Consider the following 55,771-nt stretch of genomic DNA (forward strand, 5'->3'; position numbering starts at 1 on the left):
CTTCACCGCCGCGACCGGCACCACCCCGCACAAATGGCTCCTTCGCCACCGTCTGGACGAAGCCCGCAAACTACTCGAACGCACCGACCATCCGGTCACCGAGGTGGCCCGGCGGGCCGGATTCGCAAGTGAGGTCACCTTCCGCCAGCACTTCGCCTCGTACGTGGGCACGAGCCCCCGCGCCTACCGGGCGGCGGCTACCGCGCAGGAGCCTCCCCCAAACCCGGCGGACAGTGTTAGAAATGGCTCATGAGCGGACGTTTTGGCCTGCCCAGGGGCTCTGATGGGGCGCCCGAGGACGGGTCCCCGTCCGGGCCGGGCCGGGCACGGGCCGCGGACGGGCCCGGTGAGCCCGGTGAGCCCGGGCCCGGTGGGCCCGGCAGTCCCGTAGGCCGGTTCGCGCGCCGCTTGAGGCGCTCGCTCTCCCGGTCGCTCGGCCGGCTCTCGCTCGGCGTGCGCAGCGTGGCCGGCCAGGTTTTCGCCCTCCAGGCCGTCATCGTGCTGGTGCTGATCACCGCCGCCACCGCCGCCCTGTTCTTCCAGGCCCGCTACGACGGCCGGCGCGACGCCCGCAACCGCTCCCTCGCGGCCGCCGAGTCCTTCGCCCACGCCCCCGGCCTGCCGGCGGCCCTGAGGTCCGCCGACCCCACCGCCGGGCTCCAGCCCCTGGCGGAGGCCGCCCGCCGGGCCTCGGGCGTCGACTTCATCGCCGTCATGACCACCGACGGGATCCGGTACACCGACTCCCGGCCCGAGCTGATCGGGCAGCGCGCCACCGGCGACCTCTCCCGGGCCGTGGCCGGGCAGGCCTTCACCGAGACCTTCAAGGGCAAGCCGAGCGACGTGGTCCGCGCCGTGGTCCCCGTACGGGACTCCGCGGGCACGGTCGTCGGCCTGGTCGCCACCGGCATCGAGGTCGCCAACGTCGGCGACGTGGTGGAGGGCCAGCTGCCCCTCCTCTTCGGCGCGGCGGCCGGCGCCCTGCTGCTGGGCACCGGCGGCGCCGCCCTGGTCAGCCGCCGGCTGCGGCGCCAGACCCGGGGGCTGGGCGAGGCCGAGATGACCCGGATGAACGAACACCACGAGGCGGTTCTGCACGCCGTCCGCGAGGGCGTCCTGATCATCGACACCGAGGGCCGCCTCCTCCTCGCCAACGACGAGGCGCGGCGCCTGCTCGACCTGCCGCCCGACGCCGAGCAGCGGCACGTCGGCGAACTCGGCCTCGATCCGCGCACGGCCGCCCTGCTCGCCTCGGGGCGGATCGCCACCGACGAGGTGCACCGGTCGGGCGACCGGCTGCTCGCCGTCAACGTACGCCCGACCAAGCCCTACGGGGGCCGCCCGTCGGGCAGCGTCATGACCCTGCGCGACTCCACCGAGCTCGCCGCGCTCTCCGGCCGGGCGGCGGTGGCGCGCGAGCGCCTCCAGCTGCTCTACGACGCCGGCGTGCGCATCGGGACCACCCTCGACGTGGTGCGCACCGCCGAGGAGCTGTCCGAGGTCGCGGTCCCGCGCTTCGCCGACTTCGTCACCGTCGAGCTGCTGGAGCCGGTACTGCGCGGCGAGGAGCCCAGCAGCGCCGCGCACACCGAGATGCGCCGGGCCGCCATGAGCGGGGTGCGCGCCGATTCGCCGCTGCAGCCCGTCGGCGACATCATCCGCTTCGTGGTGCCGACCGCGCCGATGGCCGCGGCCCTGGACGCCGGGCGGGCGGTCCTCGCGGCGGACCTGAGCGCCGCCTTCGGCTGGCGGGCCCAGGACCAGGACGGCACCCGGGTGGCCCTGGACTACGGCCTCCACTCGCTGATCTCCGTACCGCTCCAGGCCCGTGGTGTGGTCCTCGGCATGGCCAACTTCTGGCGGGCCGACACCCCCGAGGCCTTCACCGAGGAGGACCTGTCCTTCGCGGAGGAGCTGGCGGCGCGGGCCGCCGTGTCCATCGACAACGCCCGCCGCTTCACGCGCGAGCACGCGGTGGCCGTGACCCTCCAGCGCAGCCTGCTGCCCCGGGTGCTGCCGGAACTGAGCGCCGTGGACGTGGCGTTCCGGTACCTGCCCGCGAAGGCGGGGGTGGGCGGGGACTGGTTCGACGTGATCCCGCTCGCCGGGGCCCGGGTGGCGCTGGTCGTCGGCGACGTGGTCGGGCACGGGGTGCACGCCGCCGCCACGATGGGCCGGCTGCGGACCGCCGTGCACAACTTCTCCACCCTCGACATGTCGCCCGACGAGCTGCTGGGGCACCTGGACGAGCTGATCGACAGGATCGACCAGGACGAGTCGGCGGGCGCCGGCGGCTCGGGCGAGGGCGAACCGTCCGGCGTCACCGGCGCCACCTGCCTCTACGCCGTCTACGACCCGGTGTCCGGCCACTGCACCATGGCCAGCGCCGGCCACCCCGGACCGGCGCTGGTCCGCCCCGACGGCCGGGTCGGGTACCCCGAGCTGCCGATCGGGCTGCCGCTGGGCGTCGGCGGGATGCCCTTCGAGGCCATCAGGCTCGACCTGCCCGAGGCGAGCCGGCTCGTCCTGTTCACCGACGGCCTGCTGGAGGACCGCGACCGGGACTTCGACACCGGCCTCGGCATGCTGACGGAGAGCCTGTCGCGGCCGGACCGCAGTCCCGACCAGGCCTGCTCCGACGTACTGGCCGCGCTGCTGTTCCCGGCGCCGAGCGACGACATCGCCCTGCTCATCGCCGACACCCGGCGGCTGCCGGCCGACCGGATCGCGGAGTGGGACGTGCTCCCCGACCCCGCCGACGTCTCCCGGGTCCGACGGGCGGGCGCCGCGCAGCTGGCCGCGTGGGGCCTGGAGGACATCTCCTTCACCGCGGAGCTGATCCTCAGCGAGCTGATCACCAACGCCATCCGCTACGGGACCGCCCCCATCAGGGTCCGGCTGCTCCGCGACCGCGCCCTGATCTGCGAGGTCTCCGACGGCAGCAGCACCTCGCCGCACCTGCGCTACGCGGCAACGACGGACGAGGGCGGCCGCGGCCTGTTCCTCGTCGCGCAGTACGCGGAGCGCTGGGGCACCCGCTACACGGACCGCGGCAAGGTCATCTGGGCCGAACTCCCCCTGACGGGCGCGGCGGAGCCGGCGCCCCCGGGCGTCCTGGACCTGGATGCCCTGGAGGACCTCGCCTGGTAGCCGCGCGGCCTCAGAGCCGGGCGGTCTCAGAGCCGGGCGGCCAGCCGCGCCTTCGCCTCGGGCCATTCGTCGGCGAGCAGGGAGAAGTAGACGCTGTCGCGCCAGGTGCCGTCCGGGCGGCGGCGGTGGCGGCGCAGCACGCCTTCGCGCTGGGCGCCGAGGCGGGCGATGGCCGCCTGGGAGCGGGTGTTGAGGTGGTCGGTCTTGAACTGGACGCGGCCCATGCCGAGGTCCTCGAAGGCGTGGGTGAGCAGGAGCAGCTTCGTCTCGGAGTTGACCGCGCTGCGCCAGTACGCGCGCCCGTACCAGGTCCAGCCGATCTCCAGCCGCTCGTCGGCCGCGCTGACGTCCATGTAGGTGGTCCAGCCGATGGCCCGGCCGCTTTCGAGGTGGATGACGGCGAAGGGAACGTACTGGCCCCGCCCGGCGGCCTCCAGGACCGCGTCGAGCTTGGCGCCGAGCTCCTCTTCCGTGTGCGGCGCGGGGCCGCCCTGCCAGCGCCAGACCTCTTCGTCGCGGCCGCCGGCCACGTAGAGGTCGGGGAGGTGACTCCTGGTCAGGGGCTCCAGACGGACGTGGCGGCCGGTGAGCACGGTGGGGCGGGGCAGCTTCGCAGACATGGCCGAAAGATAACTCGTCATTGCGCTAGATACAACATCCTATTGAACTAGTTCAATCTGGTGGTCCGGGCCAGCAGGACGGCCACGTCGTCCTGCGGGGCCGCCGGCAACAGCCGGGCCAGGATGCTGTCGCACAGGGCCTCCAGCGGCTCGTCCGCGCCCCTCAGCGCGCCCGCCAGCTCCGCCAGCCCCTCGTCCAGGTCCCGGTCCCGCGCCTCGATCAGGCCGTCCGTGTACAGCACCAGCAGGCTCCCCGGGGGCAGCCGCACCTCCTCGGTAAGGAAATCCTGCCCGCCCGTGCCCAGCGGCGTCCCCGACGAGCCGCCCAGGAAGGTCACGGCCCCGGCCGCCGTGACGACGGCCGGCGGCGGGTGGCCCGCGCGGGCGATGACGCACGCGCCCGTCGCCGGGTCGTGGACGGCGTAGACGCAGGTGGCCATCTCGTCCTCGCCCAGGTCGGCCACCACCGCGTCCAGCGACCGGAGCATCTGCTCCGGCGGAACGTCGTGCCGCGCGAGCGTCCGTACCGCCGTGCGCAGCTGGCCCATCACGGCGGCCGCGTGGATGCCGTGGCCCATCACGTCGCCGATCACCAGACCGGTCCGGCCGCCCGGCAGCTCGATCACGTCGAACCAGTCGCCGCCGACGTCGTGGTCACTGGCAGGCAGGTAGCGGCCGGTCAGCTCCAGGCCCGCGACCTCGGGCAGCGCGTTGTTGGTGAGGCTGCGCTGCAGGGTCAGGGCCGCCGCGCGCTGGGTCGTGTACATCCGGGCGTTGTCGATGTTGAGGGCCGCCCGGGCGACCACTTCGTCGATCAGCACGCAGTCCTGCTCGTCGAAGGGATCGCGTCCGCGCAGCCGGGTCACCGCGACCGCCCCGAGCACCTGCCCGCGGGCGACGAGGGGGACCATCCGGGCCGAGCCGAGGGTGGCCAGGTACCCGCGCAGCGCTTCCGCCCGAGGGTCGCTGACCAGGGCCGGGATGTCGGACACGTACAGGTTCATGGGCAGGCCCTCGGTGATGACCTGCTCGTAGACGCTGCCCTCCGGGATCTGGAAGGTCTGCCCGGCGACCAGCTTGGCGGTCGGCGCCTGCGGATCCGGGAAGACGGCGGCCAGCCGCCGCAGCACCCCCCGGGTCGAGGCCGCCGCCTCGTCGGACTCCAGTACCGCTTCCAGCAGCTGTACGTCGGCCGAGTCAGCGAGCTGCGGTACCAGCAGGTCCGCGATCTCCTGGGCGGTCTGCCGCAGGTCGAGCGTGGTGCCGATGCGGGTACCGGCCTCGGCGAGCAGCGCGAACCGGCGCCGGGCCTGCTCCGCCTCCGCCTGGGCCCGCTGCCCCTCGGTGATGTCGATGAGGGAGGCGATCAGGCCGAGCTGGCGCCCCGAGCCGTCCAGCAGCGGGGCGTACGAACAGGACCAGGTCCGGTCGTGGTCGGGGTCGGCGGGGGTGCGGCCGGTGCGGCGGACGTCGACGACGGCGGATCCGCACTCCAGCACCTTGCGCATGAGGCCTTCCAGTGCGGCGGCGTTGACCCCGGGCACGACCTCGGTGAGCCGTTTGCCGAGGTGGTCGGCGGCCGGCACCCCGTTCATCCGGGCGAGGGCGTCGTTGACGCGCAGGAAGCGCAGGTCCGTGCCGAGGGTGCCGAGGCCGATGGGCGACTGGGTGAACAGGCTCTGGAGCGCGGCGAGGGAATCGCGCATCCGCAGGACCTCGGTGGTCTCCACCGCGATGAGCATGGCTCCCGTACGCCCTTGCGGGTCGGCGGCGGGCACGATCCACATCTCCATCGGGACGCGGTGGCCGTCGCGGTGGCGCACGGGCAGGGTGCCGACGACGGTCTCCCCGGCCTGGACCCGGCGGGTCAGGTCGGCCGCGAGCTCGCGGTTGGCGTCGGGGACGAGCACGGAGGTGCCGAACCGGCCGAGGATCTCCTCGGGACGGTGGCCCAGGAGGTCCTGGGCGGCCAGCGACCACTCGACGACGCGCCCGTCGGCGTCCTCCCGCCACAGGGCGATCGGAAGCAGCTCGCGCAGGACGCCCGCGTACCCCACAGCTCCCACCGGCTGGTCCGGCACCTCGCTCGTCTGCTGGTACGTGTCCAATGCGCCGACCTCACCCCGGGGGGCCCGATTCCTACCGATTCACCCTATCCGAGGCATCGTGGACCGGCGCTGCGTCGGGGTCCGAGCGGGGGCCCCTGACGGCCTCGCCGCCCGGGGCCCGTGGGGCCCGCGCTCGCCCGCGGCCCGGAGGGGACCCGGGCGGCCCGGCTACTCCCAGTCGTCCCAGGGCGGGTCCATCTCCTCGTCCTCCGGGCCGAAGAGCGACTCCTCCTCCCGGGGGGCCGGCTTCCTGCCCGCCGCGACCGCCACCGCGGCCGGCTGGGCCACGGCCACGGCCACGGGCACAGACACCGCCGCGGCCGCGGCCTGCGCGGGCACGGGGCTCACCGCGGCCACCGGGGCGGCGTCCGTCCCGGACAGGGTCTTCAGGATGCCCTCGGCGTACTTCGCCAGCTTCGCCTCGCCGACACCGTTGATCGTGCCCAGCTCGGCGACCGTGCCGGGCACCTGGGTCGCGATCTCCCGCAGCGTCGCGTCGTGGAAGACGACGTACGCCGGCACCCCCTGCTCCCGCGCGGTCTCGGCGCGCCACGCGCGCAAGGCCTCGAAGACCGGCACCGCCGCCGCCGGCAGGTCGACCGGCACCCGCGCGCCCTTCCCGGAGCGCGACCCGCCGGACTCCTTGCGGGACGCTCCGGCGGCCGGCGCCGCTTCCTTGCGCATCAGGACGCTCCGGCGGCCGCCGAGCACCTCGCCGCTGGCCTCCGTCAGCACCAGCGTCCCGTAGTCGCCCTCCACCGCCAGCAGCCCGAGCGCCAGCAGCTGCCGTACGACCCCGCGCCACTCCGCGGTGCCCAGGTCCGCTCCGATCCCGAACACGGAGAGCCCGTCGTGGTCGAACTGGATGACCTTGGCCGTCTTCTTGCCCTGGAGGATGTCGACGATCTGACCGGCACCGAACTTCTGCCGCCGCTCCTTGGCCAGCCGCCACACCGTGGACAGCAGCTTCTGGGCCGCGACCGTCCCGTCCCAGGACTCGGCCGGCGTCAGGCAGGTGTCGCAGTTGCCGCAGTCCGGCGCGCCCGACTGCCCGAAGTACGCCAGCAGCCGCACCCGGCGGCAGCCGACCGTCTCGCACAGCGCGAGCATCGCCTCCAGGTGCCCGGACAGCGCGCGGCGGTGCGCGTCGTCGCCCTCGGAGCCCTCGATCATCTTGCGCTGCTGCACCACGTCCTGGAGGCCGTAGGCCAGCCACGCCGTGGCCGGCTCCCCGTCGCGCCCGGCCCTGCCGGTCTCCTGGTAGTAGCCCTCGACCGACTTGGGCAGGTCCAGGTGCGCCACGAAGCGCACGTCCGGCTTGTCGATGCCCATGCCGAACGCGATCGTGGCCACGACCACGACCCCGTCCTCCCGCAGGAACCGCGACTGGTTCGCCGCGCGCGTGCGGGCGTCCATCCCGGCGTGGTACGCCACGGCGTCGATACCCTGCTCCACCAGGGCGGCCGCCGTCTTCTCCACCGACGCCCGCGAGAGGCAGTAGACGACGCCCGCGTCCCCGGCGTGCTCGGTCCGGATCAGCTCCAGCAGCTGCTTGAGCGGATTGTTCTTCGAGACGATCCGGTACTGGATGTTCGGCCGGTCGAAGCCGGCCACGAAGTGGCGGGCCTCGTCCAGGCCGAGGCGCGCCGCGATCTCGGCGTGCGTCGCCTCGGTGGCCGTCGCGGTCAGCGCGATGCGCGGCACCTTCGGCCAGCGCTCGTGCAGCATGGACAGGGCGAGGTAGTCGGGCCGGAAGTCGTGACCCCACTGGGCCACGCAGTGCGCCTCGTCGATGGCGAAGAGCGAGACCGTACCCCGGTCGAGCAGCCGCTGCGTACCCTCGGTGCGCAGCCGCTCGGGCGCCAGGTAGAGCAGGTCCAGCTCGCCGCCGAGGAAGGCCTGCTCGACCGCGCGACGCTCGTCGACGCCCTGGGTCGAGTTGAGGAATCCGGCCCGCACCCCGAGCGCGTTGAGCGCGTCGACCTGGTCCTGCATCAGCGCGATCAGCGGTGAGATCACCACTCCCGTGCCCGCTCTGACCAGCGCCGGGATCTGGTAGCAGAGCGATTTGCCGCCACCGGTCGGCATCAGCACGAGGGCGTCGCCGCCGCCGACGAGGTGCTCGATGATCTGCTGCTGCTCGCCGCGGAAGGAGTCGTACCCGAAGACGCGGTGGAGCACCTGCTGGGCATCGGGGATTTCGGCGGCTGCTTGCGAGGAGGTCATCCCAGAAGCCTAGCGACCCGCGCGGACACTCCACTCCGGATGGGGACGAACGGTCGGCGCGGGGAGCGCCCGGGGTCGGCTCCGCTACCCGGCGAGGTGCGGTGCCGGGCGGCGCGGGTCAGGCAAGATCAGAAGGAGCCGGCCTGGGCCGGCAGGGTCGTCCGGGGCGCGTCTGCCGTGTCGAGTACCGCCGCGATGCCCTGCGCGAGGCAGGGGATCCGGTGCGCCGGGATTCCCGCGATGTTGATCCGCCCCGAGGTGGTGCCGTAGACGGCGTACTGCCTGCGCAGCCGGAGCATCTGGTGCGACGTGAGCGGCAGCATCGAGAACATCCCCTTCTGCCGCGCCAGCGACCGCGCCTGCTCCGCACAGCCCAGCGCGCTCAAGTGGGCGGTCAGATCGGCCCGGTTGGCCATGATCCGGCGCCGCATGACGTCCAGTTCCGCCCGCCAGGCGGCCCGTAGCCCCTCGTCCTCCAGGATCGTGGTCACGACGGCCGCACCGTGCTCGGGCGGCATCGAGTACAGCGTCCGCGCGGCGTTCTGCAAGGCCGTCTCGGCATGCCGAACGGCCTGACCCGAGGCACCGAGGACGATGGCGCAGCCGACGCGGTCGCTGTAGAGGCCGAAGTTCTTCGAGCAGCTGACGGCGATCAGCATTTCCGGCACGCGCTCCGCCAGCATCCGCGTGGGCAGCAGGTCGGCCTCCAGGCCGTCGCCGAGCCCGTGATAGGCGAGGTCGACGAAGGGCACCCAGCCGCCGCGGACGGCGGACTCGGCGAGCGCTTCCCAGTCGTCCGGCAGCGGGTCCACACCCGTGGGGTTGTGGCAGCACCCCTGGAGCAGGACGACGTCGTCCCGCCGCGCGTCCCGCAGTTCCCGCAGCACGCCGGCCGCGTCGAAGCCGCCCTCGGCGTCACGCCAGCCGTACGTGCGGACCTTCAGCCCGGCGGCCTCCAGGATGGGCCGGTGGTTGACGTAGGCCGGATCGCTGATCCACACCGTGGCGCCCGGGCGGGTCCGGCAGATCAGATCGGCCAGCAGCCGCAGTGCGCCGGAGCCCGCGACGGTCTGCACGGCCGCGGCCCGGTCGGCCGGTCCGCCCGGCCCGGGGCCCAGGACCAGGTCCAGCAGGGAGCGGTTGAAGGCGGCGTTGCCGGAGAGCCCGCGGTACTCCTTGGACTCGGAGCGCTCCGCCAGGCGTATCTCGGCCTGGCGTACGGCGGCCATGACGGGTGTGGTTCCCGTCTGGTCCCGGTACACGCCGAGGACGAGGTTCAGGCGTTCGGGCCGCTCGTCGGCACCGAACTCGTAGGTCAGGTCCCACAGCGGGTCGGTGGGCGGCGGAGGGAGGAGCTCAAGCATCTGCGGGAACCTTGGGTCGGGGGCGGCGGTTGGCGAGGACGACGCCGGCGGTGATGAGGGGTACGCCGATGAGCACGGCGGCGGTCGGTGATTCACCGAGCAGGGGGATGGCGAGCAGGACGACGGCGACGGGGCTGAGGCTTCCGACGACGGAGCTGCGCTCGGCGCCCAGCCTGCGGATGGCGAAGGCGTACAGCAGGCCCGCACACAAACCGACCCCGAGCCCCTGCACCACCAGGAACAGCGCGATGTCGCTTCCCGCCGCGTGCGCGATGCCCGTCGGGAGCACCCCGGTCAGGACCAGGATCCCGATCACCGCGAACGAGGGCAGGCACAGCAGTCCGATCGATCCGACGGGATCGAGGTCCACCTCCCGCAGACCCACCGTGTAGAGGGCCCACAGGCCGCTGGCCACCAGGAGCGTGCCGGCGCCGACGAGCACGTCGGTGTCCACCGGAACGACGTAGCGCCAGACGAGGGCGGCCACACCGGCCGCGATCAGCGCGAGCCCGGCCGCCTGGGTCCCCCGGGGAAGGCCGTGCCCGCGGCGGACCATGATCGCGGAGACGAAGAGCGGGACCATCCCGGGGACGATCGAGCCGACGAAGGCCGCGGACGTCAGGGCGCCGCCGTGCATCGCCGCCAGGAAGAAGGGCACCCCCGCACCGCAGATGATCTTGACCGCGGCGCTCGGCCGCACCGCGGCGATGCGGCGACGGCGCCGCCACAAGGCGGGGAGCAGGACGAGGAGGGGGACGCCGAACCGCAGGAGTGCCGCGTCGGCGGGCAGCAGTGAGGAGGCGCTCAGGGCGCGGGCGCTGAGCGCGAAGGCCGCCCAGATCGCCACGGTCACCAGGAGCGCCAGCATGCCCTCGGCTTGCGGGGAGAGCCGGCGCGGGCCGGGGTGCCCGGCCCGCGGGCCCTCCGCGTCGGGAGGCACGGTCGCCCGGGTGGTGTTCGTCGCGACCAAGGAAATTGCTCCAGCCTCTGAGAGCGGACCGGTCTGGTCCGCTCCAGGGCAACGCTAGGGCCTCGGGCGGGGCAGCCGATTGCCAGTTCTGCCTCTCAGACATATGTTTGGGGCAGAATCTGCCAAGGAGTGCCCATGGACGCAGTCGATCTGCAGATCATCAGGGAATTGCAGGCCGACGGGCGCCTGTCCAACCAGGATCTCGCCGACCGCGTGCGGCTCTCCCCGTCACCCTGTCTGCGCCGGGTTCGACGCATGGAGGAAGCGGGCCTCATCCGCGGCTACACCGCCATGGTCGACCAGGTCGCCTTCGGACTCCCGGTCACCGTCTTCGTCCGGATCCGCCTCGAACGCCACACGGCGCAAGCGGTGAGGCTCTTCGAAGAGCACGTCGCGGTCATCGAGCACATCCAGGACTGCTACCTGATGGCCGGAAGCAGTGACTACCTGCTTCGTGTCGTCATCGAAGACCTCGAAGCCTACGAGGCCCTGGTGCGCCACCGGATCCACGCCATTCCCGGTATCGCCTCGATCGAGTCGAGCTTCGCCTTCGGCAGCGTCAAGCAGTCCAGGACGTACCCGCGGCCCGCCCCGGGGGCGTCGAAACGATCGCCGTGACGGGTCCGCGTACGGCCGACCGGGAGGCCTCGACCGCCGTCACGACCGCCGTCACGACCGCCGCCTCGACCGCCGCCGTCTCGACCGCCGTCTCGACCGCCGTCTCGAAGACCGCGAAGGCGGCCGCGACGGAGAGGACGGACCGCACGTCCTGAACCTCGGTCCGGGCCCCGTCATCCGCCGATCGGAGCGCAGGCGGCGGCGAGGTGGCGGGCGACCTGGGAGGGGTGGGTCAGCTGGGGGTAGTGCCCGGCTCCGGCGATCTCGGCCACCGGGTGGTCGACGGACTCGGCCAGCGGGTCGGCCGAGCCCACGATGATCCGGACCGGGACGCTCACCCGGTCCAGCAGCGCCCGCGACTGCCGGCGCTCGGCGGCGTCCGCGCGCGAGGCCGCGACCACGCGGCGCGCCACCCCGCGACGGCGCAGGTCCGCTGCGGCGCTCTCCACCTCCGCCCCCTCGGGGACACCGAGCGTCCGGGCCAGCCGAGCGGCGGACATGCGGCGCATCATCGGCGCGGCCAGGCCCGAGCGGGCGAGCCGGGGGGCGGGTGCCTGCAGGAACGCCGGGGAAATGAGGACGAGACTGCTGATGCGGTCCGGATGGTCGACGGCGAAGCGCAGCGCGGGTCCGCAGGCCAGGGAGTGTGCGACCAGCGCGGGTCGGGTCCGCACCGGGCTCAGCAGGTCGGCCAGCCACGCGTCCACCGGCTGGGTCGTGGCGGCCGAGCGACCCAGGCCCGGCAGGTCGGGGGCCAGGATCCGGCCGGGGAGGCGGGCGGCGAGGGGTGCCCAGAGGTCGGCGTTCATCGGCAGTCCGTGCAGCAGGACGTGGTCGGGGCTGTGCCGCTCGCCGCTCACCCAGGTAGGGCTGCCCGCCACGGCGTGGAAGCCGTACGGGCTCAGCAAGGGCGATGCGGCACCGAAGCGAGCGGCCACCAGGTCGTCGGCCCACCCGCGCAGGGCGTCTGCGGCCGGAGGCATCTCCAAGCCGGCGCGCGCGGCGAAGGCGCGGGCGGAAGCCGTCGGGTAGCGGTCGGCCGACAGGAACGCCAGCGTCTCGGGATCGGCGCCGGTCAGCCTGCGCGGCAGGCGCCGCAGCAGGCCGACGGGAACGGTCCGGCGAGGTGCCCGCACGCCCGTGTGGTCGGCGATCGTACCGATCAGCTCGGGCAGGAGCGGAGTGGTGTCGTCGAGCACCCAGTAGTGCTCACCCGCGGGAGATGCGGGGATCTCCGCGAGAAACCGCACGAAGTAGTCGATCGAGGTGATCGGCAGGAAGGTGTCGGGGCCGCCGGGCAGCGCGGGAAGCCGGCCGTTCCACAGGTCCCCGACGAGGGCGGCCAGGCCGATGTACTGGCCCGGCCCGATCACGGTGCTGGGATTGGCAATGGTCAGCGGGACCTCCAATTCACGAGCCCGGGCGCGCACCGCGAGATCACCCTCGGACTTCGAAGCCTCGTACGCCCCCAGCCCGGCGTAGTCGGGGTGGCCCTCGGACCCGCTCACCCGGTACCCGCTGATGTGCACCAGCCGCCGCAGCCCGGGCAGCGCGGCCGCCCATTCGAGCACGTTGATCGCCCCGGTGACGTTGGTCGCCCGTGCCTCCTGGACGCCGAGGCCGAAGGCGAAGCGAGCGGCGGTGTTGTAGACGTCGCGCACCTCGGGCAGCCCCGACAGCGGTCGCGTGATGTCGGCGGCGACGATTTCCAGCCCGCCGGTGTCAACGCCCTGGGAGGTCAGCCAGGGGGTGAGGGTGTCGTTGCGTACGGCTGCCGCCACCCGTTGGCCCCGGGTGAGCAGCTCGGCGACGAGGGAACGGCCGATGAAGCCGGTCGCGCCGAAGACGATCGAGTCCATGAAAACTCCTTAATAGATCGGTCTACATATTTTTAGGGCCGAAAAGAAGCCCGCCGGTCACGGCGGGCCGTGTCAGCCCAGCAGGGCGCCGATCTGGCGGGAGACGCTGTCCAGCGGCCCCCTGCTGCGGTGCGCCCGGGCCAGCAGGAGCGCCCCCTCCACCAGGGCCAGGATCGTGACCGCGAGGTCGTCGGCGTCCGGACGGCCCGCCAGTTGCGCGCGCAGGGCCTCCTGCCACGAGGCGTAGACCTCCGAGCACACCTCCTGGAGCGGGTCGCTGGTGGCGGCCATCTCCAGCGCCACGGTGGCCACCGGGCATCCCTTGCGCCAGCCCGACTCCTCCAACCGGTCACCCAGGTGTCGCAGCACCCCGTCGACGAACTCCGCCACCGACGGACTGGAGCCGGCCAGGCCCCCCAGGGCATCACCGATCATCCGCCCGGCCCGCTGGACGGACTCGCCGACCAACTGGTCCTTGCCGCCCGGGAAATGGAAGTAGAGGGAGCCGCGGGGTGCGCCACTGGCCGCGATCACTTGATTGAGCCCGGCGCCGAAGTACCCCCCGCTCTCGATCAACTCCTGCGTTGCGTCCAGCAGCCGGTCCCGCGTCTCGGCGCCCTTCTGTCCCATGGAGCCAAACTAGACCGGTCTGCATATTCTTTCAAGTGCGCTCCGGTCCGCTCCCGGCCGGTCCGGTCCGGTCCGCTGCGGTCCGCTCCGCCGCCCTATCCGGCGACGGCCGCCGCGAAGGCCTCGTAGGCCCGCTCGTCGAACAGTACGAAGCGGACCTCCTCCACCTCGGTCCGGGCCGCCCGTACGGTCTCCACCGCGATCCGCGCCCCGTCGTCGATGGGCCAGCCGTAGATGCCGGTGGAGATCGCGGGGAAGGCGACGCTGCGGGCTCCCAGCTCGTCCGCGACCCGCAGCGACTCCCGGTAGCAGGAGGCCAGCAGCTCCGAGCGGTCCTCGTCCCGCGACCAGACCGGGCCGACCGTGTGGATCACGTGCCCGGCCGGGAGCCGGCCGGCCGTGGTGGCGACCGCCTTGCCCGTCGCGAGGCCTTTGCCGTAGTGCGAGCGGCGCAGGTCCTCGCAGGCGGCCAGGATCTCCGGGCCGCCGCGCCGGTGGATGGCTCCGTCGACCCCACCGCCGCCGAGCAGCGAGGAGTTCGCCGCGTTGACCACGGCGTCGGCCTTCTCGGCGGTGATGTCGCCGAGGACGAGCGTGACGCGCGGCATCAGGAATCCTTCTTTCGCAGGTGGCGCCAGACGGCCTTGGCCGCGTTGTGGCCCGACATGCCGTGCACGCCGGGGCCGGGCGGGGTGGCCGAGGAGCAGAGGAAGACGGCCGGGTGGGCGGTCGAGTACGGGGACAGGCTGAGCTTGGGGCGCAGCAGGAGCTGGAGCCCTGAGGCGGCGCCGCAGGCGATGTCACCGCCGACGTAGTTGGCGTTGCGGGCGGCGAGCTGCGGCGGACCGGCCGTGGCGCGGGCGAGCACGAGGTCGCGGAAGCCCGGGGCGAAGCGCTCCAGCTGGCGCTCGACGGCGTCGGTGAGGTCGCCGTCCCAGCCCGCCGGGACGTGTCCGTACGCCCAGAACACGTGCTTGCCCTCGGGCGCCCGGCCGGGGTCGACCAGGCTGGGCTGGGCGGTGATGAGGAAGGGGGTGCGCGGGGCCCGCCCGCCGGAGGCCAGCTGCAGGGCGGCGTCGATGTCCCGGGTGCGCGGGCCGATCTGGACCGTGCCGGCCCGGCGCGGCTCCTCGGCGGTCCAGGGGACGGGGCCGTCCAGGGCGTAGTCGATCTTGAACACGGAGGCGCCGTAGCGGTAGCCGTCGTACACGCGGCCCAGGCGCGCGATACGGGCCAGCGCGGTCGGCGAGGTGTCGAAGACGTACGCCCGGGCCGGCGGGAGGTCATCGAGCCGCTTGACCTCGAAGCCGGTGTGGACGGAGGCGCCGAGGTCGCGCAGGTACCCGGCGAGGGCGTCGGAGATGGACTGCGAGCCGCCGCGCGGCATCGGCCAGCCGTTCGCGTGCGCGGCGAGGGCGAAGACCAGGCCGACGGCGCCGGTCGCGATCCCGCCGAGCGGGGCGATGACGTGCGCGACGAGTCCGGCGAACAGCGCGCGGGCCCGCTCGTCCTCGAAGCGGCGCAGCAGCCAGGTGGACGGCGGCAGGCCGGCGAGCCCGAAGCGGGCGAGGGTGAGCGGGTCGCGGGGCAGCGCGGTGTTCGGCAGCGACATGAAGTCACGGGCCAGGGTGTCCCACTTGCCGAGGAAGGGACGCACCAGCCGCCGGTACGTGCCCGCGTCGCGCGGCCCGAAGGAGGCTGCCGTCTCCGCCACGGAGCGGGAGAGCACGGCCGCCGAGCCGTCGTCGAAGGGGTGCGCCATGGGCAGCGGGGCGTGCAGCCACTCCAGCCCGTACCGCTTGAGCGGCATCGTGGCGAAGACCGGGGAGCCGGCGCCGAGCGGGTGCACCGCCGAGCAGGGGTCGTGGCGGAAGCCGGGGAGGGTCAGCTCCTCGGTCCGCGCCCCGCCGCCGACGGTGTCGGCGGCTTCGAAGACGGACACCGAGAAACCGCGCCGGGCCAGTTCGACCGCGGCCGTCAGCCCGTTGGGCCCCGCACCCACCACGACCGCATCGAGAATCGACGGCACTTGCGACTCCTTCGTCCGGTGGCGGCACCGCCCCCAGGGTATTGCGCCTGTCCATAGGTGAAATCCGCGATACGCGCCAACTCCGTTCGCCGTGGGCTCACTCGCCCCGCAGCAGCTCCCGGATCCGTACCGCCGTGGCCTCGTCCCGGCCGACCGCGAACGGCAGCGCGTTGTCCCGGTCCACCCGGAAGGGGACCCGGTCGACGGTGCTCTGCGCGCCGCCGGCCTCGGCGACCAGCAGCAGCCCGGCCGCGTGGTCCCAGGCCGACGGCCAGGTGAAGGCCAGGCCGTCCATCTCGCCCCGGGCCACCCGCAGGTACTCCAGTCCCGCCGAACCGCACGGGCGGGCGGCCACCCCGGGTACGTCGAGGCGCGCCAGGGTCCGCCGGTCGTCCTCGGAGGTGTACAGCGGGTGGGCCGTGGCGATCCGCAAGTCTGCGCCCGCCTCGGGCGAACCGCTGTGGATCCGCTCCCCGTTGACGTACGCGCCCTGCCCGCGCACGGCGGTGGACATCTCCTCCAGTGCCGGGGCGAAGGTCCAGGAGGCGAGTATCTCCCCGCGGTGCGCGAGCGCGACCAGCGTGCAGAACGCCGGGTCGCCGTTCACGAACTGCCGGGTCCCGTCGACCGGGTCCACGATCCACACCGGGGCGTCGGCGCGCAGCGCCCCGTACACGTTCGGGTCGGCGTGCACCGCTTCCTCGCCGACCACGGCCGACCCGGGCAGCAGCCGCGTCAGGGCGGCCGTGAGGTACTCCTCGGCCTTGCGGTCGGCGTCGGTCACCAGGTCGTGCGGGCCGCTCTTCTCGTCCACCTCGTGGTCGGCGAGCCGGCGGAATCTCGGCATGATCTCGATCGCCGCCGCCTTGCGGACGGCCTCGTCGACGGCGGACAGGTCACGGGCGAGGAATTCATCGATCATGCCTCCAGCAAAGCACGACCGGCTGACAATCCCCACCGACAGAACCGGCGGACCGCCGGACCCCGGGTGGACCGCGGGTGAACGGGCGCCGGGCCGGCGGCCCCGCCCCTCGGCCGGGTACGGACCGGAACGCTTCCACCTCCTGGTGGGCTCCGCCCGCCCGTGCTAGACCGGCCGAGCTGCCTCTGACCTCCCCTCCCCTCCCCCCTTCTTCTGGGAGCTCCCCCGTGCGCCGACCCTCCCGCTTCTCCCCGCTGCGCCGCGCGGCGGCCCTGCTCGCCACCGCCGCCGCGCTCGTGATCGCCGCGCCCGCCGCCCCCGTGTGCGCCGCGTCCGCGCTGCCCTCGCTGCCCGCGCCCAATGCCGCCGGGCTGACCCTGCAGACCTGGTCCGTCGCCCCGGGCCGGAGCGAGCGCATGGGCGACGCCTCCGTGACCACCTCCGCGATCTTCGCCGCGCACGGCGGGACCCCGTCGATCAATCCGGTCCGGGTGCCGGTGCGGGTACGGATCCTGCTGCCGGAGGACTACCAGCGCGACCCGGCGCACCCCTACCCCGTGCTGTACCTGCTGCACGGCGGCACCGGCGACGTCGAGCAGTGGTCGAAGACCGACGAGGGCGATGTCACGGCGAACCTGAAGGACTCTGCCTTCAAGGGCATCGTCGTGATGCCGGAGGGCGGCAAGGCCGGCTGGTACAGCGACTGGCCCGGCCACACGGACGGCTTCTTCGCCCCGCAGTGGGAGACCTTCCACATCAAGCAGCTGGTCCCGTGGATCGACGCCAACTTCAACACGGTCAAGGCGGCCTCCGGACGGGCCGTCGCGGGCGTCTCGATGGGCGGCTACGGGGCCCTGCGCTACGCCGGCCGCTACCCCGAGCTGTTCTCCGCGGTCGGCGCCTTCTCGGGCGGTACCGACATCTACGACCCGGGCGCGCAGAGCATCATCGCGAACTCCACCTGGACGGTCGGGGCGTCGATCCTGTGGACGGGCCTGTTCGACGGGAAGTTCCGGGTGACCGGTGACACCCCGTACCGGATGGCGACGGTCTTCGGGCCGCCGAGCGCCTGGCCGGGGCAGAACCCGGTCAATCTGGCGCTCGACGGCAAGTACGCCTCGTACAGCGGGAAGGCGGCCCTCTACGCCGGCGGAGCGGGCGGCACCGGCGAGAAGGAGATCGGGGCCATGACCGCGGTCCTCCACCAGGACCTGAAGGACCGGGCGGTCACCCACCGCTACTGCCAGGGCGCCGGCGAGCACGCGTGGCCCTACTGGGGCCCGGAGCTGCGGGACTTCGTCGCCTACGCCTACGGCACCACCCCGGCCGCCTGCCCCAACGGCTGGGGCCCGGAGACCCCGTAGTCCCCTCGCGCGCTAGTTGGTGGCGAGGTCGCCGACCACCAGGCTCTGGGGGGACAGGTGCTCGAAGGCGCCGTCCTGCATGTACTGCGGGCCCTGCTGCTGCGGGGACAGGTGCTCGAAGTTGCCGTCCTGGGCCTGCGGCGCGACGCCGGCGTGGTTGTCCGCGAAGGCCGGGCCCGCACCCAGCGCCCCCAGGGCGAAGGCGGCGGTGGCGGCTATGGCGGCGGTTCTGAAGTTCATGACGGTCCCCCCGGGTCCGGCCGGCCCTCGGGCGGGCCGGCTCGGGGACCAGGCTGTCAGGAGCGGGCCGAGTCCTGCAACAAGGCGGCCTGCCCCGCCGCACGGTGCTCGGCGGCCGCGGTCGGATCGGTCCCGTCGAGCAGGACCGCGATCCCCTCGTGGGCCAGCGCCTCCTCGTGCCGGTATCCCAGCGTCGGAGCCAGCTCCAGTGCCTGCCGGTGCAGCCGCAGAGCCTCCTCGGGCAGGCCGGCGAGCCGGCAGGTCTCGCCGTAGCCGTTGAGGAAGCGGATCTTCCAATGCTCCTCGAACAGCGCGTCCAGCAGCGCGAACGCCTCCCGGTGACTGGCCAGCGCCTCCTCGTAGCGGCCCATCTGCCGCAGCGCGACGCCCCGGCAGTTGAGGCACCACGCCTCGTTGTTCATGTGCCCGTCCTCGCGGGCCAGCGCCAGCGCCCGGTTCAGGTGCTCCACCGCTTCCTCGGGCGCCTCGCCGGCGATGGCCACGCCGAGGGTGATCCGAGCCGTCAGCATGGGCGGCCACGCCGGGTCCGCGTGGGGAAGGTCCAGCACCTCCCGGGCCCGCCGCGCCGCCTGCTCGCGGTGTCCCAGCTGCAGCATCGCCCAGGCTTCCGACGCGGCCGCGTGGGCAGCGCCCGTCGGGGAACCGGCCTGCTCGTACAACTTCCCGGCGAGGCCGAAGAGTTCGAGGGGTTCCTCCGCGCTCCCCTCGTCCCACCGCAGATAGCCGCGACGCATGGCCAGTTCGGCTTCCGCGCGCGTGTCCCCCACCTGGGACGCCCGGATTCCGGCCGCCTCGTACGCTGCGCCGGCCTCCGCCATCCGGCCCGCGTTGTAGCGCGCGAAACCCAGATCGCTGTACGCCTCGGCGAGTTGAAGCGGGTCGCCCAGGCGCTGCGCGGCGGCAAGCGACCGCTCGAAGAGGTAGTTGAGGTGCGTCGTGCCGCAGCGCCGCGCGAAGTACGCCCGTAGGAAGCGCGGCAGCTCGCACACGTGCGCATCGGCCCCGACGGCGGCCGCCGTCTCGAAGACGGCGATCAGGTTCTCGTACTCCGAGACGAGCCAGGCGAGGGCCGCGTGCTTGTCCGTGAACCGCGGCAGAGCGGCCGGGGGCCGGCCCGCGGAGGGCGCCCGGCCGGGCGACAGGACCGGCATCGCGGCGTCGGCCGCGGCCGCCGCGTGCACGTAGTAGTCGAGGAAGCGGCCCAGCGCCCGCTCCCGCTCGGCCTGCGGATCCTGCTGCGCGCAGGCCTGGCGGGCGTGCTGGTGCACCAGGTCGTGCAGCCGGTAGCGGCCGGCCGTCGGCTGCTGGACCAGGTGCGCGTCGACCAGGTCCTCCAGCATCTCCCGGGCGCCGCGCACCGGCACGTCCGTCAGCGCCGCCGCCAGGTACTCGTCGAAGGACCCGCCGGGCAGCAGGCCCAGCATCCGGAACAGCCGGGCGTGGGCCCGGTCCAGCTGCCGTACGGACATGGCGAACGCGGTGTCGAACTCGCTCGCGCCCTCCGCCATCCGCTCGACGAGGATGCCCACGGTCCAGCCCGGCCGGTGCCGCAGCCGGGCCGCGGCCAGCCGCAGCGCCAGCGGCAGATGGCCGCACAGCCGCAGCACCTCGGCGGCGGACTCCGGTTCGCGGGCGAGGCGGCCCTCGGGGCCGCCGGCGTCACCGCTGGCGCGGGCCAGCAGCTCCGCGCTCTCCCGCGGGCTCAGCACGCCCAGGGACACCGGCGGCGGCCCTCGGGGCCGCCGGCGTCACCGGCGGAACCTCGTCCAGGCCCAGCAGCCGGTTTCGGCTCGTGATCAGGACGACGGAGGGACCCGCGCCGGGCAGCAGCGGACGGACCTGGTCGGCGTCGGCGGCGTTGTCGAGGACCACGACGGCCCGTCGGCCGGCCAGTTCCGACCGCCAGCAGGCGGCCAGCTGCTCGATGCCCTCCTGCGGGACCCTCTCGGACGGGACGTCGAGTGCGCCGAGCAGCATCCGCAGCGCGGAGTCCGGATCGAGCGGCTCCCGGCCCTCGGTGAATCCGTGCAGGTCGACGTAGAGCTGGGCGTCCGGATAGTCGGCGGCGAGCCCGTGCGCGGCGTGGACCGCCAGGCAGGTCTTGCCGACGCCCGCCATGCCGTCGACGGCGACCACCCGGTGGCCGTCCAGCGCGGCGAGCACGGCGGAGAGCTGGGTCTCGCGTCCGGTGAAGTCGGGCGCGTCGCGCGGCAGGTCGTTGCGGGGCCTGGGCTGGACCTGGCGGCTGGCCTTCGGGGGCGCCGGCAGCGGGTTCGAGGACCGTTCCCACAGGGAGCGCAGCGGGCGGGGGTCGCGCTTGACGAGCCGGCAGAGGGCGACCACCGCGGGCCAGGGCGGCACGGTCTGGCCGCCGAGGTAGCGCGACAGCGACGAGGAGCTGAGGCCGGCGTCCCTCGCGAGGGCCCGTACGCCGAGCCCGGACAGTTCCTGGAGCAGCCGCAGCCGGGCCGCCAGCTCCTCCTGCGGGTCGGACTTCGCCGACCGCTGTTCCACGTCCACCGTTCCCCCACTTCCCCGTCCCACTCCGGCAGGAGTATTCCGGCCCAAGTATCGGCTGGTCAAGGCTGGTTCGGCTGTCCCACGGTGTCCCATCACCATCGCCCGGGCGCGCCGGAACGGCTGTCATGGGGTCACACCCCGAGGGAACGGGGTGCTCACGAAGAAGAGGAGCGGACCGAGATGCAGTCCCGTATGCAGAACCCCGCCGTCGTACTGTCCGGCGCGATGCAGCCCATCCAGGAGATCTTCAAGGCCGTGCACTCCGGCGGGGTGGAGGGCCAGACGCTGGAGCTGGTGCACCTTCGGGTCAGCCAGATCAACGGCTGCAGCGCCTGCGTCGACGGCGGCGCCAAGTCGGCCCGCAAGGCCGGTGTGAGCGACGAGCGGCTGGCCGCGGTCGCCGCCTGGCGCGAGGCCCCGTACTTCACCGACGAGGAGCGGGCCGCCCTGACGCTGGCCGAGGCCGCGACGCGGCTGGCCGACCGCCCCGACGCGGTGAGCGACGAGGTCTGGGACACGGCCGCCACCTACTTCGACGAGAAGCAGCTGGCCGCGATCGTCCTGATGATCGGCGTCACCAACATGTTCAACCGGCTCAACGCGACGACCCGCCAGATCGCCGGCGCCTGGGGCTGACGGGCGCCGAAGGCGCCCCGCTCCTGGCATGACGATCCATCCACCAAGCCGACTCCCCGAAGGACACCCGCGATGACGACCACCCGCAAGACCGCCGAGACCGCCGCCGAGTCCGCCACCCCGACCGAGAAGGCGGCCTATGGGTTCACGCAGGAGGAACGGGACGCGATGAAGGAGCGCGCCCGGGAGCTGAAGGCGTCCGCGCGTCGCGGTTCGCGCGCCGACAAGGCGGCGGAGGAGGAAGCCGCCGTGGTCGCGAAGATCGCCGAGATGCAGGACGCGGACCGGGTCATGGCGGAGCGGCTGCACGCGGTCGTCAAGGAGAGTGCGCCGGAGCTCGCGCCGAAGCTCTGGTACGGGATGCCCGCGTACGCCAAGGAGGGCAAGGTCCTGTGCTTCTTCCAGAGCGCGGAGAAGTTCAAGGCGCGCTACGCGACGCTCGGCTTCAGCGACCAGGCGAACCTCGACGAAGGCGCGATGTGGGCGACGTCCTACGCCCTGACGGAGCTGACCGCCGCCGACGAGGCGAGGATCGGCGCGCTCGTCAAGCAGGCGGCGAACTGAGCGGCGGCCCGGCCCTGGGCCGGGCCACGGGATCCGGGACCCGGCCCACGGACATCCGCGCGGCTTCAGCCGTTCAGCGCCGGGATGATCTGCGCGCCGTAGGCGTCGATGGTGGACTCCTTCGCGTCGTGCATGTCGTAGACGGCGAACTGGTCGACGCCGAGATCGCGCAGGGCCCGGAGTTTCGCGATGTGGGCCTCGGGCGGGCCCAGCAGGCAGAAGCGGTCGACGATCTCGTCGGGGACGAAATCGGCGGACGGGTTCCCGGCGCGGCCGTGGTGGCTGTAGTCGTAGCCCTGGCGGGACTTGACGTACTCGGTGAGCTCGTCCGGGACCATCTCGGAGTGCTCGCCGTAGCGGGAGACCAGGTCCGCGACGTGGTTGCCGACCATCCCGCCGAACCACCGGCACTGGTCGCGCGCGTGGGCCAGGTCCTCGCCCACGTACGCCGGGGCGGCGACGCAGACGGTGATCGCCGAAGGGTCGCGGCCCGCCGCCACGGCGGCCTTCCGCACCGACTTGACCATCCACTCGGTCAGGTAGGGGTCGGCGAGCTGGAGGATGAACCCGTCCGCCTTCTCCCCGGCCAGGGCCAGCGCCTTCGGGCCGTACGCCGCCATCCAGACGGGCAGTTTCCCGTCCCGGATCCAGGGGATCCGCAGCGGCTTGCCGTCCACCTCCGCCTCCCGGCCCTCGGCGAGGTCGCGGATCACGTCGATGGCCTCGCCGAGCCGGGCCAGGGTGTTGGGCGCGCGGCCCGCGACCCGCATCGCGGAGTCCCCCCGCCCGATCCCGCACACGGTGCGGTTGCCGTACATGTCGTTGAGGGTGGCGAAGGTGGAGGCGGTCACCTCCCAGGTGCGGGTGCCCGGGTTGGTGACCATCGGCCCGACGTGCAGCTTCCGGGTGTTGGCCAGGATCTGGCTGTAGATGACGAACGGCTCCTGCCACAGCACGGCGGAGTCGAAGGTCCAGCCGTAGCGGAACCCGTTGCGCTCGGCGCGCTTCATGAGGCTGATCACCGCCGAGGCCGGCGGGTCGGTCTGCAGGACGAGGCCGAAGTCCATGGCTGCTCCTTGCTGCTGCGTGCTTACAGGTACTGGCAGGTGGAGCGGTGGACGAATGCCCCGTGGCCGGCCCGTCCGGTGAACTCCCGCCGGTCGACGACCAGTTCGCCGCGCGAGAGGACCGAGTCGACGCGTCCGGTGATCCGCTTGCCCTCGTACGCCGAGTAGTCCACGTTCATGTGGTGCGTCTCGGCGGAGATGACCTGCTCGGCGTGCGGATCGTAGAGGACGATGTCGGCGTCGGAGCCCGGCGCGATGGTGCCCTTCTGGGGGTAGAGGCCGAACATGCGGGCCGGGGTCGCGCACGCGATCTCGATCCAGCGCCGGCGGCTGATGTGCCCGTCCAGGACGGCCTGGTGGAGGAGGTCCATCCGGTTCTCCACCCCCGGCAGCCCGTTGGGGATCTTCGAGAAGTCCCCGCGGCCCAGCTCCTTCTGGCCGCGGAAGCAGAAGGGACAGTGGTCGGTCGAGACCACCTGGAGGTCGTTGGTCCGCAGCCCCCGCCACAGCGCCGCCTGGTGCTCGCGGGGCCGCAGCGGGGTGGAGCAGACGTACTTGGCACCCTGGAAGTCGGGCTCGGCCAGGTTGTCGGTGGACAGGAACAGGTACTGCGGACAGGTCTCCCCGAACACCGGCAGCCCCTTGTCCCGGGCGGCCGCCAGCTCCGCCAGCGCCTCCTCCGCCGAGACGTGGACGACGTAGAGCGGGGCGCCCGCCACCCGCGCGAGCTGGATCGCCCGATGGGTGGCCTCGGCCTCCAGGAGCACCTTGCGGACCTCGCCGTGGTGGCGGGGGTCGGTCTCCCCGCGCGCCAGGGCCTGCTCGACGAGCACGTCGATGGCAAGGCCGTTCTCCGCGTGCATCATGATGAGCCCGCCGTTGCCGGAAGCCCGCTGCATCGCGCGCAGGATCCGGCCGTCATCCGAGTAGAAGACCCCCGGATACGCCATGAACAGTTTGAACGAGCTCACGCCTTCTTCGACGAGAAGGTCCATCTCCTTGAGGGTGTGCTCGTTGACGTCCGACACGATCATGTGAAAGCCGTAGTCGATCGCGCAATTGCCGTCGGCCTTCGTGTACCAGGCGTCCAGGCCCGCCCGGAGCGACTGGCCCTGTGACTGCACCGCGAAATCGACGATCGTGGTCGTACCGCCCCACGCGGCGGCCCTCGTCCCGGTCTCGAAGGTGTCCGAGGCGAAGGTGCCGCCGAAGGGCAGCTCCATGTGGGTGTGCGCGTCGACCCCGCCGGGGATGACGTATTTCCCGCTCGCGTCGATCGTCCTGTCGGCCGTCCACGTCCCGGCGGCCGCCGTGCCGTGCGCCGCGAGCGCGGCGACGCGGCCGTCCTCGATCAGCACGTCGGCGTGGAGCTCGTCGGCGGCCGTGATGACGAGGCCGCCGCGGATCAGGGTGCGGGTGTTCATGTACGTCTCCCCCGTGGTCAGTCGAGGCTGTGCAGGGCCTCGGCGAGGATGTCGGCGCCCTCTTCCGCCTCGGCGACGGTGAGGGAGAGCGGCGGCGCGATGCGCAGCACGCTGGTGTTGTGGCCGCCGCCCTTGCCGAGCAGCAGGCCGCCGGTGCGGGCGGCCTCCAGTACGGCGGCGGCCGCGTCCGGATCGGCCTGGTCGGTGCCGGGCTTCGTGAGCTCCAGCCCGGCCATCAGGCCCCGGCCGCGCACCTCCCGTACGGCGGGCACGGTCGCGGCGATCGCCCGCAGCCGCTCCAGCAGCAGGCCGCCCACGCGGCGGGCGTTGCCCTGCAGGTCGTGCTCCAGCAGGTAGCCGAGGTTCGCGACGCCGGCGGCCATGGTGACCGGCGAACCGCCGAAGGTGGAGATGGAGTTGGAGTCGAGGCAGTTCATCACTTCGGCGCGGGCCACGACTCCGCCGATGGACATGCCGTTGCCGATGCCCTTGGCGAAGGTGAGGATGTCCGGCGGGCCGTTCTGGGCGTGGGCCTGCCAGCCCCAGAAGTTGTCTCCGGTGCGGCCCCAGCCGGTCTGCACCTCGTCGCTGATCCAGAGGATGCCGTGCCGGTCGAGGACCTCGCGGAAGGCGCCGTAGAGCCCGTCGGGCGGGGAGGTGAAACCGCCGACGCCCTGGATCGGTTCGGCGATCAGCGCGGCGAGGCCGCCGCGGGCCTGGCCGAGGACGTCCTCGAGGTCGGCGACGGCGGCCGCCGTGAAGTCGGCGTCCTTCAGGTGCGCGAAGGGGCCGCGGGTACGGACCGCGCCGTGGACGTAGTACGTCTGGAGCGGCGAGAGGCTGGTCGGGGACCAGCCGCGGTTGCCGGTGATCGAGACGGTGGAGAAGGACCGGCCGTGGTAGCTGTTGCGCATCGCCAGGATCTGGTTGGAGCGGCGGTACGTCGTCGCGAGCAGCAGGGCGGTGTCGTTGGCCTCGGTGCCGGAGGTCGTGAAGAAGACCCGGGCTTCCGGGATGCCGGACAACGCGGCGATCCGTTCGGCCAGTTCGACCATGGGCCGGTTCAGGTACAGGGTGGACGAGTGGATGATCCGCCCGGCCTGTTCGGAGACGGCCTTGGTGACCTCGGGCAGGGCGTGGGCGGTCATCGTGGTGAGGATGCCGCCGAAGAAGTCGAGGTAGCGGTTGCCGTCGGCGTCCCAGACGTGGCGGCCCTCGCCGTGGGTGAGCTCGATGGGACGGTCGTAGTAGAGCGCGAGCCAGTCGGGCAGGACGCTGCGGTGCCGGTTGTGCAGGGGGATCGGGTTGGTCACGGCTGTACGAGTCCTCCGTAGGCGTCGGGGCGGCGGTCGCGGTAGAAGGCCCACTGGTCGCGGACCTCCTTGATCAGGTCGAAGTCGAGGTCACGGACGAGGAGTTCCTCCTCCTTGTCGCTGGCGACCTCCCCGACGAACTGGCCTCGGGGGTCGACGAAGTAGCTGGTGCCGTAGAAGTCGTTGTCGCCGTACTCCTCCTGGCCGACGCGGTTGATCGCGGCGACGAAGTACTCGTTGGCGACGGCGGACGCGGGCTGCTCCAGCTGCCACAGGTACCCGGACAGGCCCCGGGAGGTGGCGGAGGGGTTGTATACCAACTGGGCTCCGGCTAGCCCGAGTTCACGCCAGCCCTCCGGGAAGTGCCGGTCGTAGCAGATGTACACGCCGACCTTGCCGACGGCCGTGTCGAAGACGGGCCAGCCGAGGTTGCCCGGGCGGAAGTAGTACTTCTCCCAGAAGCCCTTGACCTGGGGAATGTGGTGCTTGCGGTACTTGCCGAGGTAGCTGCCGTCCGCGTCGATGACGGCGGCGGTGTTGTAGTAGAAGCCCTCGGACTCCAGCTCGAAGACCGGTACGACGATCACCATGCCGGTCTCGCGGGCGAGTGCCTGCATGCGCTGGACGGTGGGGCCGTCGGGGACGGCCTCGGCCCAGCGGTAGTGCTCGGGCTCCTGGACCTGGCAGAAGTAGGGGGCGTTGAAGACTTCCTGGAAGCCGATGATCCGCGCGCCCTGGGCGGCGGCCCGGCGGGCGTGCTCCTCGTGTTTGGCGATCATCGACTCGGTGTCTCCGGTCCAGGTGGCCTGGACCAGTGCGGCGCGGACGACTTGGGCCATGAGCTGCTCCTCGCGACGGGTACGCCGGCTTCTACGCACGTAGAGGGTGTACGACGGCTGCGCGTAGGGAGTTGAAGGTAGGCCTCGGCCAGGCGTGGGGCAAGACCGCCTTGCGCGGTTGGAGTAGTCGATCAGCAAATGCAGGAGTTACGTCGCCACGCGGTCGTTTCCGGTCAGGAGACGGGCAGATTCGCGACTCGAAGGGCATGCAACAGGTCCCGGTGGTGCGTCCCCGAGAGGGCTTCGGCCGCCCGCAGCAGCCGGGGCGCGAACCACCTCGGATCCCGGCGGGCCAGGCGGGCCGACTCCTCGGCGGTGCGGACCCGGACGAAGGCTTCGAGCAGGGCGTCGGCCTCGCGGGTGCGGCCGGCGGCGCCGAGTGCGAGGGCGGCCTCGGCGAGCTCCGCGGCGGGCCTGGCCGCGCCCTGGCGCAGCAGGGCGTCGCAGTCGGCCGGGCCCAGCGCGGCGGCGGCCGCGGCGAAGCGGGCGGGGGGCAGCGAGGCCGCCTCCCAGAGCAGGGTGGCCCAGTCGGCGGCCAGCCCGGCCCGCCCCAGCGCCTCCCCCAGCCCGGGCAGCCACTGCGCGGGCCAGGCCGCGGCCTCGCACAGCAGCGCGTGCGCCTCCCCGCTCAGGCCTCGCGCCCGCAGCCCGATGAGCGCGCCCACGAGCCCGCCCACGGGATCCCCCTGCCCGACCGGCGCGACCCCGTCCACGGGATCCCCCTGCCCGACCGTCGCAGCCCCGTCCACGGGATCCCCCTGCCCGACCGGCGCAGCCCCGTCCACGGGATCCCCGCACGCCGGCCGGGTCCCGCGCGGAGCGGAGGTCTGGCGGGCTGGGCGGCCGAAGCGGGCGCCGCGCAGCGGGGTGTCCGCCGACGGGTGGCCCGGGGGCGGCGTGAATGCCTGGGCTTCGGGCACCGGCGCGCCCGCGTACCGCGCTCCGCCCGTCCGCCGCGCACCGCGCAGCCACCGCCCCTCGGCCCGCCCGACGGGCTCCCCCGCCCCTGCCGGCGCGGCGTCCTCGCCCCCGGCCTGAGATCCGGCCCGTACGCCCTCCTCCGCCCCGGCCCGCACCCCGGCCGACGTCCCGGCCTGTGTTCCCTCCTGGCTCCCAGACGGCGTCGCGCCCCGCGTCCCGGACCGAGGCCCGGCCGCGCGCCGCGCCGGAACCCCGGTCAAGGGCTCCGCCGGGGCGACCCGTACCAGCGCCGCCAGGCGGGCAGTCAGGTCCGACTGGCGGGCCGAGGCGCGGGAGGCGTCGTCCCGGGTCCAGGAGAGTTCGCGGGTCAGGGCGTCCGCCGTCGCCGGATCCGCGGTCTCCGCGAGTCGTGCCGACAGCGCGCGCAGCGCCCTCTGCGCCTGGGTCCACTGCGTCGCGGCCGCCGCCAGCAGGGTGCGCAGTTCCTCCTCACCGCCCGGCAGCCGGTCCCAGGCTTCGACGGCCGCTCCCCGCAGCGTGGCGGCGTACTGCGCCTCCCGGGCGAGCGCCACCGGGCCCACCGGACCCGCCAAGTCGCCGATCAGCGACTCCAGTACGTCCCACGGCGGCATCGCGGCTCCATCCAGGCAGGCCCGCATGCCTTCCGGGTCCCTCCGCAGGAACTCACCGCACCAGCCCGCCCCTGGATCCAGCCGCTGCATCAACCCCCGCATGTAGCCGGAGAGTTGACCGATCACCTGTGAAGTCGCGGTCTCCATCCCCGCATTGGATCCCACTCGTGTTACGGGCGGGCTACGGGAGTCTCAAGGCTTGACGGCGAGCGTGACACCGATCGCGGTGTGCGGCCGCTTGCCCCGCCGGGCCACGGCGGCCGGCACGTCCACCACCCAGAACTGCCACGTGTACTTGCGCGACATCAGCTTCCGCACGCGCTTGAGCCCCGCCTCGTCCATCAGCCGCGCCTCGCCCTCGGCCACCGGAGCCCCCTCGACCACGTGCCCCCGTACGTCACACGCCACGACCTCGACCCGGCCGTTGTTGCGTATCCGCTTGACCTTCCACGAATCGCTGCGCGTCCACACGTAGAGCTCACCACCGTCCGCCGCCGCCCACACCGGTGTGGCCACCGCCGTGCCGTCCTTGCGGAAGGTGGTGAGACTGACGTACCGCGCTCTGCCCAGCTCTTCAACCGTCATGCGCCGACCCTACGCGGAGGGCCCGGCTCCGCGCAGGGCCCGGCTCCACGCAGGGCCCGGCTCCACGCAGGGCCCGGCTCCACGCAGGGCCCGGCTCCGCCGCCGCGGCCGTCGCCCCGCGGCCGAGGTCAGGGCACCACGCCGGCCGGGTGCGCCGTGTGGTCGAGGGAGGCGTAGCGGCTCTTCAGGAGCGCCTTGTAGGCGGAGGTCCACGACTCCTCGCCGGCCGCGGCCGTCTGCTTCGCGTGCTGGAGCCGGGTGTGGCTGACGACGGCGCCCGGGTGGCGGAAGACCACGTCGTCCGGGGCCCTGGACTGGGCCCGGCCCTCGGGTGCGGCGCGTGCCGCGAGCAGCAGGCCTGCCGCGAGGAGGACGCCGATGATTCCGAGACCGAGTCGCATGGATGCGGATGCGTTCATGTCTGACACGCCTTCACGCTTGCCCCGCGCTCCGCTCCTCCCACCGCCCATTGCGCCGTTCGGCCGCCGGGCCCGCCCTAACGGCGCGCCGGACGGCGGACCCGGCGGCCGAACGGCCGAGGCGCCGGACGGGCACCCGAGGGACGCCCGAGGGACAACCGGCAGTCGCGCCTCAGACGGGCACGAGCGCGCAGCGCCGCATCACGTCGTCCAGGGAGAGCCCCAGGGCCCCGGCGAGGGCGGCCACGGTGAAGAAGGCCGGCGTCGGGGCCCGGCCGGTCTCGATCTTGCGGAGCGTTTCGGCGGAGAGCCCGGCGCTGGCCGCGACCTCGACCATGCTCCGGCCGCCGCGGGCCGTGCGCAACAGGGCGCCCAGGCGCTCGCCGCGCTCGCGCTCTTCGGGTGTGAGGGGGGTACGGACCATGGCTCCATCCTACCCCGGACCCCAATAACTATCCCGTTACAGTTATACCGGTATAGTTATTGGCATGGTGGAACTGAAGTCAGACCGATCGATCGACGAGATGCGCGCCGCGGGCCGCGTCGTCGCGCACGCCCTCGCCGCCGTCCGGGACCGGGCGGGCGTCGGAGTGTCCCTGCTGGAGCTGGACCGGGTGGCCCGCGAGGTCCTCCGGGAAGCCGGCGCGGCCTCCCCCTTCCTGGGCTACCGGCCGCCGTTCGCGCCGGTGCCCTTCCCCGGGGTCGTCTGCGCATCCGTCAACGACGCGATCGTGCACGGCATCCCCGACGGCTACCTGCTGCGCGACGGCGACCTGGTCAGCATCGACTGCGGCGCGACGCTGGGCGGCTGGGTCGGCGACGCGGCCGTCAGCTTCACCGTGGGCCGGGCCCGCCCCGCCGACCTGCGGCTCATCGGGACCGCCGAGGCCGCCCTCGCGGCGGGCATCGCCGCCGCGCGGCCCGGCAACCGCGTCGGGGACATCGCCCACGCCATCGGCACGGTCTGCCGCGCCGCCGGGTACGGCATCCCGGACGGCTTCGGCGGGCACGGCGTCGGACGCTCCATGCACGAGGAGCCGGGCGTGCCCAACGAGGGCCCGGCCGGGAAGGGTACGAAGCTGCGCGCCGGCATGGTGATCGCGATCGAGCCGATGCTGATCGCGGGCGGCACGGACGACTACACCTGCGACGCGGACGGCTGGACCCTGCGGACCGTCGACGGCAGCCGCGCCGCGCACGCCGAGCACACGGTCGCGATCACCGCGGACGGCCCGAGGATCCTCACCGCCCTGTAGCTCCTACGGCTTCCCGCGCGGGTGGACCACCATCGCCGAGCCCCCACCCCGCCGGGTGGTCTCGGCGGCGGCCAGCCACCGCCCGTCGGGCAGCCTCTGGACGCCGGTGGCCGCGCCGATCTCCGGGTTCTGCCGGAAGCCGTGGCCCAGGGCCTCCAGCTCTGCGCGGACCGGGCTGTTCCACAGGCCCGGCTCCAGTTCCGTGGTGGTCTGGTTGCGCTGGCTGGCGCGCGGCGCGGCGATGGCGGCCACCAGCGGCAGCCCCCGGTCCAGGTGGCCGGTCAGGGTCTGCAGGACGGTGGTGATGATGGTGGCGCCGCCGGGGGAGCCCACCGCGAGGACGGGACGCCCGTCCTCCAGCACGATGGTCGGGGACATGGACGAGCGCGGCCGCTTGCCGGGGCCGGGCAGGTTCGGGTCGGGGACGCCGGGGGCGGCCGGCGCGAAGGAGAAGTCGGTCAGCTCGTTGTTGAGCAGGAAGCCCCGGCCCGGCACGGTGATGGCGCTGCCGCCCGTCGACTCGATGGTCAGGGTGTAGGAGACCACGTTGCCCCAGCGGTCGGCGACGGTCAGGTGCGTGGTGTTCTCCCCCTCGTACGTGGTCGGGGCGGCCTGTCCGCCGGCGCCGCAGGCGACCGGGTGGCGCGGGTCGCCGGGGGCGAGCGGGCTGGTCAGCGCCTTGCCCGGGTCGATGAGGCAGCCGCGCGTGTCGGCGTACCGCTGCGAGAGCAGCTCCCGGGTGGGCACGTCCTCGGCGGCCGGGTCCCCGACCCAGCGGCCCCGGTCGGCGAAGGAGATCCGGGAGGCCTCGATGAAGCGGTGCAGGTACCGCGCCTCGGACAGCGAGCCGAGGTCGGAGCGCTCCAGTATGTTCAGCGCCTCGCCGACGGTGGTGCCGCCGGAGGAGGACGGGGCCATGCTGTAGACGTCCAGGCCGCGGTAGCCGACCCGGGTCGGGTCCTGCCGCTTGGTCGCGTACGCGCGCAGGTCGCCGGTGGTCAGGTCGCCGGGGCGGACCACGCGGGTGGCGGCCGGGTCCACCGGGGGCTTGCGGACGGCGCGGACGATGTCCTCGGCGAGCGGTCCCCGGTAGAGCGCGCCCGCGCCCTTGCGGCCGAGCTCGGCGTAAGTGGCGGCCAGATCGGGGTTCTTGAAGGTGGAGCCGACCACCGGGAGGGCTCCGCCGGGCAGGAAGAGCTTCCTCGTGTCGGGGAAGTCCCCGAAGCGGTCCTGGTTGAGCTCGGTCTGCGCCCGGAAGGTGGCGTCGACGGTGAAGCCGTCCCGCGCCAGCTTCTCGGCGGGTTTCAGGAGTTGGCCCAGCGGGCGGGTGCCCCAGGCGTCGAGCGCGCTCTGCCAGGTCGCGGGGGTGCCGGGGACTCCGACGCCGCGGCCGCTGGTCTGGCCCTCGGCGAAGGGGATGGCGACGCCGTTCTCCTGGAACAGTGTGGCGGTGGCGGTCGCCGGCGCGGTCTCGCGGCCGTCGATGGTCCGCACGCGGCCGGTCCGCGCGTCGTAGTGGACGAAGTAGCCGCCCCCGCCGATGCCGGCGGAGTACGGCTCGGTGACCCCGAGTGCGGCGGCCGTCGCGACGGCGGCGTCCACGGCGTTGCCCCCGGAGCGCAGGACCGCGATCCCGGCCGCGCTGGCATCGGCGTCGACGCTGGCGACGGCACCGCCGTAGCCGGTGGCGACCGGCACCTTCGCCGGGGCGCCGGCGGCGCCCGCCGGGGACGGCGGTGCGGCCGCGCCGGTGGAGACGAGCGCTCCGGCGAGAGCGACGAGGGCTAACTGACGTGCGGCGGAACGACGCATCCGTACCTCCGGTAGACGGCCTGTCAGACCCCCCTGGACCGGGCCTGGATCCGGCACTGTAACTTCACCGCACCCCCCGCGTCAGGACGGCCTCGTGACGGCTACCATCCGCCGCATGAACGACGACGTGCGCAACATCGTGCTGGGGGTGGCGGCCACCGCCATCAGCGGCGGCTTCGGCTGGTTCGCCCGGACCTACCTGTGGCGCCGCGCGCTCCGCCGCAAGCAGGCCTTCTTCGGGCTGCCGACCGGCTCCGACTGCCTGTTCGTGGTCAACCGGCAGATGGGCGGCACCGATCGGTCAGTGCACCGCAACGACGCGTTCGCGCTCCTGGAGATATCCGCGCTGATCAAGGACTGCGGGGCGAACCTGCAGATCCTCACCCACGACGAGTCCCGCCAGGGCTTCGGCGAGCGCGCCGAGTTCTGTGTCGGCGGTCCCGTATCCAACGCGCGTACGGCGGCCCATCTGGCGTCCATGCTGCCGGGGGTCCGGGTGGACCTCTCCACCGAACCCGGTCCGGGCCGCGGGTCGATCACCGTCGGCGGGGAGTCCTACCTCTGGCAGCGGGGCCAGGCGGAGTACGTGGTGCTGGCCCGGCTGACCGCGGGGCCGGGGACCCGGCCGGTGTTCCTCATCTCGGGGCAGACCGCGATCAGCAACCAGGCGGGCGCCCGCTTCCTGGCCCGCAACCACGTGGAGCTGGCCCGCCGGCACGGCGGGAGCTCCTTCTGCCTATTGCTGAAGGTGGTCAACTCGGATGCCTACGGGCCGGACGTGACCGAGCTGCTGGCGGACGTCACCGGCGCGGCCCTGACACCCGTAGCGGCAGCCGTGTGATGCCGTTGATGAAGTTGGAGACCAACCGGCGTGGCTCCCCCGCGAGTTCGGGCGGCGGCATCAGGGCGCGCCACTCCTCGTAGAGGACGCGCAGCTGGAGCCGGGCGAAGTGGGCGCCGAGGCAGACGTGCGGGCCGTCCCCGAAGGAGACGTGCGGGTTGGGCTCGCGGCCGAGGTCGAGGCGCCCCGGATCGGCGAAGACCCGCTCGTCGTGGTTGGCGGAGGCGTGGAAGACCACCACCTTGTCCCCGGCCCGGACCGGCTGCCCCGCGAGTTCGGTGTCGGCGGCGGCCGTGCGGCGAAAACTCAGCACCGGCGGGTGGACGCGCAGGAGTTCCTCGACGGCCTTGTCCACCGGGACCCGCCCGTCGGCGAGTTCGGCGTACGCGCGCGGGTCGCGGGCCAGGGCGAGCAGGCCGCCGGGCGCGGCGGAGCGCACGGTGTCGTTGCCCGCGACGGTGAGCAGGAAGAAGAACATCTCCAGCTCCGCGTCCGCCAGTTCGGCGAACGCGAGGGCGGTCATCACGTCGTCGCCGGGGTGGGCGCGCTTGTACGCGGCCAGTTCGCGGGCGTACCCGAACATCTCCCCCAGCAGCGCCGGCGAGCGCGGGTTCAGCGGCTTCCCGTCCGGGCCGCGCGGCGGCTCGGGGGCGTCCTCGGGGTCCTGGTAGCCGATGACGCGCACCGTCCACTCCAGCAGCAGCCCCCGGTCGGCGGCCGGGACGCCCAGCAGGTCGGTGAGGTTCAGCAGCGCGTACTCGTCGGTGACGGCGCGCACCAGGTCCGCGGCCTGGCCCTCGGCGCCGTCCCGGGCGGCGCCGAGCAGCGTACGGGCCCGCTCGCGGACCCGGACGGCGAAGGCGTCGACGCGGGCCGGGGTGAAGGCGCGGGCGACGGTACGGCGCAGCTTGCCGTGCTCGGGGGGATCCTGGTTGAGCATGGTGCGCCGCAGGAAGGGCAGGTCGGCCGGGTCGGGGTCGCGGATCTGGGTGGCGCCCAGGTGGGAGGAGTACGTCTGGTGGTCGCGCAGGACCCGGACCACGTCGGCGTGCCGGGTGACGGCCCAGAAGCCGGGGCCGGCGGGCCAGCCGAGTACCTCCGGCTCGCTCTGCCAGGCCACCGGGCGGTGGTCGCGCAGCAGCCGGTAGCGCTCGTGCGGGACGCCTTCGGCGTAGACGCGCGGGTCGAAGACGTCGGGGGTGTCCACCGCTTGCTCCCGGGTGGCGGGGCGCGGGCCTGGATGATCCATGGGCCACACGGTGGCGGGGCGCGGGCCCGGCCCGCAAGGGGGCCGCGCGGTCAGCCGGCGGGGACCGCGCAGTCCGCACGCTCCTCCTTGCCCTCGGCGTCGGTGAGGGTGACCTCCGGAGTCGGGGTGATGCGCACCCCCGCGAGGGCCGTGCACGCCACCTGGCGGCGGGCCGTCGCGGACAGCGGCCCGACCGGGAACGGCAGCTTGATCTGGACGCTCGTCCCGTCGTCGCTGATCGTGAGCCAGGTCGCCACGACCCGCTTGGTCTCCACTGCCGGGAGCGCGCTGGTCAGGCCCACCTCCTGGGCGGCGCTGTCCGGACCGGCCAGCAGCCGCGTGATCAGGTAGTTGGGCGAGGGGTGCGAGGGCCCGTCGAGGAGCGCCACCGGAACGAGCCCGCCCTCGGGCGGGACGAAGTACACGATGCCCGTCTCCGGCCCGGTGGCCAGTTTCACGGTGCCGGCGCGGCCGCTCTCGACGACCCCGGTGGTGGCGATGGAGCCGCAGCCGGTGGCGAGCAGGAGCGGACCGATCAGCGCGGCCGCGGCCGCAGCCGTCCGTACCGGTCTCATACGCGGGCCTCCAGCGGCATGTCGAGGGTGAAGAGGGCCCCGCCGGCGGGGCCGTTGGCCGCGTGCAGGGTGCCGCCGTGCAGACGGACGTTCTCCAGGGTGATGGCCAGGCCCAGGCCGCTGCCCGTGGAGCGGGTGCGGGCGGCGTCCGCCTTGAAGAAGCGGTCGAATATGTGCGGCAGCACCTCGGGGGCGATGCCGGGCCCGCTGTCGGCGACCTCGATCAGCAGCCGCTCGCCCTCGGGCCGGGACGCGGTGCGGACGCTGACGCTGACCGGGGCGCCGCCGTGCTTGAGGGCGTTGCCCACCAGGTTGGCGAGGACCACGTCGAAGCGGCGCGGGTCGAGCCGGGCGCGGATGTCCGGCGGCAGCTCGGTGCGGATCCGGCCGTCGGTCCAGTGGCGGCGTTCCAGCGTCTTGGTGACGGCCTCGGCCACGTCGACGTCGTCGAGGTTGAGCTCGGCGGCGCGGGCGTCGAAGCGGGAGATCTCCATCAGGTCCTCGACGAGCACGGCGAGCTTGCCGGTCTCGGCGCTGATGAGGCGCAGCGCCTTGGCGGTGTCCGCGTCGAGGTCCTCGGCACCCTCGTCGAGGACCTCGGTGACGGCGAGCATCCCGGCGAGCGGGGTGCGCAGTTCGTGGGAGACGTCGGCGGCGAAGCGGCGGGCGCGGACCTCCGCGTCCCGCAGCTCGCTCACCGACTGTTCGAGGGCGCGGGCCGTCTCGTTGAAGGTGCGGGCGAGCCCGGCGAGTTCGTCGGCGCCGCGGACCTCGATCCGGGTGTCGAGCCGGCCGCGCCCCAGCCGATGGGCGGCCTTGCGCATGTCCCGCACCGGCCGCAGGACGCTGCGCGCCGCGAGCAGGGCGGGGATGACGGCGATCGCCAGGCCCGGGACGGCGCCCTTCTTGGCGGCGTCGACCATGGCGTCCACGGTCGTCTGCTCGGTGTCCAGGGACATCACCGCGTAGAAGACGACGCCGGTGGCCTCGCGGATCCCGCCGCGCTGGAGGACGGCCGGCATGCCGACGACGAGGTGGATGGTGCCGAGGCGGTCCTTCGTGCGCTGGAAGGCGCCGTGCGGGTTGGAGGTCACCTGGCGGCGCAGCTGTTCGCTGATGACGGTGGACGTGGCGGCGCCCTGGTTCGAGGAGGCGCGCAGCTTTCCGTACTCCCCGTACACGGTCCAGGGGTGCGGCTGGCCGCGCTTGCCCAGCTCGCCGACGAGGTGCTGGAGTTCCTCCTGGCCCATGGGCAGCATGACGGTCTGGGCCTCGACCAGGTCGCGCAGGGTGCTGACGGCGGTGTCCTGGCTCTGCTTGAGGATCGCGTTGCGGGCCTGCTGGTAGGTGAGCGCGGCCGTGGTGACCGCGCAGATGGCGGCGACCAGCAGGAAGGCGGCGATCAGCCGGGTGCGCAGGCCGAGCGGTGCGAAACGTCTCACCGGGCGCGCCTAGAGCGGGCCGAAGCGGTAGCCGAAGCCGCGCACGGTCTGGATGTAGCGGGGGGCGGCGTCGGGGTCCTCGACCTTGTTGCGCAGGCGGCGTACGCAGGCGTCCACCAGGCGGGCGTCGGCGTGGTAGCTGTGGTCCCACACGTATTCGAGGAGCTGCTGGCGGGAGAAGACCTGCTCGGGCGAGGCCGACAGGTGCAGCAGGAGCTTGAGCTCGCTGGGGGCGAGGGGGACGCGCTCGCCGTTCTTGGCGACGGTCAGGCCCGAGCGGTCGATGGCCAGCCCGCCGTGGAACTCCACGTCCAGGCGGCCGCCGGAGGGCTCGCTGAGGCGGCGCAGCACGGCCTTGATGCGGGCTTCGATGACCTCGGTGCGGGCGGGTTTGACGATGTAGTCGTCGGCTCCGGCTTCCAGGCCGACGACTATGTCGAAGTCGTCTCCGCGCGCGGTGAGCATGATGATCGGGACCTGGCTGGTCTCGCGTATCCGGCGGCAGACCTGCACGCCGTTGATGCCGGGCAGCATGAGGTCGAGCAGGACGAGCTCGGGGTGGAAGCTCGCCATGAGGTCGAGTCCGGCCTCGCCGGTCTCGGCGGCGCTCACCTCGTGGCCTCTGCGGCGCAGGCCGAGGCCCACCCCCTCTCTGATGGAAGGGTCGTCCTCGATCAACAGTACGCGTGGCATCGGGTCAGTATTCCAAGGTCGTCAAGCGTCTTCTTCCCGCTCCCGGCCGATGTGCGGCGGCCGGGGCGGCCGGACTAGCGGCCGGCCTTGCGGCGCAGGGAGTCGAGCAGGTCGGTGATCTCCGTCAGCCTCAGCGGTCTGGCGAGGAGGACGACAACGAGAACGAGGGCCGTGGTTCCCGCCGCGACGCCGGCGAGGTTCCCGAACCGGTCGGCGGCGCGCGCGGCGGCGTACCCGGCGGCGGCAGCCGGGGCGCATGCGGCCAGGAGCCGCAGGTGCGTCCGTACCGCGGTGGTCCTGCGCTGCGTACGGGTCCCCGCGCGCGGGCCGAGCCGCCGGGACAGGACGTACGCGGTGACGGCCGCGCCCGCGGTGAAGGCGATCGAGCAGGCCGCGGCCATGCCCGTGACGGCCCAGCGGGGCGGCAGCAGGAGGTACGCGGCGGCCGAGAGCCCGGCGTTCAGGGCGGCGATGACCAGGTTGAGGAAGAAGGGGGTCCGGGTGTCGGACAGGGCGTAGAAGCCGCGGGAGAGCACGTACTGCGCGGAGTAGGCGATCAGGCCGGGCGCGAAGGCCGCGAGCATGCCGGCCATGACCGCGACGTCGGCGGCGCCGGTGCGCCCGTACTCGAAGACGCTGCCGATCACCCAGGGCGCGAGGGCCGCGAAGAGCGCGGCGGCGGGGACGACGAGGGCGGCGCTGGAGCGCAGCGCGTAGGAGACGTCCGCGCGCACGCGGCCGAGGTCGCCGTCGGTGGCGGCGGCGCTCATCCGGGGCATGAGGGCGGTGACGAGGGAGACGGTGACGATGCCCTGCGGGACCATCCACAGCAGGTAGGCGTTGCTGTAGGCGGTGTAGCCGGCGCCCCCCGCGAGGCCCGCGTCCACGGCGCGCTGCCCGGTGGCGGTGGAGAGCCGGGTCACCACCCAGTAGGCGAGCTGGTTGGTCAGGACGAGCAGGACCAGCCAGCCCGCGTTGCGCAGCGGGCGGGCGAGGCCGCTTCCGCGCCAGTCGAAGCGGGGGCGCCAGCGGAAGCGGGCGGCGCGCAGCGAGGGGATCAGGCCGAGGGCTTGTACGACGATGCCGACGGTGGTGCCTATGCCCAGCAGCCGGGTCTCGGAGGCCGTCAGGCCGTTCGCCGCGTCGTGGGAGACGTAGAGGAAGAGCCCGAAGACGGCGATGACGACGAGGTTGTTGAGGACCGGGGTCCACATCATCGCGCCGAACCGGCCGCGCGCGTTCAGGACCTGCCCGAGCAGGGTGAACAGCCCGTAGAACAGGATCTGCGGGAGGCAGTAGCGGGCCAGGGCCACGGTGGTGGACTCCTGGCCGCCGCTGTAGCCGGTGTACGCGGAGACGATCAGCGGGGCGGCCAGTACGGCGGCGGCGGTCAGGAAGAGCAGCGCGGCCGCGCAGACGGTGAGCAGCCGGTCGGTGTACGCGGCGCCGCCGTCCGCGTGCTCCTTGGCGGCGCGGACCAGCTCGGGGACGAAGACCGCGTTGAGGGCGCCGCCGATGAGCAGGATGTACAGGATGTTCGGGACGGTGTTGGCGACGGCGTAGCCGTCACCGAGCAGCTCGGTGCCGAGTGCGGCGACGATCACGGCGGAGCGGACGAAGCCGGTGGCGCGGGAGACGATCGAGCCGGCCGCCATGAGCGCGCCGCTGCGCAGCACCGAGGTCTTGCCCGGTGCCGCGCGGCCGGCGTCGGCGTTCGTCGGGGCTTGCGTACCGTTTTCCGTGTCGGCCGCTCTGGGGTCTGCGATGGTCACCGGCGGGCCATGTACGCCTGGAACGCCTTGTAGAGGGCCGTGTTGGCGCATCCGTCCATCGAGGTCTCCCACTCGCCGAGGGTTTCGACGACCTGCCCACCGGTGCCGAGCTTCCAGCGCAGCAGCCCGAAGGAACGTTCGTCGGGGTCGAGGGTGGAGGGTACCCCGCGCATGTCGTATTCGTCCGCTCCGAGTGCATGTGCGTCGGACATCATGCGCCACTGCAGGGCGTTGCTGGGCCGGACCTCGCGGCGGTGGTCGGCGGAGGCCCCGGTCTGGTACCAGACCCGGCTGCCGGCCACGATCATGGTGTGCGCTGCGAGGATCTCGCCCTGGTGGACGCCCAGGTAGAGCCGCATGCGGCCGGGTTCCTCGGCGTTGAGGACCTCGTACTGCTGCTGGTAGTACGAGAGCGAGCGGCCGAGCCTGAAACCGTCGCGCTCCTCGGTGATCCTCAGGAGCCGGTAGAACTCGGGCAGGTCGGCGGCGGTGCCCATGACCGTCTCGACCCCGGACTTCGTGGCCTTGCGCACATTGCGCCGCCACTCCTGGTTCAGGCCCGCCCACAGGTCCTCGACGGAGCGCCCGGCGAGCGGGACGCGGAAGACGTGGCGCGGCTGGGCGTCGCCGTCGTCCTCGCCGCCGCAGCGCTTCCAGCCGCGGGTGCGCAGCCGGTCGGCCAGGGCGGCGCCGACGGGGTCGACCTCGGTGGCGAGCACGTCGGAGATCTGACGGCCGGGGCCCGCGGCGGACTTGACGGTGGCCGCGTCCCAGCGGCGGTAGGCGGGGGTGGGTCCGATGCGGACGGCGAAGGCGCCGGAGGACTTCAGGTGGTGCCTGAGGGGGGTCAGCCAGCGGTCGAGGTCCGGGTCGGCCCAGTCGACGACGGGCCCCTCGGGCAGGTAGGCGAAGTATTTTCGGGTGCCCGGGAATTGGCGGTAGAGGACCAGCGCGGCCCCCTCTATTTCACCGCCCGGATAGTGCCATCCGACCCTTTCGGAGCGCCAAAGGTCCTTTACCCGCGCCCAGGACGGGTACTGGAGAAAGCTGGCCCGGCCGTGCCGGCAAAGGAATCCCTGATACTCCGCTTCGGACAGGGAGCGCACCGTGAGCGCCCGCCCCTCACGCGGGTACCGGTGCCGGTCCTGACGCTGCTCCTGAGGCTGACGCTGGGGCTGGGGCTGCTGGGTGGGGGTCACGAGCAGTGCGCACACGGCTGATCGGCCTTCCTGTACGTCCGAATCGGCGGATGCACATGACTCTCACAGGCGTCCATGACCGCCGTGCGCGGCGATTGTGACCGGACGATGACCGTATGGCTGCGGTGTATGTCACAACCGGAATCCTGATCTTTTCCGCATCCCGTGCAACCTAGAGTCGTGTCGTTCGCATCTCCATTTGCGGACGATCATTACTTCGGAGGGGTTTTCGTTGAGCCGCACACGCCGGGTCTTTCGGGTACGCAGCCGCCACGCCGTGGTGGCGGGCACCGCACTGCTGGCCGCCGCGCTGACCGCCTGTGGCGGTGGCGGCGGCACCGCGGATGGCGGAGCCAAGTCGGAGATGAAGCAGAAGCCGGAGATGGCGGTCTCGGTGAACCTCACCGGCGACCAGGTCAAGGCCGGCGAGCCCGTCACCGTGACGATCGGAGACGGAAAGCTCGCCTCGGTGAAGGTGACGGACGCCAAGGGCGGGGAGCTGGCCGGGCAGATATCCGCCGACGGCAAGACCTGGAAGTCGGAGCGCAACGCCTCGGCGGGCGCCGACTACAAGGTCGAGGCACAGAACACCGACAGCCAGAGCGCCACGACGACGTTCAAGACCACGGCCGCCGACAAGGTGAACAAGGTCTCGATCAACATCTCCAAGGGCAGCACCGTGGGCGTGGGCATGCCGGTCTCGATCGTCTTCGACAACCCGGTGAAGAACAAGGCCGAGGTCGAGAAGCAGCTGAAGGTCACCACCTCGAACAGCACCGAGGGTTCCTGGGGCTGGATCAAGGACTACTCGGGCAAGGACCGGGTCGACTGGCGGCCCAAGGAGTACTGGAAGTCCGGCACCGACGTGAAGGTCGACATGCACCTGAACGGTGTCGACTCCGGCGTCGGCGGCGGGTTGTTCGTCAAGGACTACACCACCGAATTCAAGATCGGCAAGGACCGCCGGATCGAGGTGAACCTCGACACGAAGAAGATGTCGGTCACCGAGGGCGGCCAGACCGTCGACACCATCCCGGTCTCGGCCGGCACCCCGGGCGGCCAGAAGGCCTCCTGGAGCGGGAAGATGGTGCTGATGCTGAAGGAGGGCACGATCCGGATGAACTCCGAGACCGTGGGCCTCGGCGACGCCTACGACAAGGACGTCGACTCCTCCATCCGGTTGACCTGGTCGGGCATGTACGTGCACGCCGCGCCGTGGAACAACGCCAGCTTCGGCCGCGCCAACACCAGCTCGGGCTGCGTGGGCATGAGCGACGCCAACGCCAAGTCCTTCTTCGCCCAGTCCCAGGTCGGCGACCCCTTCGAGGTCGTCGGTGACGGCTCGAAGGGCAATGCGGACATCGGCAACGGGTACGGCGAGTGGAACCTGTCCTGGGAGCAGTGGCAGGCCAAGAGCGCCCTGGCCGGCGGCGCGCAGAACGGCTGACGGGACCTGTGGACCGCCCTCACTGACTATCGTTCAATCGTTACCGGCACGTAACTTACTCATGGGTTACTTCCGGTAAGCCCCTCCCGTTACCGTCGGGTCACTTTGACACCCCGGCACACGCGAGGAGCGAGAGATGGTCCGCACCGTCCGCACCACCAGCACCGCGACTGCCATGGCAGTCGTACTGGCGGCAGCCGCCCTGGGCCTGGCCCCCCATCAGGCCCAGGCGGCGCCCACCGCCACGAACGCCGCCGTATCGGACGCTTCTCCGGAACTGCGCTTCCACGACATCCCCGGCTCCGGCGGCATCACCCTCAAGGGCAACGTCTTCACCCCGGCCGGCGCCGGCCCTGGCGCGAAGTACCCCCTGATCGTGCTGCCCACCAGCTGGGGCATGCCCCAGATCGAATACATCGCGCAGGCCAAGAAACTCGCCGACTCCGGCTACGTGGTGGTCAGTTACACCTCCCGCGGCTTCTGGCTCTCGGGCGGCGAGATCGAGACCGCCGGCCCGGCGGACACCGCCGACGTCTCCGCCGTCATCGACTGGGCGCTCGCGAACACCCCCGCCGACCCGGAGCACATCGGCCTGGGCGGGGTCTCCTACGGCGCCGGCATCAGCCTGCTCGCCTCCGCGCGCGACGCCCGCGTCAAGGCGGTGGTCGCGCTCAGCGGCTGGGCCGACCTCATCGAGTCCATCTACTCCGGCCGCACCCAGCACCTCCAGGCCGCCGGGCTGCTCGGCGGCGCCGGCTACCTCACCGGCCGTCCCGGCCCCGAACTCCGGCAGATCCTCGGCGACTTCCTCGGCTCGAAGCTGGACAGAGAGCCGCAGATGATCGAGTGGGGCAAGAAGCGCTCCGCCGCCGAGCAGGTGGACCGGATCAACGCCAACGGCGCCGCGATCATGCTCGGCAACGCGTGGGGCGACACCATCTTCCCGCCCAACCAGTACGCCGCGTTCTTCGAGAAGCTCACCGGCCCCAAGCGCCTGGAGTTCCGGCCCGGCGACCACGCCACCGCCGAGGGCACCGGCCTGCTCGGCCTGCCCAACGACACCTGGACCAACGCGCACCGCTGGTTCGACCGCTACCTCAAGGGCGAGCGCAACGGCGTGGACGCCGAGGCCCCGGTGCAGATCAAATCGCGCAGCGACAGCGGGTACGAGGGCTACGCCGACTGGAAGTCGGTCGGCTCCGGCGGCACCGAGAAGCTGATGCTCGCCGACAGCGAGCACGTCTTCGCCAATGTCGACTCGGGCGCCAACGGCGGGATCGTCCTCCTGTCCAGCGTCCTCGACCAGTTCTTCCAGGCGCCCCCGATCGCCTCCATCCCGCTGCTCCCCCGCGCCTTCGCCGCCGTCTGGCAGTCGCCGCGCTACGACGAGGCCCGCCGCGTGCGCGGGACGGTCCGGCTGCACACCACCGTCACGCCCACGAAGTCCGACGGCACCTTCGTCGCGTACCTCTACGACGTCGGCCCGCTCGGCATCGGCAAGCTGGTCAGCAACGCCCCGTACACCTTCCACGGCAAGCCGGCCGGCGAGGCCTTCGGTGTGGACCTGGAGCTCTTCTCCACCGCTTACGACGTCCCGGCCGGGCACCGCCTCGCCGTCGTCGTCGACACCGTCGACCCGCTGTACATCGAGCACAACCCGACCGGCGGGCAGCTGACCTTCTCCTCGCCGCGCACCGATCCCTCGTACGTCTCGGTGCCGCTGCGCGAGCAGTGATCCACGGCTGCCGCCGTGCCGGGTGTGGCTCTCGGGGGCTTGCGCCCTGCGGGTCAGATCCGGCCCGGCAGCACCGTTTCCGGCTCGGCCGGGCCGATCTCGACCGCCTTCGTCTTGGGGCTGCGCCGCTCACGCCTGGCCACCCAGGTGGCGAACCAGGACAGCAGCACGCACATCCCGATGTAGATCGGCGAGATGATCATCACGACGGGGATGAAGGGCAGGTCGTAGTCGAGGTTGGAGGCGATCAGCTTTCCCGCGTGCAGGAACTCCTCGTAGGTGATCAGGAAGCCGAGTGAGGTGTCCTTCAGGGCGACCACCAGCTGGCTGATGATCGTGGGCAGCATGGCCCGTACGGCCTGAGGGGCCAGTACGTACGTCATCACCTGGGTCTTGCGCATGCCCAGGGCGTACGCGGCCTCGCGCTGGCCCCTCTCCACCGAGTTGATGCCCGTACGGAAGACCTCGGCCAGCACCGAGCCGTTGTACAGGGTCAGTCCGGCGACCAGCGCGGGCAGCGGCTGGACCTTCAGCGCGACGAAGATGAAGAAGATCATCACCAGCACCGGCATGGCCCGGAAGAACTCCACGCACAGGGTGGACAGCCAGCGCACCGGCCGGTGGACGGAGAGCCTGCCGGTGGCGAGCACCGCGCCGAGCACGAGCGAGAGCACCGAGGCGTAGGCGAAGGCCTTGAGGGTGTTCCAGAGCCCTTTGAGCAGCAGCTCCTGGATGCCCTTGTACTCGAAGGGGGTCCACTTGGCGGCGGTGAACTGGTTCGTGGAGAAGAGCAGGTAGAGCAGCCAGCCGAGCAGCCCGAGGATGGCGGCCGTCGAGACGATCCCGTAGAGGAAGTGACGGCGGCGGGCCTGGGGGCCCGGGATGTCGTAGAGCGCGGTGGACTCCGGGTCCCCGTGGAGCGCGTGCGCGGTCATCGGGCGACTCCGTAGCGCTTCTCGAGCACGTTGAACAGCGCGCTGATGGACAGGGTGATGATCAGATAGCCCACCGCGATCCAGATGAAGGTCCAGATGATGCTGTAGCCCAGCTCGTTGAGGGTCTTGTACGTGCCCAGCAGCTCGGTGACGCTGAAGGCCCCGGCGATCGCCGAGTTCTTGGCGAGCGCGATCAGCGTGGAGCCGATGGGCGGGATGACGGAGCGGAAGGCCTGCGGGAGCACGACGGTGCCCAGGGTCTGGCGGAAGGACATGCCCAGGCTGCGGGCAGCCTCCCCCTGCCCCTTGGGCACGGTGTTGATGCCGGAGCGCAGCGCCTCGCAGATGAAGGCGGAGGTGTAGCAGCCCAGCGCGAGGACGGCGAAGAGCTGGAAGGGCAGGACCAGGCCGAAGCGCGGCAGGCCGAGCAGGACGGCGAAGAAGAGCAGGGTGAGCGGGGTGTTGCGCAGGATGGTCACCCAGACGGTGCCGAAGACCCGGAAGGAGCCGACGGGGGCGACCCGGAAGGAGGCCATCAGGAACCCGAGGACCAGGGCGACGAGCGAGGCGTAGACCGTGAGCTCGACGGTCCCGAGGAAGCCCTTCCCGTAGAGCGAGAAGTTGTCGGTGAGCACGTCCATGGCGGTGCGCTCTCCCCTCAGCTCGCCGGGTAGCGGTCGATGGCCGGCGGCTTGGGCGCCGGCTCGCCGGACAGGCCGAGCGTGGCCTCGTAGGCCTTCTTCCAGTTGCCGTTCTTCTCGTTCTCCTCCAGGGCGTCGTCGAGGGCGAAGCGCAGTGCGTTGTCGGAGCGCGGGACGCCGATGCCGTAGGGCTCCTCGGAGAAGGGCTTGCCGACCACCTTGAGCTCCTCGGGGACCTTGGCCGCGTAGCCGAGGAGGATCGAGTCGTCGGTGGAGACGGCGTCGACCTGGTAGGTCAGCAGGTTGTCGACGCAGACCGAGTACGTGTCGTAGGCGACGAGGACGGCGCGGGGGAACTCCTTCTGGAGCCGCTGGTAGGGGGTGGAGCCCGCGGCCGAGCAGACCTTCTTGCCGGCGAGGTCCTCGGGGCCCTTGATCCGCGTCTCCCCCTTGCGTACGAGCAGCGACTGGCCGGCGAGGTAGTAGGGGCCGGCGAAGCCGACCTGCTTCTTGCGGTTGTCGTTGATCGTGTACGTGCCGACGTAGTAGTCGATCTGGCCGTTCTGCAGGGCGGTCTCGCGGTTGGCGGAGGCGATCGTCTTGAACTCCACGGTCTTGGGGTCGAAGCCGAGCGAGGCGGCCATCATCTTGGCGATCTCGATGTCGAAGCCGGTGTAGCGGCCGCTCGCGGGGTCCTTCTCCCCCATGTACGGCTGGTCCTCCTTGGCCCCGACGACGAGGCGGCCGCGTTTCCTGGCCTTCTCCCAGGTGCGCGAGTCGGGCAGCCGGAAGCCCGTGGCGACCTGGTAGACGGGGAGGTCCTCGGGCTGGGGGCCCTTGACCGGGGGGCTGCCGGACTTGCCGCAGCCGGTGACGGCGCCCAGCAGCAGCAGGGCGAGGGCGCAGGCGGGCAGGAGCGGGGCGCGCAGGTTCTTCATCGGGCCGCCCCTCAGTGCTTGAGGATCTTGGAGAGGAAGTCCTTGGCCCGGTCGCTCTCGGGGGCGGTGAAGAAGGCCTCCGGGGTCCGGTCCTCGACGATCTTCCCGTCGGCCATGAACACGACGCGGTTGGCCGCGGAGCGGGCGAAGCCCATCTCGTGGGTGACCACGACCATGGTCATGCCCTCGGCCGCGAGCTGCTGCATGACCTCCAGCACCTCGTTGATCATCTCCGGGTCGAGCGCGGAGGTGGGCTCGTCGAAGAGCAGGGCCTTGGGGCTCATGGCGAGCGCGCGGGCGATGGCCACGCGCTGCTGCTGGCCTCCGGACAGCTGGGCGGGGAACTTGTCCGCCTGGTCCGCGAGGCCGACCCGCTCCAGCAGCTCCCGGGAGCGCTTGTCGGCTTCTTCCTTCTTGCGCTTCCTGACCTTGACCTGGGCGAGGGAGATGTTGGCCAGGACGGTCTTGTGCGCGAAGAGGTTGAAGGACTGGAAGACCATCCCCACGTCCGCGCGGAGTGCGGCGAGCTCCTTGCCCTCGGCGGGCAGCGGTTTCCCGTCGAGCGTGATCGTGCCCGACTCGACGCTCTCCAGTCGGTTGATCGCCCGGCACAGGGTCGATTTCCCGGAGCCGGAGGGGCCGATGACCACCACCACCTCCCCGCGGCCGACGGTGAGGTTGATGTCCTGGAGGACGTGCAGTCGTCCGAAGTGCTTGTTGACGTCCCGCAGCTCGATCAACGGATCGACGGCCATACACTGCCCTGCCCATTTGTCGGTGTGTCGAGGTCAGCGCAAACTATCCAGCCGTGGAAGGGCACTTCACCGCGACACGCCTAAAAGCCACATAAAGGCCGACGAGGTCAGCCTTCCGAGGCTTCGGCGTACGCCTGGCTGAGTTCGGGGGAGCCGGTCATCGCCCAGGACACGCCCGACTCGACCACGTTCAGCTCGCGGCCCGAGGCCAGCCGGATCATCGGCTGGCCGTTGGGCCACACCTGCCAGCCGGCACCCGGGACGGACCGGATGATGACGGTCCCGAGGTAGAAGCCCGCGTCGTTGCCGAGCCACGGAGTGATCTCCGGATCCCGGCGCCAGCGCGGCATCAGCTGGTCGAGCTCCTCCAACGAGCGTGGGCTCTCGTCGAGTTCCAGTCCGGCCGACCGCGCGTGGGCGCGCAGCATCTCGCATTCCGCGAACAACTCGTTGACGCCCTCGGGATCGTCCGCGAGGGCGGCCGCGAGTCCTCTCGCGCCCTGATCCGTTTCGTGCCGATTGAGCCAGTTGGCCAGGAAAGGGATGTTCATAAGCCCAGACTGACACCCGGATCCCCGGCGGGCGACAGGGCGCGCCTGAACCGTGACAGATCGGGAGCCCGCTAAAGCTCCAGGTCGACGACGACCGGCGCGTGGTCGGAGGCGCCCTTGCCCTTGCGCTCCTCGCGGTCGACGTAGGAGTCGGTGACGGCCTTGGCGAAAGCCCCGTTCCCGTAGACCAGGTCGATGCGCATGCCCCTGTTCTTCGGGAAGGCGAGCATCCGGTAGTCCCAGAAGGTGTAGGGCCGGTCGTACTTGAGCGCGCGGGGCATGACGTCGGAGAGGCCCGCGGCCCGCAGCGCCTCCAGGGCGGCCCGCTCGGCGGGGGTGACGTGCGTGGCGCCCGCGAAGACCGCCGGGTCGTAGACGTCCTCGTCGGTCGGGGCCACATTGAAGTCGCCGAGCACCGCGAACGGGAGGTCCCCCGCCGCGTCTTCGGCGATGGCGGTGGTCAGGGCCCGGAACCAGTTCAGCTTGTAGCCGTAGTGGTCGTGCTCGACCTCGCGGCCGTTGGGCACGTACACCGACCAGACGCGCACCCCGCCGCAGGTGGCGGAGACCGCGCGGGGCTCCTGGGCGCCCTCGTAGTCGGGACCGTCGGTCAGGCCGACGACCACGTCCTCCAGGCCCACCTTGGAGAGCAGGGCCACGCCGTTCCACCGGCCGGTGGCATTGACGGCCGCCTCGTAGCCCAGCTCGCGCAGCTCCTCGTAGGGGAACTGCTCCGCGGAGCACTTGGTCTCCTGGAGGCACAGGACATCGGTGCCGGAGCTCTCCAGCCAGGCCAGCAGGCGCGGCAGCCGGGCGGTGATCGAGTTGACGTTGTACGTGGCGATACGCATACCGCCCAACCTACCGCCCGGCACCGACAGTCACAGGTTGGTGCTGTCCCCGGGGGTGAGTCGGTCGTAGCCGGCCCCGCCGAGGTTGCCGATCTGGGTGGCGTAGATCGGCAGCGCCAGGTCGGTCAGACCCGCGTCGTGGATGGCGAGGGCCTGGCGCGGCTTGACCTCGCGGACGTAGTCGATCACTTCGGCGATCTTGTTCCAGGGTGCGTGCACCGGAAGCATGAGGGTGTCGACGGGGGCCCCGGGCACGGTCAGCGCGTCCCCCGGGTGGAAGAGCGCACCGTCCACGAAGTAGCCGACATTGGTGATCCGCGGGATGTCCGGGTGGATCACGGCGTGCAGTTCGCCGTGCACCTGGACCTCGAAGCCGGCGGCGGTGAAGGTGTCCCCGTGGCCCACGGTGTGGACCCGGCCCGGATAGGCGGGGCCCAGCTTCTCCGCGACGCTGCGCAGGGTCCACAGCCGGGCCGCCGGATTCGCGTCGAGGGCGGCGCGCAGCCGGCCCTCCTCGAAGTGGTCGGCGTGTTCGTGCGTGACCAGCAGGGCGTCCGCCCCGAGGCCGGCGTCCGGTTCGCTGAAGGCGCCCGGGTCGATGACGAGCACGCGCCCGTCCTTCTCCAGCTGGACGCAGGAGTGCAGCCGCTTGGTGAGCTTCATGATCCAAGGCTAGCCCCCCGACCGGGCGGTCAGGGGGTGGTCGAGGAGACCACGTAGACCTTGAAGACCTTGGGGTCCGTGAGGTCGACCGTGATGTCCCGGGTGGGCCTCGGGTCGTCCTCTTCGAGGGTGGTCCCGAGCCACCCGGTCTTGGACTTCCAGTTCCATCCCGCGACCGAGGTGTCGTGCTCGGAGATCGACACCCCGGGAGTCAGCTCCTCCCGGCTGGTGCCGACGGAGGCCAGGAACGCGTCCAGCTCGGGCGGAGTGACCGCGAACTGCGTGTACAGCCGGCTGGTGCGCCAGTTGTTGGTCTCCAGGAACCCGACCCGCCAGGCCTTCGGCGGTACGGGTACCTCGTAGATGCTGCGCTGCACCTTGGACGGCCAGCCCGGCCGCACCTTGGACGCTCCGACCCTGGCGGCCTTGTCGCGGCCGCTCTCGCGGCTCTGCTGTGTGGAGATCGCCAGGTAGCCCGCGGGGACACCGACGAGCAGCAGGATGATGATCGCGGTGATCCAGCGGCGCTTGACGACGTGCTTGCGGTCCTCGGCGGGGACCGGCGCCGACCCCTCGTCGGGGGAGGGTGCCTGGCGGGGCAGGGAGGGCGGTGTCACTGCTTTTCCTGGTCTTCGGGGCCGGTGGCGTCGCGCCGGCCGAACTGCGCGTAGCGCTCGTAGCGCTCGACGCGCCGGCGTGTGGCGCGGCGGAACCGCCGGGCGACGAGCCGGGCGAGGTCGGCGGCGCCGACCATGCCGGCCTCGGGGCCGAGCTGGGCCTTGGCGATGCGGGCCTCGGGGCGGTAGCCGCGGCCGGTGAGGTGGCGGCGGAAGGCGTCGCGGGCGGGGCCGATGAGCAGGTCGTCGGCGGCGCTGACGCCGCCGCCGATGACGAAGCAGGAGGGGTCGAGGGCGGCGGCGAGGTTGGCGATGCCGACGCCGAGCCACTGGCCAATGTCCTGGAGGAGCTCGACGCACATGGCGTCGCCCTCGCGGGCCAGCTCGGTGATGAGCGGCCCGGTGATCTCGTGGACGTTGCCGCCGACCCTGGCGATGAGGTTGTACGCGACCGGGGAGTCGGCGGCGGCCAGCTCGCGGGCCTCGCGGACCAGGGCGTTGCCGGAGCTGTACTGCTCCCAGCAGCCGCGGTTGCCGCAGGGGCAGCGGTGGCCGCCGGGGACGACCTGCATGTGGCCGAACTCGCCGGCGACCCCGTAGCGGCCCCGCTTGACCTGGCCGTCCTCGAGGATGGCGCCGCCGATGCCGGTGCCCAGGGTGATCATGACGAGGTGGTCCTCGCCGCGGCCGGCGCCGAAGCGCCATTCGGCCCAGGCCGCCGTGTTGGCATCGTTGTCGACCATGACCGGGACCGCGAGCCGGGACTGGAGCGCGTCGCGCAGCGGTTCGTCGCGCCAGGCCAGGTGCGGGGCGAACAGCACGCGGGAGCGGTCGGCGTCGACCCAGCCGGCGGCGCCGATGCCGACCGCGTGCACGTCGTGCCGGTCGGAGAGGTCCAGGACCAGCTCGACGATGGTGTCCTCGACGACCTTGGGGCTCTTGGACTTGTCCGGGGTCTCGGTCCGGATCTTCTCCAGGATGATCCCGTCGGCGTCCACGACGCCGGCCATCACCTTGGTACCGCCGATGTCGATGCCGACGGTCGGAACGCGCGGGGCGGTCAGGTGCGACCTGCGCTCACGGGTCCCGATGGTCCGCAGGACGGTGCCTCGCGCCGCCCCCCGGTGGGCGAGCGTGAAGTCCCGGTACGTGCTCATCGACTCGTGTCGTCCCTCATGGTGCGGTGGTGCCGGATGTGGTGCCGGATGCGCTGTCGGGTCCTGATTCTGCCACTCGCTCCAGTTCGTGGCTCAGCTCGTCGAGCTCGGAGCCGCCCGCCATCTGCCGGGTGAGCTCGTCCAGGGTGATCGAGTCGCGGGTGTGGCTGCCCGCCATGGTGCCGCGCTTGAGCAGGACGAAACGGTCCCCGACCAGGTACGCGTGGTGCGGGTTGTGCGTGATCAGGACCACGCCGAGGCCCGCGTCGCGGGCGGCCGCGACGTACTTGAGGACCACGCCGGACTGCTTGACGCCGAGGGCCGCGGTGGGCTCGTCGAGTACGAGGACCTTGGCGCCGAAGTGGACGGCGCGGGCGATGGCCACGCACTGCCGCTCGCCGCCGGACAGGGTGCCGATGGGCTGGTCCACGTCGCGCAGGTCGATGCCCATGCGCAGGAGCTCGGCCCGGGTGGTCGCGCGCATGAGCTCCACGTCGAGGCGGCGGAAGGGGCCGCGGCCCTTGGTGGGCTCGGAGCCGAGGAAGAAGTTGCGCCAGACGGGCATGAGCGGGACCACGGCGAGGTCCTGGTAGACGGTGGCGATGCCGTGGTCGAGGGCGGCGCGCGGGTTGGCGAGCGCGGTCTCCCCGCCCTCGATCTCGAAGGTGCCGGCGTCGTGCCGGTGCAGCCCCGCGATGATCTTGATGAGGGTGGACTTGCCGGCGCCGTTGTCGCCGAGGACACAGGTGATCTCGCCGGCGGAGACCTCCAGGGAGACCCCCTGGAGGGCGCGGATGTTTCCGTAGTACTTGCTGACGTCGGTCAGCTTCACCAGGGCGGGCGCGGTGGCGCCGCCGGTGGTCCCGGTACCGGTCGCGGTCATCACTTCGCCTCCGCCCGCTTGCGGACCCATGCGTTGAGCAGCGTCGCGAGCAGCAGCATCGCGCCGAGGAAGAACTTGAACCAGTCCGGGTTCCACTGGGCGTAGACGATGCCGTTGCTGGTCATGCCGAAGATGAAGGCGCCCACGGCGGAGCCGATCGCCGAGCCGTAGCCGCCGGTCATCAGACAGCCGCCGATGACGGCCGCGATGATGTAGAGGAACTCGTTGCCGACGCCTTCTCCCGACTGGACGACGTCGAACGAGAACAGGATGTGCTGTCCGGAGATCCAGGCGCACAGGGCCACGCCCATGTACAGGCCGATACGGGTCTTCACGACCGGGACGCCGGTCGCGCGGGCCGCGTCCGCCCCGCCGCCGACGGCGAAGATCCAGTTGCCGGCGCGCGTGCGCAGCAGGATCCAGGTGGCCACGGCGACCAGGACCAGCCACCACAGGATGGTCACCTTCAGGGTGACCGAACCGAAGGTCCACTGCGAGGCGAAGAGGGTGCGGGCGGAGGCGAAGCCCTCCATGTCCGCGATCGTCTTGGTGGAGACCGAGCCGCTGATCAGCTTGGTGAAGCCGAGGTTCAGGCCGGTCAGCATCAGGAAGGTGCCGAGCGTGATGATGAAGCTCGGCAGTTTCGTGCGGGTCAGCATGAACCCGTTGAAGAAGCCGATGGCCAGGGTGACCAGCAGGGACACCAGGACGCCGACCCAGACGTTGGCCGTCATCTGGTAGCTGAACATCGAGCTGAACAGCGCCGACGTGGTGACCATGACACCGGCGGACAGGTCGAACTCGCCGCCGATCATGAGCAGGGCCACCGGGACGGCCATGATGCCGATGGTGGAGGCCGAGTACAGGATCGTGCTCAGGCTGGAGGCCCGCAGGAAGCTGTCGGCGGCGAAGGAGAAGAAGACGAAGACGGCGGCCGCGCCGACGACCGCGCCCAGCTCGGGCCGGCCCAGCAGGCGGCGCAGCAGCGAGGTGGGGGCGAGCCGCTCGTCGGCGGCGGAGGCGGGGGCCGGGCCGGCCGGAGCGGGTGCGGGGGGCCTCATCGGCTGCCCCGCTTGATGAACTCCTCCAGCTTGGCCGCCTGGTCGGCGGTGACGATCTGCGGCCCGGTGAGGACCGGGCGGCCGCCGCCGAGCGCGTTGGCGTTGTAGCGGTAGAGCCACAGCAGGTCGACGGCCTCGTAGCCCTGGAGGTAGGGCTGCTGGTCGACGGCGAAACCGAGCGCACCGGACTTCAGGTCGCGGGCCACGGAGGCGTTCAGGTCGAAGGTGTCGACCTCCGCCTTGCTGCCCGCCGCCTCCTTGGCCTTGACGGCGGTGGGCGCGAAGGGCGCGCCCAGGGTGACGATCGCGTCGACGGACGGGTCGGCCTGGAGCTTGGCCTGGAGGGCGGCCTGGACGGACGGCATGTTGGTGCCCTCGACGTACAGGTTCTCCAGCGAGCCGCCGAAGGTCTTCTTCGCGCCGGCGCAGCGCTGCTCGTGGCCGACGTTGCCCTGCTCGTGCAGGACGCAGACGGCCTTCTTCCTTCCGCGCGCGGTCAGCTCGGTGCCGACCGCCTCGCCGGCGATCACCTCGTCCTGGCCGATGTGCGTGAGCGCCCCGTACTCGGCGGACTGGGCCGATCCGGAGTTGACCGTGATCACCGGGATGCCGGCCTTGACGGCCTTGGCCAGGACGTCCTTGAGGGCCTCGGGCTTGGCGAGGGAGACGATCAGCCCGTCGACCTTCTGGTCGATGGCGTTCTGGACGAACTGCGCCTGCTGCTGTGCCTGGTCGTCGTGGGCGTAGACGAAGTTGATGTTGTCCTTCGCCGCGGCCTCCTTGGCGCCCTTCTGCACGATGTCCCAGAAGGTGTCGCCATCGCCCGCGTGGGTGACCATCGCGAAGGTCCAGCGCGGAGTGGACACCGCGGGCCGACCCGCCGCCTCGGCCTTCGCCCGGTCCTCGGCGCGCTTGCCGCCCGTGCTGCTGCAGCCCACGAGGGAGGCGCCCAGCACCGCCGCGAGCACCGCGCCCACGACGCGTACCCCTGTCCTGACCCTAGCCACGTCTGCCGTGCCTTTCGCTCGTCCCACCACTGTCCCGGCGCCGTCCCGCGGCCGCCGCGGCTCGTCCGCGCCGCTCGCGCCGCGCCCGCCCGGGCTGTCGTGTGCCGGCGGCCGCAACCGCCCAGTATCCGTCACAGTGCACCATGCAAGGTCATCGGGGCCATCACGGACTCATCGGTACGCAGCCGGGCAGATTGACAGGTCCCCCGGACGGGGTCACGTTGAGTGCATGCGCATCGGGCTCATAGGGACGGGCCGGATCGGGTCCTTCCACGCGGCGGCCCTGGCCCGCCAGGCGGACGCGGGCTCGCTCCTGCTCGCCGACGCCGACCCGGCCCGGGCGGCGCGCCTCGCCGACCGGCTCGGCGCCACGGCCGCGCCCACCGTCCAGCAGGTCTTCACCTGGGGCGTGGACGCGCTGGTGGTGTCCTGCGCCACCGAGGGGCACGCGGAGCTCGTCGTCCGGGCGGTCCGCGGCGGCCTGCCGGTGTTCTGCGAGAAGCCGATCGCCCCGGACCTGGACCGCACCCTGGCGGTGCTGCGCGAGGTGGCGGCGGTCGGCGGGGAGCTCCAGCTGGGCTTCATGCGCCGCTTCGACGCGGGATACGGCACGGCGCGCGAGCTGGTCCGCTCGGGCGCGCTGGGCCGGCTGCACACCGTACGGACCACGACCGCCGATCCGGCGCCGCCCGCGGCCGCGTACCTGGCCACCTCGGGCGGGCTGTACCGGGACTGCCTGGTGCACGACTTCGACATGGTCCGCTGGGTGACCGGGCACGAGGTGGCCGCGGTGTACGCGACCGGGTCGGACGCGGGCCCCTCCCGGTTCCGGGAGACGGATGACATCGACACCGGCGCCGCCGTCCTCACCCTGGACGACGGGACCCTGGTCTCCAGTACCGGTACGCGCTGCAACGGCGCCGGCTACGACGTGCGGATGGAGCTGGCCGGGGAGCTGGACCAGGTGTCCACCGGGCTGGACGACCGTACGCCGATCGCCTCGACCGAACCGCACGGCCCGCCCCCGGCGAGCAAGCCGTGGTCCGGTTTCCTGGAGCGCTTCGGCCCGGCGTACGAAGCCGAGCTGCTGGCCTTCGTACGCCTCGTGCGCGGCGAGGGCCCCAATCCGTGCAACGGGGCCGAGGCGCTCGCCGCGCTGCGCGTCGCGGAGGCCTGCGAGCTCTCGCGGCGCGAGCGGCGCGTGGTCCGGCTGGAGGAGCTGCCCGACCTGTGAGCCCCGCAGGCCTCCCGGCATCCCGTCCCCCATCTCCGCCCCGCCCCGCCCGCTACCAGCGCACCGGGTGCCGGGTCGTTCCCCGGACCAGGGTCCCGGGCGCCCATTCGAAGACCGCCGGTTCGTCCGCGAGGTCCGGGAAGCGTTCCAGCAGGGACCGGATCGCGATACGGCCCTCCAGCCGGCCCAGCGGGGCGGCGATGCAGTGGTGGATGCCGTGCCCGAAGGCGATGTGCCCGCCGCGGCCGGGGCGGCGGATGTCGAAGGCGTCGGGGTCCTCGAAGCGGGCGGGGTCCCGGTCCGCGCCGGCGAGGGAGACCAGGACGGGCGATCCGGCCTCGATGAAGGTGCCGCCGATCTCCAGGTCCGCGCTGGCGTAGCGGAACGTGGCCGTCTCCACCGGGCCGTCGTAGCGCAGGATCTCCTCCACGGCGCCGTCGATCAGTCCGGCCGGATCGGCGCGCAGGGCCGCGAGCTGGTCGGGATGGGCGAGGAGCGCCCGTATCCCGTTGGAGACCAGGTGCACGGTGGTCTCGTGCCCGCCCACCATCAGCAGGAAGGCCATGGCGACCAGTTCCTGCCGGGAGAGCCGGTCCCCGTCGTCCCCCCGGCTCGTGACCCAGTCGCTGAGCAGGTCCTCACCCGGGTCGGCGATCTTGGAGTCGACGAGTTCGGCCATGTAGGCGGTCATGGCGCGCTGGGCCGCGTTCTCGGACTCGACCCCGGTGGGCGAGACGACCCCGGTGATCCAGTCGTGGAAGACGCCGCGGTCGGCCGCCGGAACCCCGAGGAGCTCGCAGATCACGGTCATGGGCAGCGGCTGGGCGAAGGCGTCGATCAGGTCCGCGCGGCGCTCGGGGAGGGCCTCCATGCCGTCGAGCAGCCCGTCGACGATCTCCTGGACGCGCGGGCGCAGGCTCTCGATCCGGCCGGGGGCGAAGGAGCGGGAGACCAGCCGGCGCAGCCGGGTGTGGTGGGGAGGGTCGGCGCGCAGCATGTTGGCGCTGGCCTCGGTCTGCTCCCGGTCGGTGTAGAGCCCCGACGTGAGCCAGTTCTTGGACACCCCGGGGTGGGTGAGGGCTTGGCGGGCCTCCTGGTGGCCGACGATCAGCCAGACTTCCTGGCCGTCCGCCGCCTTCACGCGGTGGACGGGTCCGTCCTCGCGCAGGCGCGCGTAGTGGGGGTACGGGTTTTCGTTGAAGTCTTCGGCGATCGTACTGAGGTCCAGGACTGGCATGCGGTCACCCTAGACCGGGAGTCGAGCTCGACTTGAGCCGGTTTCGGCCAATCGTTCAGCCAGCCGCGCGCCGCCCCCAGGCGGTACCCGCGAGCACCAGCGCGGCTCCCGCGAACCCGGCCGCGCCGAGGTGCTCGCCGCCGATGGCGATGCCCGCGGCGGCCGCCCACAGGGGTTCG

Annotated in this window: 54 protein-coding genes (1 of these 54 running past the window's edge); 12 read left to right on the forward strand and 42 right to left on the reverse strand. The window is 72.5% G+C overall.

The window, feature by feature from the left end; genetic code table 11:
• Positions 1-253, forward strand: a 253-nt coding sequence (locus J7F03_RS41565; protein WP_251072894.1) for a helix-turn-helix domain-containing protein, incomplete at its 5' end; no start/stop codon positions are given.
• Positions 250-3,150 carry a SpoIIE family protein phosphatase gene (locus J7F03_RS33605; RefSeq protein ID WP_374104428.1) on the forward strand — a complete coding sequence of 967 codons (2,901 nt, stop codon included), beginning with the start codon at positions 250-252 and terminating at the stop codon, positions 3,148-3,150. The genes J7F03_RS41565 and J7F03_RS33605, both read left to right, overlap by 4 nt.
• 26 nt (positions 3,151-3,176) lie before the next feature.
• Here the strand turns inward: J7F03_RS33605 and J7F03_RS33610 are convergent, their stop codons facing one another.
• The 5 genes from J7F03_RS33610 to J7F03_RS33630 all read right to left on the reverse strand — a co-directional run bounded on the left by J7F03_RS33610 (position 3,177) and on the right by J7F03_RS33630 (position 10,438).
• Entirely contained in the window at positions 3,177-3,770 is a 594-nt protein-coding gene (locus J7F03_RS33610) for a GNAT family N-acetyltransferase (RefSeq protein ID WP_214956260.1), read from the reverse strand.
• Positions 3,771-3,817: 47 nt separating this feature from the next.
• Positions 3,818-5,878: a SpoIIE family protein phosphatase gene (locus tag J7F03_RS33615; protein WP_214956263.1), complete on the reverse strand. Its 2,061-nt coding sequence runs from the start codon at positions 5,876-5,878 to the stop codon at positions 3,818-3,820.
• 168 nt (positions 5,879-6,046) lie between these two features.
• A complete protein-coding gene (recQ, locus tag J7F03_RS33620) occupies positions 6,047-8,104 on the reverse strand; it encodes a DNA helicase RecQ (RefSeq protein WP_214956265.1) in 2,058 nt (685 codons plus the stop codon).
• A gap of 128 nt (positions 8,105-8,232) precedes the next feature.
• A complete protein-coding gene (locus J7F03_RS33625) occupies positions 8,233-9,468 on the reverse strand; it encodes an aromatic amino acid transaminase (RefSeq protein WP_214956267.1) in 1,236 nt (411 codons plus the stop codon).
• Positions 9,461-10,438: a DMT family transporter gene (locus tag J7F03_RS33630; RefSeq protein WP_251072895.1), complete on the reverse strand. Its 978-nt coding sequence runs from the start codon at positions 10,436-10,438 to the stop codon at positions 9,461-9,463. Before J7F03_RS33630 ends, J7F03_RS33625 begins: the two co-directional genes overlap by 8 nt.
• 135 nt (positions 10,439-10,573) lie before the next feature.
• Between J7F03_RS33630 and J7F03_RS33635 the strand changes: the two genes are divergently transcribed.
• Together J7F03_RS33635 and J7F03_RS33640 are read left to right on the forward strand one after the other, a co-directional pair.
• Entirely contained in the window at positions 10,574-11,056 is a 483-nt protein-coding gene (locus tag J7F03_RS33635) for an Lrp/AsnC family transcriptional regulator (protein ID WP_214956270.1), read from the forward strand.
• Positions 11,053-11,211: a hypothetical protein gene (locus J7F03_RS33640; RefSeq protein WP_214956272.1), complete on the forward strand. Its 159-nt coding sequence runs from the start codon at positions 11,053-11,055 to the stop codon at positions 11,209-11,211. The genes J7F03_RS33635 and J7F03_RS33640 overlap by 4 nt, the downstream gene beginning before the upstream one ends.
• Positions 11,212-11,229: 18 nt before the next feature.
• On the opposite strand, the gene J7F03_RS33645 is transcribed toward J7F03_RS33640, so the two are convergent.
• The 5 genes from J7F03_RS33645 to J7F03_RS33665 form a co-directional block, all read right to left on the reverse strand.
• The gene (locus tag J7F03_RS33645) at positions 11,230-12,915 is read right to left on the reverse strand and encodes an alpha/beta fold hydrolase (RefSeq protein ID WP_214956274.1); all 1,686 of its coding nucleotides are present in this window, start codon (positions 12,913-12,915) and stop codon (positions 11,230-11,232) included.
• Between the two features lie 72 nt (positions 12,916-12,987).
• Positions 12,988-13,545 (reverse strand): TetR/AcrR family transcriptional regulator, encoded by a 558-nt coding sequence (locus J7F03_RS33650; RefSeq protein ID WP_214956276.1) that lies wholly within the window; start codon positions 13,543-13,545, stop codon positions 12,988-12,990.
• Between the two features lie 95 nt (positions 13,546-13,640).
• On the reverse strand, positions 13,641-14,153 hold the full coding sequence (locus tag J7F03_RS33655; RefSeq protein WP_214956278.1) for an O-acetyl-ADP-ribose deacetylase: 513 nt from the start codon (positions 14,151-14,153) through the stop codon (positions 13,641-13,643).
• Positions 14,153-15,574: an NAD(P)/FAD-dependent oxidoreductase gene (locus J7F03_RS33660; RefSeq protein WP_214956280.1), complete on the reverse strand. Its 1,422-nt coding sequence runs from the start codon at positions 15,572-15,574 to the stop codon at positions 14,153-14,155. Before J7F03_RS33660 ends, J7F03_RS33655 begins: the two co-directional genes overlap by 1 nt.
• A 97-nt stretch (positions 15,575-15,671) precedes the next feature.
• Complete coding sequence (locus J7F03_RS33665) at positions 15,672-16,496, reverse strand: inositol monophosphatase family protein (RefSeq protein ID WP_214956282.1); 825 nt, start codon at positions 16,494-16,496, stop codon at positions 15,672-15,674.
• A gap of 227 nt (positions 16,497-16,723) precedes the next feature.
• Here J7F03_RS33665 and J7F03_RS33670 point away from each other — a divergent pair, with 227 nt between their 5' ends.
• Positions 16,724-17,860 (forward strand): alpha/beta hydrolase family protein, encoded by a 1,137-nt coding sequence (locus tag J7F03_RS33670; protein ID WP_214956285.1) that lies wholly within the window; start codon positions 16,724-16,726, stop codon positions 17,858-17,860.
• Between the two features lie 12 nt (positions 17,861-17,872).
• Here J7F03_RS33670 and J7F03_RS33675 read toward each other — a convergent pair whose 3' ends face one another.
• Genes J7F03_RS33675 through J7F03_RS41570 form a run of 3 tightly spaced genes read right to left on the reverse strand, consistent with a single transcriptional unit; the run spans position 17,873 to position 20,635 of the window.
• Positions 17,873-18,100 (reverse strand): hypothetical protein, encoded by a 228-nt coding sequence (locus tag J7F03_RS33675; protein WP_214956287.1) that lies wholly within the window; start codon positions 18,098-18,100, stop codon positions 17,873-17,875.
• A gap of 56 nt (positions 18,101-18,156) precedes the next feature.
• Positions 18,157-19,842, reverse strand: a complete 1,686-nt coding sequence (locus J7F03_RS33680; RefSeq protein WP_308380069.1) for a tetratricopeptide repeat protein — start codon at positions 19,840-19,842, stop codon at positions 18,157-18,159.
• A complete protein-coding gene (locus tag J7F03_RS41570) occupies positions 19,781-20,635 on the reverse strand; it encodes a helix-turn-helix domain-containing protein (protein WP_308380071.1) in 855 nt (284 codons plus the stop codon). Before J7F03_RS41570 ends, J7F03_RS33680 begins: the two co-directional genes overlap by 62 nt.
• Positions 20,636-20,821: 186 nt before the next feature.
• On the opposite strand from J7F03_RS41570, the gene J7F03_RS33685 reads away from it, so the two are divergent.
• Entirely contained in the window at positions 20,822-21,277 is a 456-nt protein-coding gene (locus J7F03_RS33685; RefSeq protein ID WP_214956289.1) for a carboxymuconolactone decarboxylase family protein, read from the forward strand.
• A 72-nt stretch (positions 21,278-21,349) separates the two neighbouring features.
• Positions 21,350-21,841: a DUF1801 domain-containing protein gene (locus J7F03_RS33690; protein WP_214956291.1), complete on the forward strand. Its 492-nt coding sequence runs from the start codon at positions 21,350-21,352 to the stop codon at positions 21,839-21,841.
• A gap of 65 nt (positions 21,842-21,906) precedes the next feature.
• On the opposite strand, the gene J7F03_RS33695 is transcribed toward J7F03_RS33690, so the two are convergent.
• The 8 genes from J7F03_RS33695 to J7F03_RS33730 form a co-directional block, all read right to left on the reverse strand.
• Positions 21,907-22,908 carry a TIGR03842 family LLM class F420-dependent oxidoreductase gene (locus J7F03_RS33695; RefSeq protein WP_214956293.1) on the reverse strand — a complete coding sequence of 334 codons (1,002 nt, stop codon included), beginning with the start codon at positions 22,906-22,908 and terminating at the stop codon, positions 21,907-21,909.
• A gap of 23 nt (positions 22,909-22,931) precedes the next feature.
• Complete coding sequence (hydA, locus tag J7F03_RS33700) at positions 22,932-24,332, reverse strand: dihydropyrimidinase (protein ID WP_214956295.1); 1,401 nt, start codon at positions 24,330-24,332, stop codon at positions 22,932-22,934.
• A 17-nt stretch (positions 24,333-24,349) separates the two neighbouring features.
• On the reverse strand, positions 24,350-25,645 hold the full coding sequence (locus J7F03_RS33705) for an aspartate aminotransferase family protein (protein ID WP_308380073.1): 1,296 nt from the start codon (positions 25,643-25,645) through the stop codon (positions 24,350-24,352).
• Complete coding sequence (locus J7F03_RS33710) at positions 25,642-26,484, reverse strand: nitrilase-related carbon-nitrogen hydrolase (RefSeq protein ID WP_214956298.1); 843 nt, start codon at positions 26,482-26,484, stop codon at positions 25,642-25,644. The genes J7F03_RS33705 and J7F03_RS33710 overlap by 4 nt, the downstream gene beginning before the upstream one ends.
• A 173-nt stretch (positions 26,485-26,657) precedes the next feature.
• Positions 26,658-28,184 (reverse strand): hypothetical protein, encoded by a 1,527-nt coding sequence (locus tag J7F03_RS33715; protein WP_214956300.1) that lies wholly within the window; start codon positions 28,182-28,184, stop codon positions 26,658-26,660.
• Between the two features lie 45 nt (positions 28,185-28,229).
• Positions 28,230-28,622, reverse strand: a complete 393-nt coding sequence (locus tag J7F03_RS33720) for a PPOX class F420-dependent oxidoreductase (RefSeq protein WP_214956302.1) — start codon at positions 28,620-28,622, stop codon at positions 28,230-28,232.
• A 128-nt stretch (positions 28,623-28,750) separates the two neighbouring features.
• Positions 28,751-29,041 (reverse strand): hypothetical protein, encoded by a 291-nt coding sequence (locus J7F03_RS33725; protein WP_214956304.1) that lies wholly within the window; start codon positions 29,039-29,041, stop codon positions 28,751-28,753.
• A 172-nt stretch (positions 29,042-29,213) separates the two neighbouring features.
• Positions 29,214-29,465, reverse strand: a complete 252-nt coding sequence (locus J7F03_RS33730; protein ID WP_214956306.1) for a helix-turn-helix domain-containing protein — start codon at positions 29,463-29,465, stop codon at positions 29,214-29,216.
• A 64-nt stretch (positions 29,466-29,529) separates the two neighbouring features.
• Between J7F03_RS33730 and map the strand changes: the two genes are divergently transcribed.
• Positions 29,530-30,297 (forward strand): type I methionyl aminopeptidase, encoded by a 768-nt coding sequence (gene map / locus J7F03_RS33735; RefSeq protein ID WP_214956308.1) that lies wholly within the window; start codon positions 29,530-29,532, stop codon positions 30,295-30,297.
• Positions 30,298-30,300: 3 nt separating this feature from the next.
• On the opposite strand, the gene ggt is transcribed toward map, so the two are convergent.
• Positions 30,301-32,109 (reverse strand): gamma-glutamyltransferase, encoded by a 1,809-nt coding sequence (gene ggt, locus J7F03_RS33740; RefSeq protein WP_214956310.1) that lies wholly within the window; start codon positions 32,107-32,109, stop codon positions 30,301-30,303.
• A 115-nt stretch (positions 32,110-32,224) separates the two neighbouring features.
• Here ggt and J7F03_RS33745 point away from each other — a divergent pair, with 115 nt between their 5' ends.
• Positions 32,225-32,950 (forward strand): triose-phosphate isomerase, encoded by a 726-nt coding sequence (locus tag J7F03_RS33745; protein WP_214956312.1) that lies wholly within the window; start codon positions 32,225-32,227, stop codon positions 32,948-32,950.
• Here J7F03_RS33745 and J7F03_RS33750 read toward each other — a convergent pair.
• From J7F03_RS33750 to J7F03_RS33775, 6 genes are all read right to left on the reverse strand, one after another.
• On the reverse strand, positions 32,910-34,199 hold the full coding sequence (locus J7F03_RS33750) for a cytochrome P450 (RefSeq protein ID WP_214956314.1): 1,290 nt from the start codon (positions 34,197-34,199) through the stop codon (positions 32,910-32,912). The two genes, J7F03_RS33745 and J7F03_RS33750, sit on opposite strands and share 41 nt — an antisense overlap.
• 50 nt (positions 34,200-34,249) lie before the next feature.
• A complete protein-coding gene (locus tag J7F03_RS33755; RefSeq protein WP_214956316.1) occupies positions 34,250-34,774 on the reverse strand; it encodes a hypothetical protein in 525 nt (174 codons plus the stop codon).
• Positions 34,771-36,216: an ATP-binding protein gene (locus J7F03_RS33760; RefSeq protein WP_214956318.1), complete on the reverse strand. Its 1,446-nt coding sequence runs from the start codon at positions 36,214-36,216 to the stop codon at positions 34,771-34,773. Before J7F03_RS33760 ends, J7F03_RS33755 begins: the two co-directional genes overlap by 4 nt.
• Positions 36,217-36,225: 9 nt before the next feature.
• Positions 36,226-36,909, reverse strand: a complete 684-nt coding sequence (locus J7F03_RS33765) for a response regulator transcription factor (protein WP_214956320.1) — start codon at positions 36,907-36,909, stop codon at positions 36,226-36,228.
• 74 nt (positions 36,910-36,983) lie between these two features.
• Positions 36,984-38,675, reverse strand: a complete 1,692-nt coding sequence (gene murJ / locus J7F03_RS33770) for a murein biosynthesis integral membrane protein MurJ (RefSeq protein WP_374104429.1) — start codon at positions 38,673-38,675, stop codon at positions 36,984-36,986.
• A 2-nt stretch (positions 38,676-38,677) separates the two neighbouring features.
• Entirely contained in the window at positions 38,678-39,787 is a 1,110-nt protein-coding gene (locus J7F03_RS33775; protein ID WP_214956361.1) for a peptidoglycan bridge formation glycyltransferase FemA/FemB family protein, read from the reverse strand.
• A 325-nt stretch (positions 39,788-40,112) separates the two neighbouring features.
• Here J7F03_RS33775 and J7F03_RS33780 point away from each other — a divergent pair, with 325 nt between their 5' ends.
• Together J7F03_RS33780 and J7F03_RS33785 are read left to right on the forward strand one after the other, a co-directional pair.
• Positions 40,113-41,327: an Ig-like domain-containing protein gene (locus J7F03_RS33780; RefSeq protein WP_214956325.1), complete on the forward strand. Its 1,215-nt coding sequence runs from the start codon at positions 40,113-40,115 to the stop codon at positions 41,325-41,327.
• 136 nt (positions 41,328-41,463) lie between these two features.
• Positions 41,464-43,062 (forward strand): CocE/NonD family hydrolase, encoded by a 1,599-nt coding sequence (locus tag J7F03_RS33785; RefSeq protein ID WP_214956327.1) that lies wholly within the window; start codon positions 41,464-41,466, stop codon positions 43,060-43,062.
• Positions 43,063-43,115: 53 nt separating this feature from the next.
• Here J7F03_RS33785 and J7F03_RS33790 read toward each other — a convergent pair whose 3' ends face one another.
• The 12 genes from J7F03_RS33790 to J7F03_RS33845 form a co-directional block, all read right to left on the reverse strand.
• On the reverse strand, positions 43,116-43,997 hold the full coding sequence (locus J7F03_RS33790; protein WP_214956329.1) for an amino acid ABC transporter permease: 882 nt from the start codon (positions 43,995-43,997) through the stop codon (positions 43,116-43,118).
• Entirely contained in the window at positions 43,994-44,638 is a 645-nt protein-coding gene (locus J7F03_RS33795; protein ID WP_214956331.1) for an amino acid ABC transporter permease, read from the reverse strand. Before J7F03_RS33795 ends, J7F03_RS33790 begins: the two co-directional genes overlap by 4 nt.
• Positions 44,639-44,655: 17 nt before the next feature.
• On the reverse strand, positions 44,656-45,576 hold the full coding sequence (locus J7F03_RS33800; protein ID WP_214956333.1) for a glutamate ABC transporter substrate-binding protein: 921 nt from the start codon (positions 45,574-45,576) through the stop codon (positions 44,656-44,658).
• Positions 45,577-45,587: 11 nt separating this feature from the next.
• Complete coding sequence (locus J7F03_RS33805) at positions 45,588-46,331, reverse strand: amino acid ABC transporter ATP-binding protein (protein ID WP_214956335.1); 744 nt, start codon at positions 46,329-46,331, stop codon at positions 45,588-45,590.
• Between the two features lie 107 nt (positions 46,332-46,438).
• On the reverse strand, positions 46,439-46,882 hold the full coding sequence (locus J7F03_RS33810) for a DUF6278 family protein (protein ID WP_214956337.1): 444 nt from the start codon (positions 46,880-46,882) through the stop codon (positions 46,439-46,441).
• A 71-nt stretch (positions 46,883-46,953) separates the two neighbouring features.
• Positions 46,954-47,733 (reverse strand): exodeoxyribonuclease III, encoded by a 780-nt coding sequence (locus J7F03_RS33815; RefSeq protein ID WP_214956338.1) that lies wholly within the window; start codon positions 47,731-47,733, stop codon positions 46,954-46,956.
• A gap of 30 nt (positions 47,734-47,763) precedes the next feature.
• Positions 47,764-48,396 (reverse strand): MBL fold metallo-hydrolase, encoded by a 633-nt coding sequence (locus tag J7F03_RS33820; protein ID WP_214956339.1) that lies wholly within the window; start codon positions 48,394-48,396, stop codon positions 47,764-47,766.
• Between the two features lie 29 nt (positions 48,397-48,425).
• Entirely contained in the window at positions 48,426-49,013 is a 588-nt protein-coding gene (locus J7F03_RS33825) for a hypothetical protein (RefSeq protein WP_214956340.1), read from the reverse strand.
• The gene (locus J7F03_RS33830; RefSeq protein WP_214956341.1) at positions 49,010-50,170 is read right to left on the reverse strand and encodes an ROK family glucokinase; all 1,161 of its coding nucleotides are present in this window, start codon (positions 50,168-50,170) and stop codon (positions 49,010-49,012) included. Before J7F03_RS33830 ends, J7F03_RS33825 begins: the two co-directional genes overlap by 4 nt.
• Positions 50,171-50,186: 16 nt before the next feature.
• Positions 50,187-51,053, reverse strand: a complete 867-nt coding sequence (locus J7F03_RS33835) for an ATP-binding cassette domain-containing protein (RefSeq protein ID WP_214956342.1) — start codon at positions 51,051-51,053, stop codon at positions 50,187-50,189.
• The gene (locus tag J7F03_RS33840; RefSeq protein WP_214956343.1) at positions 51,053-52,114 is read right to left on the reverse strand and encodes an ABC transporter permease; all 1,062 of its coding nucleotides are present in this window, start codon (positions 52,112-52,114) and stop codon (positions 51,053-51,055) included. Before J7F03_RS33840 ends, J7F03_RS33835 begins: the two co-directional genes overlap by 1 nt.
• A complete protein-coding gene (locus J7F03_RS33845; protein ID WP_308380075.1) occupies positions 52,111-53,121 on the reverse strand; it encodes a sugar ABC transporter substrate-binding protein in 1,011 nt (336 codons plus the stop codon). The genes J7F03_RS33840 and J7F03_RS33845 overlap by 4 nt, the downstream gene beginning before the upstream one ends.
• 229 nt (positions 53,122-53,350) lie before the next feature.
• Between J7F03_RS33845 and J7F03_RS33850 the strand changes: the two genes are divergently transcribed.
• Positions 53,351-54,355 (forward strand): Gfo/Idh/MocA family oxidoreductase, encoded by a 1,005-nt coding sequence (locus tag J7F03_RS33850; RefSeq protein WP_214956344.1) that lies wholly within the window; start codon positions 53,351-53,353, stop codon positions 54,353-54,355.
• A 52-nt stretch (positions 54,356-54,407) separates the two neighbouring features.
• Here J7F03_RS33850 and J7F03_RS33855 read toward each other — a convergent pair whose 3' ends face one another.
• Together J7F03_RS33855 and J7F03_RS33860 are read right to left on the reverse strand one after the other, a co-directional pair.
• Positions 54,408-55,592 (reverse strand): cytochrome P450, encoded by a 1,185-nt coding sequence (locus tag J7F03_RS33855; protein ID WP_214956346.1) that lies wholly within the window; start codon positions 55,590-55,592, stop codon positions 54,408-54,410.
• Positions 55,593-55,647: 55 nt separating this feature from the next.
• A protein-coding gene (locus tag J7F03_RS33860; RefSeq protein ID WP_214956348.1) for a DMT family transporter crosses the window boundary here: on the reverse strand, positions 55,648-55,771 show its end. The gene runs 797 nt beyond the window's last position; the window shows 124 of its 921 coding nt (coding positions 798-921); the start codon falls outside the window, past its right edge; it ends in the stop codon at positions 55,648-55,650.

The sequence above is a fragment of the Streptomyces sp. ISL-43 genome (assembly GCF_018614195.1).
GTDB lineage: Bacteria > Actinomycetota > Actinomycetes > Streptomycetales > Streptomycetaceae > Streptomyces.

Bases quoted from the DNA above. Each gene is read 5' to 3' on its own strand.
- J7F03_RS33800 (WP_214956333.1), bottom strand. From the start codon at position 45,576: ATGAAGAACCTGCGCGCCCCGCTCCTGCCCGCCTGCGCCCTCGCCCTG.
- J7F03_RS33755 (WP_214956316.1), bottom strand. From the start codon at position 34,774: ATGAGACCGGTACGGACGGCTGCGGCCGCGGCCGCGCTGATCGGTCCG.
- map (WP_214956308.1), top strand. From the start codon at position 29,530: ATGGTGGAACTGAAGTCAGACCGATCGATCGACGAGATGCGCGCCGCG.
- J7F03_RS33810 (WP_214956337.1), bottom strand. From the start codon at position 46,882: ATGAACATCCCTTTCCTGGCCAACTGGCTCAATCGGCACGAAACGGAT.
- J7F03_RS33625 (WP_214956267.1), bottom strand. From the start codon at position 9,468: ATGCTTGAGCTCCTCCCTCCGCCGCCCACCGACCCGCTGTGGGACCTG.
- hydA (WP_214956295.1), bottom strand. From the start codon at position 24,332: ATGAACACCCGCACCCTGATCCGCGGCGGCCTCGTCATCACGGCCGCC.
- J7F03_RS33805 (WP_214956335.1), bottom strand. From the start codon at position 46,331: ATGGCCGTCGATCCGTTGATCGAGCTGCGGGACGTCAACAAGCACTTC.
- J7F03_RS33720 (WP_214956302.1), bottom strand. From the start codon at position 28,622: ATGACGGTTGAAGAGCTGGGCAGAGCGCGGTACGTCAGTCTCACCACC.
- J7F03_RS33785 (WP_214956327.1), top strand. From the start codon at position 41,464: ATGGTCCGCACCGTCCGCACCACCAGCACCGCGACTGCCATGGCAGTC.
- J7F03_RS33715 (WP_214956300.1), bottom strand. From the start codon at position 28,184: ATGGAGACCGCGACTTCACAGGTGATCGGTCAACTCTCCGGCTACATG.
- J7F03_RS33685 (WP_214956289.1), top strand. From the start codon at position 20,822: ATGCAGTCCCGTATGCAGAACCCCGCCGTCGTACTGTCCGGCGCGATG.
- J7F03_RS33725 (WP_214956304.1), bottom strand. From the start codon at position 29,041: ATGAACGCATCCGCATCCATGCGACTCGGTCTCGGAATCATCGGCGTC.
- J7F03_RS33730 (WP_214956306.1), bottom strand. From the start codon at position 29,465: ATGGTCCGTACCCCCCTCACACCCGAAGAGCGCGAGCGCGGCGAGCGC.
- J7F03_RS33695 (WP_214956293.1), bottom strand. From the start codon at position 22,908: ATGGACTTCGGCCTCGTCCTGCAGACCGACCCGCCGGCCTCGGCGGTG.
- J7F03_RS33855 (WP_214956346.1), bottom strand. From the start codon at position 55,592: ATGCCAGTCCTGGACCTCAGTACGATCGCCGAAGACTTCAACGAAAAC.
- J7F03_RS33765 (WP_214956320.1), bottom strand. From the start codon at position 36,909: ATGCCACGCGTACTGTTGATCGAGGACGACCCTTCCATCAGAGAGGGG.
- J7F03_RS33835 (WP_214956342.1), bottom strand. From the start codon at position 51,053: ATGACCGCGACCGGTACCGGGACCACCGGCGGCGCCACCGCGCCCGCC.
- J7F03_RS33745 (WP_214956312.1), top strand. From the start codon at position 32,225: ATGAACGACGACGTGCGCAACATCGTGCTGGGGGTGGCGGCCACCGCC.
- J7F03_RS33635 (WP_214956270.1), top strand. From the start codon at position 10,574: ATGGACGCAGTCGATCTGCAGATCATCAGGGAATTGCAGGCCGACGGG.
- J7F03_RS33610 (WP_214956260.1), bottom strand. From the start codon at position 3,770: ATGTCTGCGAAGCTGCCCCGCCCCACCGTGCTCACCGGCCGCCACGTC.
- J7F03_RS33850 (WP_214956344.1), top strand. From the start codon at position 53,351: ATGCGCATCGGGCTCATAGGGACGGGCCGGATCGGGTCCTTCCACGCG.
- J7F03_RS33790 (WP_214956329.1), bottom strand. From the start codon at position 43,997: ATGACCGCGCACGCGCTCCACGGGGACCCGGAGTCCACCGCGCTCTAC.
- recQ (WP_214956265.1), bottom strand. From the start codon at position 8,104: ATGACCTCCTCGCAAGCAGCCGCCGAAATCCCCGATGCCCAGCAGGTG.
- J7F03_RS33605 (WP_374104428.1), top strand. From the start codon at position 250: ATGAGCGGACGTTTTGGCCTGCCCAGGGGCTCTGATGGGGCGCCCGAG.
- J7F03_RS33750 (WP_214956314.1), bottom strand. From the start codon at position 34,199: ATGGATCATCCAGGCCCGCGCCCCGCCACCCGGGAGCAAGCGGTGGAC.
- J7F03_RS33675 (WP_214956287.1), bottom strand. From the start codon at position 18,100: ATGAACTTCAGAACCGCCGCCATAGCCGCCACCGCCGCCTTCGCCCTG.
- J7F03_RS33690 (WP_214956291.1), top strand. From the start codon at position 21,350: ATGACGACCACCCGCAAGACCGCCGAGACCGCCGCCGAGTCCGCCACC.
- J7F03_RS33710 (WP_214956298.1), bottom strand. From the start codon at position 26,484: ATGGCCCAAGTCGTCCGCGCCGCACTGGTCCAGGCCACCTGGACCGGA.
- J7F03_RS33830 (WP_214956341.1), bottom strand. From the start codon at position 50,170: ATGAGCACGTACCGGGACTTCACGCTCGCCCACCGGGGGGCGGCGCGA.
- J7F03_RS33840 (WP_214956343.1), bottom strand. From the start codon at position 52,114: ATGAGGCCCCCCGCACCCGCTCCGGCCGGCCCGGCCCCCGCCTCCGCC.
- J7F03_RS33665 (WP_214956282.1), bottom strand. From the start codon at position 16,496: ATGATCGATGAATTCCTCGCCCGTGACCTGTCCGCCGTCGACGAGGCC.
- J7F03_RS33655 (WP_214956278.1), bottom strand. From the start codon at position 14,153: ATGCCGCGCGTCACGCTCGTCCTCGGCGACATCACCGCCGAGAAGGCC.
- J7F03_RS33650 (WP_214956276.1), bottom strand. From the start codon at position 13,545: ATGGGACAGAAGGGCGCCGAGACGCGGGACCGGCTGCTGGACGCAACG.
- J7F03_RS33820 (WP_214956339.1), bottom strand. From the start codon at position 48,396: ATGAAGCTCACCAAGCGGCTGCACTCCTGCGTCCAGCTGGAGAAGGAC.
- ggt (WP_214956310.1), bottom strand. From the start codon at position 32,109: ATGCGTCGTTCCGCCGCACGTCAGTTAGCCCTCGTCGCTCTCGCCGGA.
- J7F03_RS33645 (WP_214956274.1), bottom strand. From the start codon at position 12,915: ATGGACTCGATCGTCTTCGGCGCGACCGGCTTCATCGGCCGTTCCCTC.
- J7F03_RS33795 (WP_214956331.1), bottom strand. From the start codon at position 44,638: ATGGACGTGCTCACCGACAACTTCTCGCTCTACGGGAAGGGCTTCCTC.
- J7F03_RS33815 (WP_214956338.1), bottom strand. From the start codon at position 47,733: ATGCGTATCGCCACGTACAACGTCAACTCGATCACCGCCCGGCTGCCG.